Origin of the sequence: Leptospira chreensis (assembly GCF_016919165.1) — a bacterium.
GTDB classification, from domain to species: domain Bacteria; phylum Spirochaetota; class Leptospiria; order Leptospirales; family Leptospiraceae; genus Leptospira_A; species Leptospira_A chreensis.
The window spans coordinates 57672-115342 of record NZ_JAFFPS010000023.1; the positions used below are offsets into that span (position 1 = coordinate 57672).

Sequence of the window (57671 nt, forward strand, 5' to 3'; positions counted from 1 at the left end):
TACACAATGTTCGCATCACGTAAGGAATTCCGTCTTTGGCTTTCCATATCTCGTTCTGCAAATCCCATTTGTAAATTCACAAGCCAAGTATCGTTGAATAACCCTGCTTTGAGTTGCAATCGAGTTCTGCGGACAAGGAAATTGGTTGTGTCCTGAGAAGGATCTAATTGGAAACTTTGGTTTCCTTGGATTTGGGACCGAAATCGGAGTTGGATGTTATGTTTGCTGTCGTTCGAGGTGGCCTTAATTCCTTTTCCGAGGCCTGTTTCCCAATTGGATTTATTTTCCGGTGGTGCCACCACTGGCGGAGCCGGTGTGGTCTGTGGGTTTGTTGGAGCTGTCGTATTGGAATTGGATTCGACCTTCGTCTCTGGTTTTTCTTGGGCTCCCAGAGCGAATGGGAGGATATAGATACACCAAAGTAGGAATACCGCATGGAATTGATGTGGAATTTTGTGTAACATATCTGTAATTTTTGGAATGATTGTTATTATCAGAATGAATTAGGAAAGTTAAAAAGAAATTGCTTCGACTTTTTAGGAATATTTGCCTTTTCCGACTCATTTTTCCTTTTCTTACCAAAGAAACTAAAAATACTGATCTCTGATCTATGAAAAAAGCACTCATTACCGGAATCACAGGCCAAGACGGTTCCTACCTGGCAGAACTCCTCCTCCAAAAAGGGTACGAAGTCCACGGAATCGTTCGCAGAACCAGCCTTTTCAATCGCAATCGCATTGAACATCTGCACGGAAACCCCAATCTCCACCTTCACTACGGAGATATGACAGATTCCTCTAACCTAAACCGAATCTTAGAAAAAATCCAACCTTCGGAAATCTATAACTTGGCGGCCCAGTCCCATGTGCAGGTTTCTTTCGAGGTTCCTGAATACACCGCTGAGGTGGATGCCGTGGGAACCTTGCGGATTTTAGATGCCATCAAACAAACGGGGATCAAATCTCGTTTCTACCAAGCATCTACTTCCGAACTTTACGGCCTTGTCCAAGAAGTTCCTCAAACAGAAAAAACTCCATTTTATCCTCGTTCCCCTTATGCTGTTGCGAAACTTTATGCATACTGGGCTGTAGTGAATTATAGAGAAGCGTACGATTTGCACGCATCTAATGGAATTCTTTTTAATCATGAATCTCCTAGACGGGGAGAAACATTTGTGACTAGAAAAATCACACTTGGTGTTTCTGCTGTCAAAGCGGGAAAACTTCCCTTCATCACGATGGGAAATATTGATTCTAAACGTGACTGGGGTTACGCTCCGGACTATGTTCAAATGATGTGGATGATGTTGCAACAAGACAAAGCAGATGACTATGTTGTTGCTACCAATGAAACACATACTGTACGTGAGTTCATCGAAGAGTCTTATAAAATTGCTGGTTACGAAGTAGTTTGGGAAGGAAAGGACGACAAGGAAGTGGGCAAGGACAAAAAATCCGGCCAAGTTCTTGTGAAAATTGATCCTAAATACTACAGACCAACCGAAGTGGAGCTTTTGATTGGGAATCCAGAAAAAGCAAAACGTCAGTTAGGTTGGGAACCAAATGTTAAGTTCAAAGAGTTAGTAAAAATCATGATGGAAGCTGACTTAAAGGACCAAGGTTTTTAAACTCCCATCAAAAACTTTTTCCTAAGATATGGAATCCTATCTTAGGAATTGTTTCCAAGAGATTTGTATCGATTCACAAACTCTTGGTTTGGAATTTGAGGATGGCCTTCCCTTTGTAATTCGGGAAGGAGTCCTTCTACAAAATACATTTTAATATTTCCTTTGTGTTTTGCAGGAACTTCCCCTCTATATTCACATTGGAAAAAATCTTTTATCAGATCATAGGTGGATGAGGAAATATTGATTTTTCCTGTCATTCCTGAAGATTCGCACCGACTGGCAGTATTGACTGTATCACTCCAAACATCGTAAGCAAATTTTTTATCTCCAATCACGCCTGCAATGAGTTCTCCCGAATGAATTCCGAGTCGGAGTTGCCAATAGGGCAGGCCTTGTGCTTCTTTGATTTCCTTCATTTGGTTCATAAATGCTTGGATTTCGAGCGCTGCTAACACACTTTACATAAAATATAAACGAGGTTAAGTGAGTTTCCGGCGGCTCTGTAAAATAGATGATTGGTAGTAATAGAGTCGGAATAAAAATCATAATACTTTGGAAAGTGGCATTCACTCGCAAAGCACGAGCACTTTCATCATTCAGACCTTTGGTAAGATGGACAAGTTGTAACCGGTTTAGGATTTTTTAAATGCGTTTTGACATAACGCAAAATTAAGAATGGATCTATTGGAAAATCAATTCAAATTGTTATGACTCAAAATTAGTGTGTGGGAATGAATTTGTAACCTGATCAGAACCACCTCCAGTAAGGAGGCGAATGATTCCGATTTGGTTTAAGATTTAAAAAATGAAAAACTAGATTGGTTTAGAGGCCGAAAAACTGATCTAACATCAACTTCTTCAAAGTTTCTTTTAGTTTTTCTTGGATGTTGACAATCTTCACTGTCATTTTCTTTTCATCTGCTTTGTTTTTGAAAGAAAGTAAACGTGAGATCCCGAGAGAACTAACAATCACCACTTTTTCCAAATCCAAATAGATTTCTTGAACGTTCTTTTCTAAAATTTCCGCCAAAATTTCTCGGAGTTCTGGCGCATTTCCGTCGAGAATCTGATCCATAAAACGAACACGGATCGTGTTTCCCTTTTCTTCCACTAGTATCTTATCACTCATATTTCGTTGGCCTCTAACGTAAGTCAGGAGGGGAAAGTTGGCAAGAAGTTATTTCAGCTTCTTGAGCTTATTCTCCATGTTAGCCTTTTTATGATAGAATTGGACGAGTTTTTCCAGCTCTGCCATGTCCGAACAAACAATTTTTCCGAGATCCATACGAATAAATTTATTATTCTTCATGATATCAGAAATGATGAGTTCGTCTTTTGGATCGGTGAGGCCGACCATCTTGAGAAGGTCTTTGGTTCCAATTTCAAAATTGTAAGCTTGTTTGGGAGCCACTTTGATTCTGTTTTTTTCTGCGAGAGTCATTAGGGTATCAACGATACGGCCTTGCGGATCTTTTAGAAGTAGATTTGCTAATTGTTTATAAGCGATCCAAATCCTTTCGGAAAGTAAAGTAATCAGCCTTGTTGCTAGTTGCGGTTGGGCTTTCACCATTCCTTCAAAGTTGGCTTTGTTGATCGCAAGTAGTTCTACGTCACCTGCTGCCACAGCAGAAGCAGAACGAGGTTTGTTGTCGAGAATCGCCATCTCGCCGAAGATATCTCCCGCTTGGAGAACCGCGAGCATCACTTCGTTTTGATTCACGATTTTGGAAATTTTAACCTTTCCACTTTGTAGAATGAATAATTCCTTACCCGGTTCGTGTTCACAAAAGATCATCTCACTATCTTTATAGTTTCGATTGAATTTGTTGTAATCGATCGGAGCCGCTTGAAAGGCTTGGTTTATGGTCTGTAAACGTAGTTTGGCCTGAGGTACAAACTGTCCGTTTGGAAGGTGTTTTAAATAACTTTGGTAAGCAAAAGTTGCATGTGATGTATTTTGCTGTTGAAAGTAGTATTCACCAATTTTAAAAAGTTCGTTTGGATCTTCTTCGACTGCATTTCTAAAGGACAATCGGGTGATGGTGGTATCAAATTGGCGTAACTTCATGGAGAAGAAACGAATGATATTCATCGCAACGGCAGTAGACTTTTGGATTAAGGTTCCAAATTGGTCATAACTGACGGAAATTAACGAAACATTTGTGAGTGAGGTAGCGGATTCGATCTGCGGGTGTTGGCTCATGGCAGCAACAACGCCGAAAAAGTCACCAGGTCCTAAAACTTGGTTGGGATCTTCTCCGACAACAGCAGTCTCACGAGTGACACGTACTTTACCCTCACGGATGATATAGAAATTGTTCGCATCCTTTTTCCCCTCTACAATGATGTAGGAGTTCGCCGGGAAAGTAACCATTTGAAAAAACGACATTCTTAAATCTCTGAACCCTTTTTGCTCAACGTGCCTAGTTTATTATCGGAGATCCCTAGGGCAATATTTTCGTAAAATTTACTTATTTTTACTCTCTCCTAAAAATTCCATCTGAGTCAGTTCTAATTCCGCTTCTTGCGCAATTTTACTAGAATACGTATTTTTGATAATGTCCTGAAAAATCTGATGGGCTTTGTCTTCCCGACCCATTCGGACATAGGCTTTCCCAGAAATTAAGTAGGATTCGAGACCTTCTTCCGTATTGGGAAATTCTTTATAAATTTTGAGTTCGTTTTCGGCAAGAGCCAAAATATCTCCCGTCATTCGGTAGTTGGAACTCAAAGTTTTTCTTACTTCTCGGGTTCTCGGATGGTTTGGATAGAGGATTAAAAAGCTTTTACAGGATTCCACGGATTGCCAGTGGTTTCGGTCTTCCAAAAATTCTTTCGCTTTTTGGTAGAGAAGGTCGCCTTGTTTGGTTCGTTCATTGGCGAAAACTTGGCTTACGGAACGGTCGGCCGTAATAGGAAGAATTCCCATAGAAATAAGGATTCCTAGGGCGAAAAGGGCCCGTTTCCATAACTGCCAAACTGTAGAATTCTGTCTCATTACTCTCAGTTTCGGTCAGAACTTGGATTCTCGTGAACGGGTTTTTCTTCCGAGAGGGCAAGAATTTTGGGAATTCCTGTCAGATCCCAGAGTTCTGCGGAGGCTCGCATTCGTTTTCCTTTCGGAAGGGGGAAGACAAAACGCCCCTTTCCTTCCGGTCCCAATTGGAATGCAATTTGGTGTTTGGAAAGGTCCCCCATCCTTCTCTCCCGGAGAGGGGGAACGGGAAAACTGCGTAACTTTTCCTCTGCGGGGTAAAGATACAATTGGATCATATAGGAAGTATTGGTCTTCGCCGAGTATTCATAGTTTAGAATGTATCCCGATTCCGAACCATCTTCATAGGGCAGGATGTTTAGAATTTTGATTTGGTTCTGTGTAGGGAGAGGGCCTTGTGATTCGGAATGTGAAAGGACCACCGGTTCTGGATCTTGTGCATAAAAGATCCGTTTGAAAGAAGAATCATAGTCTTCTGGACGTTTCAAAGGATAATAATTGCCATCCCCCAGGATTGAAAGTCGTTTGAGATCTTCTTCTCCCTTCGGATCAATATCAATGCCAAGGACTTGTAATCGGAATTTTTTTCCCGATTGTTTTAATTGGTAGAGGACAGCTTTGGGATCTCCATCACAGCTTTCCACTCCATCCGAAATAAATATAATTTCTGTTTCTTGGATTTCATTCAAAAGATATTCTCCCACCACATTTAAGGTTTGTGCAATGGGTGTGGATCCTGCAGGAACAATGGAGGATATTTTTTGGCTCACAACGGAGGCGGCACCTCGTTGGATGGGATGATACAAACGAGCGGAAGTACAACCGGCAATTCGGTTTCCGTAGGCAACAAGTCCCACACTCACATCCTTGGGCAATCCACCGAGAACTTGTAATAATTTTTCTTTGGCAACGGCCATTCGCGTTTTTCCATCCCATTTTTCCGACATGGAACCACTGGCATCGAGTATGAACACATATCTTTTGTTAGGTTGGACTTGGGCTGGAAGGGGAGTGAATACAAGTAAAAGAAAATAACTCAAAAGCGGCAGAACGAAATGGGAAAGAAGTCGCCTTAGATTTTCTTTTTGGTTCCGCACCTGTACAACATCGGCGAAAACTGAATTTGACCTTAGAGGGATTTGGGGTCTAAATAAGGCGGTTTGGCCAGGTTTGGTTTTACGAGAAGGGGAGTTCGATCAAAGTTAGAATGTTCTCGTAGGAAACGCAGAATCATTTCGCAGGTGGCACCCCAAAGAAGGCCATCACCCAGATCAAAGTAATAAGCAAAATGATCGCGGCCGGGGATTTGAATGGCATAAAAAGGTTTTGTCCAAAGGTCAGAAAAGGGGAGAAGGATGACCCGGTCCACTTCGGCCGTATTGTGGTAAAAAGCAAAATCACCTTCGTAAGTGGCTAAAAACGGGGTGATATGGAAACCGGTCCTGGTATGAAGTCCTTCTAATTTTCCAAGAACATGGAGTGTAGAACGGTGGACTCCCATCTCTTCTTCCCATTCCCGAAGGGCTGTGACAAGGAGGTTCGGGTCTTCTTCTTCTTTCACTCCTCCCGGAAAGGAGATTTGGCCTGGATGGGATTTTAGATGTTTGGAACGTTCGGTGAGGATGATTCCTTCTGCAGATTCTTTGGATCCAAAGAGAGGAAAGATCACACCAGATTTGATTTCTGGTGTGTCGGGAATTTCGTCGAAGTCCTTAGATAGTTTTTCGACAAAGGATTGGTAGGGTAACACATCAACCCTCGTCTTTTGAGTTTTGATTTTTCCTTCGTTTGGCAACAAATGCTTCTTTGGATCTTATGGCCACCAAACGGTTGATCATCGAATCGAAAGACAATCCTTGGATGGCAGCAAGTAAACTCGGCCCATAGTTTTGCACCTTCCAATCTGAGAAAACATGTAATGCTTTTAGTTCCTCTAAATCTTTAGGTGCTGCACGTAAAATGACAATCAGTTGTTTGTTTGAAGGAAGGAGTGAGTGTTCCATCCGTCTAGCACGCATAATACGAAGTCGCCATTTCTTCGCGTTTTCGAATTTATGATTTTCGTCTTCGTTAAGATCTTCGCCATGACGTTTTGAAAGTTCCGATGTATCGATAGGATCACTGTATTCAGCAACGAGTAGTTTGAAGATTTCTGTTCCATCTTTTTTGCCAAACCATTCCACACATTTTTCTTCGTTAGGATGTCCTTTGACGGCTTGTGACAAACGATCGTTATTAAAAACTCTAAAACTTGCTTTGTTGATTCGTTTTGCTTTTTCATCACGATAACGAAGGAGTTCTAATATCTTTCTTCTTTCTAGTGGAGTAAAATTAAGAATGTCAGGAAATTTTCCAAGGGAGAATCCTTCTCCTTCTTTGGCTATATACTCTTCAGAAGCGATAAATTCAAATTCGGATTTTGCTTCATCATAAAGAGTTCTGCGTTTGAGTTCTTCTTCCATCTTTAACCAAATGGATTCTAAATACGCAGTGTCTAATGCTGCATACTTGAGTTGTTGTTTTTGAAGAGGACGAATTTCCCAGTTAGACTTCTGTTCTACTTTAGAAAGCGTAACTTTATGGTAATGTTCCACAACATGTGACAATGAACTTTGTTCTAATGACAACAAACGAGAACTGATCATTGTATCTGCCGTGTTCACAAACTTGAACCCAAAGTCTCTTTTTAAGGCTTTGATGTCATCTTGTGCGGAGTGGAAGATTTTGAGAATGTTCGCATCTTCGAACAAAGGACCCAAAGCTGACAAATTTGTGATTTTTAGGGGGTCAATCAGGTAATTTTTGCCATTGGAATTGATCTGAATGAGACAAACTTTGGGATAGTACGTGTAATAACCGGAGGACTCGGTGTCGATTGACATGATTTTGGACTGTCTGAGATTGATCAGAGCCAAATCCAAAGCTTTTGCCGTATCAACGAGAATATAGTTGGAATTGATTTGCATCTAATTGGGATTTTGGAAATACTGCAATTGTCATTCTAACAATGATTCTCCAATCTGACAAACCAAAAGAAGAATGTGCCATATTCGGCATCTACAATAGCAAGGAAGCTGCTAATTTTACCTACCTAGGTTTGTACTCAATGCAACACCGAGGCCAGGAGTCCAGTGGGATCGTCACAACCGATGGTTCCCACTTATACCGGTATGCCAATATGGGTCTCGTGGCAAATATCTTCACTCAACCGAAGATCAAAGAGCTCATTGGTGATGCGGCCATTGGCCACAACCGGTATTCCACAACGGGAGCGAGTTTTTTACGAAATGCTCAGCCCATCCGCGTGGAATCCCACTTAGGTCCTGTGGCTCTGGCACACAACGGAAACCTGGTGAACTCTTGGGATATCAGAAATCGCCTCGAAAGAGACGGATCTATCTTCCAGACCACCATCGATTCGGAAGTCATTGTCCACCTTATGGCAAAAAGCCATAAAACGGATTTGTTAGAGGCACTCTGTGAGTCACTCTCTCAAGTTCGCGGTGCCTACTCTCTGTTAGTTTTAACTCCTAGATACCTAATTGCTGTTCGGGATCCCAATGGTTTCCGTCCACTCGTGATGGGAAAACGTTCGGATGGGGCCATTGTGTTCGCTTCCGAAACTTGCGCCTTCGACATTACGGAAACAGAATATGTGCGTGATGTGGAACCAGGTGAAATGGTTGTGATTGACCATACTGGGGTGCGTTCTCTCTATCCGTTTCCAAAAGCAAAACCAAGTCTTTGTATTTTTGAATATATCTACTTTGCAAGACCTGATTCTTATATCTTTGAAGAATCTGTTTACAAAGTAAGAAAATCCCTCGGTCGTCAACTAGCGCGCGTCATGCCTGTAGAAGCCGATGTCATCATTCCTGTTCCCGATTCTGCCAATATTGCAGCACTTGGATACAGCGAAGAGTCAGGGATTCCTTACCAAAGTGGCCTTGTGCGTTCCCATTATATTGGTCGTACCTTCATTGAACCGGATCAAAAGATTCGGGACTTTGGAGCCAAAATCAAATACAATGTGGTAAAAGAAGTAGTAAATGGAAAACGCGTTGTGATCATTGATGACTCGGTGATGCGCGGAACCACAAGCCGTAAAATCATCAAAATGATTCGGAATGCTGGTGCTAAGGAAATTCATTTTAGAGTTTCTGCACCACCGACAGTGTCTCCTTGTTATTATGGAATCGACATTCCTACCCATAAAGAATTGATCGCATCGACTCATAGCATCGATGAAATCCAAAAGTATCTTCGTGTGGATTCCCTTGCTTATTTAACATTGGATACAATGCACAAAGCAGTGGAAGGACATAAAGGTGGTGGGTTCTGTGATGCTTGTTTTACCTCTAACTACCCTGTGGAATTCCAAGACCATGCAGGAAATCAAAAGTCACTGTTTACGGAATACGCGACGGAAGAGTAATGGAAGAGATTGAACTTTCCAAAACCTTTGGTTTTGAAGCGGCCCATTTTTTACCAAATGTTCCGGAAGGACATAAATGCAAAAGAATGCATGGCCATAGCTTTCGGTTTGCTGTTTATCTCAAAGGGGAAATAGATCCCCATACGGGTTGGATCATGGATTTCGGTGAATTGAAATCCATCGTAAAACCCATCTTAGATGAACATTTGGATCATTTTGTTTTAAATGATGTTCCAGGACTTCAGAACCCAACGAGCGAAAATATTGCCGTTTGGCTCTGGAACCAACTAAAACCAAAACTACCGCTCCTCGATAAAATTACATTATACGAAACTTGTACCAGTTCTTGTGTTTATAGAGGACCAAAATAGGTTTTTTCTATGACTACCAAGTCTACGGGTGCCATTGTACTTTTGTCAGGTGGTCTAGATTCGACCACTTGTTTGTACATAGCAGCAAAAGATTACGGATATCCTAAAAATAAAAAGTTACCATTACTTGCTTTATCTTTTGATTATTCCCAAAAACATAAAATTGAACTGATCAAAAGTAAAAAAATCGCAAAACTTTTGGGAATCAAACACGTGACTCAAAAATTGGATCCCGGTTTTTTTCTAGGAAGTTCTCTCACCGAAAAAAAAATCAAGGTGAGAAAGAATGCAAAAAACCTTTTGAGCGGTGAAGAAAAGGAAATTCCGAATACCTATGTTCCTGGAAGAAATATTCTATTTTTATCTTTTGCTTTGTCTTTAGCAGAAGGGCATGGGTTTGACTCCATCTATATTGGAGTGAACGCATTGGATTATTCGGGGTATCCGGATTGCCGGCCTGAGTTTATCGAATCCTTTCAGAAGATGGCAAATCTCGGAACCAAAAAAGGTGTGAGTGAAGATGGTGATTCCATCCAAATCAAAACTCCACTTTTACATTTAAACAAAAAAGAAATTATCGAACTAGGAATCCATGTTGGGGCTCCACTTCACCTAACGCATTCTTGTTATGACCCTATTAAGGGGAAACCCTGTGGGAAATGTGACTCTTGTTTGCTTCGAAACAAAGGATTTGCAGAATTAGGAATGACAGATCCCTCTCTAGGGTGAATTAATGTGAGTATTTAAAAATTTCTTAATCTTTAGATTATAGGATTTTCTATGCGAATGCGAAATATATTACCTCTCATCTTTTTGATGGCATTGCAATGTAAAGCCTTATCGTTTAACAACCCTTCGGATCTAAGCACCGATGCATTTTTGGAAAATAAGGAATGTTTCGAAATCCCACAAGACAACCAAGGTGTCAAAGAATGGACAAGACTACTCGGGCAGACTGGGGGAGTTCAAACCTATTCGCAATCTACGATAGCCGAAAGATATGGGTATATTTATTCCGTAGGTACTACTGATGGAGCTTTACTAGGACAAACAAAGATATCCTCTTCTGGTACCGATCTTTATATAGCAAAATACGATCGTGAAGGAAATACGATTTGGCTCAAACAGATGGGAAGTACGGGAGCGGCAACTACGTATTCAGAATTGGCCCATATTGATATATTTGGTGATCTCTATATTATTGGTTCCTCTGGAGGTCCTTTCAATGAGCTTCCAGCTAGTGGTTCAGGAAGCCTACTCATCAAACTCACCCCTTCCGGAGCTGTTTTATGGACAAGAATCTTTCCTACTGGAAGTGAGACCTTAGGATCTGGTGTTACCACTGATGGAGAAGGAAATGTTTACATTACAGGTAACACTGAAGAGCAACTGATTGACGAAGAAGTAGCTGCTGGCGGAAGAAATACGTTTCTCTTTAAGTATAACCGTAATGGAGATTATGTTTGGAAGAAGCTTATCGACAACGGTGGGCCAAGCTCTTATGGATACCAAGTTCAGTATGATCCTTTCTCTCGAAATATTTTGTTAGTTGGGCAACTTTCTGGAGCAGGAACTTTTTTAGGGAATGGACTACCGGGTGGTCTTTTGGATTCCTATTTAATTGCTTTTAATACCAATGGTGTCCCTCAGTGGGTTCAATTTTTGGGAATGCCTGGAGGAACGATCTCTACAAATATAAAAGCATTGTCGGTGGATAAAAAAGGATCAGTTTATGTTACGGGAGATACCAGCGGTAATTTAGATGGTCAAACCAAAGAAGGAAACACCGTGCAAGTACTCACTAAGTATAGTATAAGGGGTGATAAACTATGGACTCGTCTTTTGGGAGGAGGTGGTACTACCGAAACCAATGGAGTCCAAGTTTTTGCTGACAATGCATTTCATGTGTATACTACAGGGAATACTACGGGTAATGTAAACGGTGTCACTCGTATTGGGGCGCAAGATACTTACTTATCAAAATATGACGGAAACGGGAATTTAATTTGGACTCGCAATTCAGGAAGTAGTGGTTCCACACTTTACGGAAGAGGGATATCTTCAGATAGATATGGAACTTTATATTTTTCAGGATTTACAAACGGCAATATAGACGGTCAAACCAAACAAGGGACCTATGATGCTTTTTTGATGCAGTATAAATGAAAGAATAACAAGTTTGTTTATGAATGATTTCTTTTTACTCAAAAGACTGGTTTATCTTGTGGCTTCTTTTTTTATCATTCATTGCGATCATAAACAAAAAACCAATCACGAGGTCTTATTTGCATTCCTGACTCCAACATTGGGAATGTTTGGTGATAGTGTTATGGCCCTTTGGCCTGCTGAGACACAGTTAAAACCTTTTGTAATCATTAAAAATGCATTTCCGCTGCGCACATCGTCTGACATTCTAGAAGTGGTAAAAAATGATAAGTCACGTTATACAGCTTGTCTATACAATGGCGGTGTAAATGATTATTTAGGGAATTTTTCACCGCAAGATTTCGAAATCCGTAATACAATTACAAATCAGTTACAATCGATATCTTTATTACTGGAAAAATGCGAACATGTGTTAGTTTTAAATACTTGGTATGTCGAATTTCCTTGGCCTTCGGAAGCAGTTCTAAAAATAAACAAATCTATGAAGGAAAGTATCGTAACTGTTCCTCGTATCGACTCAGAGAATTACATTAAAAAATCAGATCTTCTGGATGGCGGCCATCTAACAGATATTGGGTACAGTAAAATGTCTAAATTAACCTTGGAGCATTTTCGGACAAAAATTCCATGGCTTGATTATCTACCTAGATGATAAAATGTATTTACATTCCCAAAGGGATGGGAACAATTAACCAATCATTGGGATATTTGAAGTGTTATTTAATTCATTAGTATTCGTTCTTTTTTTTGTTTTTTTATACACCATTTATTGGCAGTTAAACTCCCGATTTCAGAAACTAACAATCCTTCTGGGATCGTTGATCTTTTACGGATATTGGGATGTGTTTTTTTTACTTCACTTTCTCTTCATCGTATTAGTTAACTTTTTATTTTATCATTACTCTAACTATAAATTCAATAAAACAACTATAACACTCGTTGTTATTTTCAATATGTTGAATTTAATATTTTTTAAGTATTTCTACTTTCTGATCAATATTGTTACCGATATTTTTGGGTTTCAACAGGTTGCAGAAATAACAACAAACCTTCCCAATATCATACTACCACTTGCTATCAGTTTCTATACATTCCAAATATTAGCTTTTCAGATCGATGTTTACAGAGGAAAAATTCAATCCAAAGTTACGTTAGAAGATTTCACAATATTCATCATGTTTTTCCCGCAGTTGATTGCTGGACCGATTATGAGACATACAGATTTCTTCAAACAATTACATAGTAAAAAAAGATTTTTGGAACTGCCTTATAATGCAGGTGGATACTTAATCTTACTTGGTGTGTTAAAAAAGGTTATCATTGCCGATAATATTTCTCCAGTCATTGAGCCTTTTTTTAGTCATCCTGAAAGTTATGATACATTCAGTGCTTTAGTATCAATCTATGGTTTCGCAATTCAAATCTATTGTGACTTTTCCGGTTACTGTGATATTGCTAGAGGATTAGCTTTACTATTAGGATATGATATCCCTGTTAACTTCAATGCTCCTTATTTTTCTACTTCCTTAAAAGAATTTTGGCAAAGATGGCATATCACACTTTCACAATGGTTGCGTGATTATTTGTATATTGCGTTAGGTGGAAATCGATATGGAAATTTTAGAACTTATTTTAATTTACTAATCACAATGATTCTTGGTGGTCTCTGGCATGGTGCAAATTATACTTTTCTCGTCTGGGGAGCACTGCATGGACTTTATTTGGTTGTAGAAAGGGTGTTTGTCGGCAATCAATCTAAAAACCAAAAACTCTATGTTCAAATTATTAAAGGTTTAGTTGTTTTCCATCTTGTATGTTTGGCTTGGATCTTTTTTAGAATCGAACACATTCATGATATACTATCTATCTTTAAAAATTTAGTTTCTCAAGCAGGAACGAGACTACCCGAAACTCCCAAGTTAGTAAGACTCATCGCTATTGGATTTCTATTACATACATACGAGTATTTTCAGTCTCGAGTCAGTTTGAAGTTTGAATACAGAAAGGTATTATTACCAGGTCTAGCCATATTATGTGGTGTATTGGTTTTAACTCTGGCTTCGAATTCGGCACAATTCATTTACTTTCAATTTTAGGAATACTTCAATGAAACTTAAAAAATTTAGGGTACTGATATTACTTCTAATCCTTTTCGGTTTAGATAAAATTATGTTAATACCTTCTGTAAGAAATTTATTAACTAGCGAAAACCTTGGTAATCCTTACATAGAAACGTTTAATAACAGTTCTTCTACATATCTTGACGATGTTAAATACAAAGATAAAAAAAAGGTTTGGGCTTTTGGAACTTCACGTTCTTTTATTTTTTATCAATATGCAACTGCAGATTATAACTGGCATTCTGAGTTTATCAGTGAAAAACAGAAAAAAGGTTTAGATGACTATAAATTCTTTGGATTTGCCGCACCAGGTTCGAATCCACTCATCTATTTTACTCGATTCAATCAATTGATGGATCAAAATTACAAACCAGATACTGTCTTTTTGGAAGTCTCTGCATTTTCTTTTAATAAAAACAATCGTTATTACAATATCACGTTGTTAGAAGGAATGCCTGTTGAATTTGCGATTCGATATTTTAATGATCTACCTTCTGACTTTGCAAAGGATTATTTCTTTTCTCGTTTATTCAGTTTAAGCCGATATAAAATTTCTGCGAAAGCAATTTCTGCAAATGTATTTGGAGCTAAAGATAAAAATGCAGAGATGTTAAAGAATTTTATGCCTTCTGGTGCTATGACTGCAGATCCATTTGCGAATATATTTGATACAGAATCGAACCGAAAAGAATTACCTTACGCACCCGATAGTTTTAATGATTTCTACTTAAAACCAGCGAATGATACGGATACATATTTAAAGACGGTTATGATTGTTGATGTACTCAAAAATGAATTTTATGGAAACTTTTCATTTAATGAAAACAATTTAGTTTTTCTAAATAAGATTATCGATCGTTGCAAAAAGGAAAAAATTCCTGTGGTTTTATGGATTCCGAAAGTTCACAAGAATTTAACCGACTTTTATGCAACCTCTGCTTTTTATCCATCTTGGAAATCAAAGATACAGTCGCTGGCCGATAAAACTTCTGCAAGATTTGTTGATTTAAATGATGAAGGAAAAATCCATTGTGACTACTTTCAGGATGCGGCTCATTTATCGGGACGTTGTATGCCAGAGATGACTTCCATTCTTTTAAACATTCCTAAGTAATAAATAATATAGCCGTTACCTAAAGTTTACCGTCTCCATTTTCCAGGACTGGAAAAGTTTTTGGTTCGGCTAGGTTTAAAATGAAACTTAGAATTGTTCATTTTCGGTGCATTGAAACGAGCATTGTTGAATTGGAAACGTCCTGGTTTGATATCCATTTTCCCTTTGGGGATGTGAGTCCTTTCTTTTAAAAGGGAGAATAATCCTCCCAGGTCAATTTCTGCACTAGAACCACCCCCGCCACCACCACCTCCGGCAAGTTCTTCCCCTTCTTCTTCATCATCCTCGTCTTCGTCGTCATCATCCTCATCATTATCGTTCTTAGACTTTTTCTTTCCCTCATTCATAGCAATATCTAAGTCGAGTGGTTTTGGTTCTATGTATTTAGACTGGAATCTAACTTGAGGATAAAAATCTAAAATATTTGTCTCTGCTAACTTAGGTAAGGCTTCTGGACTTGTTTCATTCGGCAAACTTCTAGATAGAATATAAATCTGACTTTGGGATTTGAAACAAGAGAAAACAAAGTATTCTTTTTTAAACTGATCTTTCCCTGGTTCCGGTTTTGCCACTTCTAAAGTAAAAGTATAAGTTCCATCTCGATATTCGGGAGAATAAATTTCATGGATGATTCCAGACTTAGGATATTTTTTCTTTATTTTATCTATGAGGTTTGTAGTAATAAAAGTTTTTAGAGTTTTTTCAATCCCATCAGTGATAATATCCGAATGTATTTTTTGATTCACGTTGATGGCTTGGATTTTAAAAAGCCCATGGATGGGATCAAAAAAACTAACATTTTTTTTCGCATCACGAACCACAGCAAAACGTTTATCCACGGGAATTTGTGTTTTGAATAAATCGGAATCAGAAGAATAAGTTCCTCCGAGCACATCACCATATACTGGATTCAGTCGTTTGATAGGTAAAGGTTGGCTATTTTTATTTTCTAGGGATGCCAAAAACTGATCTTTCGTATGATCAACAAATCGATAATCTTTGTTATAATTTTCTACTTCATTAAAAATATTAAATGTAGGCCAAAGAATCCAAGTGATTAACCTTCTGTATCCAAATTTATATGTGGTCAGCGTCGGTTTTGTTTCAATAGAATTTCTTTTAAACACACTGTAATAATGGTTTTCATAATTCACTGTGGGGATGATACCAAGGGATACTAAAAACAATATAAGGTTATAATTGTCTTTTTCCCTTCTTACATAATATAGATTATAGTATGTATCACAGTTTTCTATATTATGATAAAGGAGTGAAAGATCACCTGTGTAGAGAAATGTATCTGCATCAATGATTTCTGCATACTTAAGTAAAGTCTGTTTATCTTTGGTATCTGCCGTCAAACTTTGAATTTGTTTGAATCTTTCGAAGGACTTATTTGTACGAAAGGACTCTAATTCTTTGATGTAAGGCCAGTCCTTTGGAATTCCATGAATTTGTTTGATATGCCTTGCATTTGTATTTTTTATTTTTAGATTGGTTCGGATATTTTCTATAAATTGCGGATCGACAAAGGATAAATTCTCGGGTGCATGTTCATTGGCAGAACCTGATTCTTGAAACTTCATTATGGAAAAAAAACAAGAGGTTCCCGGTTCACTTAAGAGATTTGGTCCCTGAGAAATGGGAAGTTCTGTATCAGAACCAGGTGAAACACGTGTGTGGTACCAACTGACTTGGCAATTACAGAGGAGAAGAATTAGGAAGAGGTAGAATCTCATGATGGGAACCACTAAAAAGGATAGTGGTTCCTATGGATTTGTCAAAACAAAAAGCTAACAAATCCTTGGTGTTTGGGGAATGGAAAAGTTTCTATTGTTCCACACAAAGAATTTTTGATGTGCTTGCACATCCCGTAGTGTAACCTCTGTTTTGTTTCGTTTAATTTATGTTATTTTCTTTCAAAGGAAGTTTTTTTGCGCGATCCTACTTCGATTTTAGAGGGAAGATCGGCCCGAGAGGGGGAATCGCGGTTTTGTCATGGCCCCTAGAGGAAGTCTTTGCCCGGATAGAGCGGAAACTGCTGTTTCGATTCCATTTTTGGATCTAAAAATCAAATTCATTTCTCTGGAAAGCCCGTTTGAAAGCTAGGATCAGGCCCTAGTTTGGGCAAAATTCCCGAAAATTTTGTTTCCAAAATGGCCAATTTTTCCATAACTACTACTAGTTTATGGAAATATTTGTTACAGCCGTCACGATTTTCGTTTTAGCGATCTTCGTGGGATTTGAAATCATCACAAAAATCCCTCCCATCCTCCACACCCCGCTTATGTCGGGTTCCAACGCCATTTCCGGCATTACCTTAATCGGTGCCCTCTATGCTGCCGGAATCCAAGAAAGTAACATCACCAAAATTTTGGGTCTTCTCTCTGTTATTTTCGCTACGATCAACGTAGTGGGTGGGTTTCTCGTAACTCACAGAATGCTTGGAATGTTTAAGAAAAAGGATACGCCTAAATAATGGAACTAATCAGCATTCTTAACCTAACGTATCTCGTTGCTTCCATACTTTTCATTGTTGGAATCAAACAATTAGCTCATCCAAAAACAGCAACCAGAGGAAACTTACTCGGTGCCTTGGGTATGCTCATTGCCGTTGTTGCAACATTATTCGACCAAGCCATCTTAACTTACGATTGGATCATTATCGGAGTCCTAATTGGATCGGTGATTGGTATTATCTTAGCGATTAAAATCCAAATGACAGCAATGCCACAACTCGTAGCTGTCCTCAATGGATTTGGTGGAATTGCATCCGTTTTTGTTGCCGGTGCCGCATTACAACTTTCCATTCCTAAGTATGCCACTGTGGTCAACTACCAAGAGATTGTTTCCATAGTTTTCTCTGCTATTGTTGGAGGAATCACCTTCTCTGGAAGTTTTATCGCCTTTGGTAAGTTACAAGGTTTCATTACAGAAAAAGCAGTTCGTTATCCAGGTGACCAACTTGTAAAAATCCTAATTGGTCTTACATCAGTGGGACTTGCAGTTTATGGATGTTTAGAACCAACGGATGAATCCATTTATTGGATTTTAAGTGGTGTGAGTTTACTTCTTGGTATTTTCCTTGTGATTCCAATTGGTGGGGCGGATATGCCGGTTGTGATTTCCCTTCTCAACTCTTATTCGGGAATTGCAGCTTCCGCAACAGGATTTGTTCTTAATAATAATGTTCTTATTATTTCCGGTTCCCTTGTTGGTGCTTCTGGAATCATTCTAACACAAATCATGTGTAAAGCGATGAATCGTAGTTTGACGAATGTTCTCTTCGGAGGATTCGGGGCTGTCGCTACAGAAATGAAAGATGATGGCGATTTTTACTCTGGTAAAATCAAATCAACCAGTGCTGATGAAGTTGCGATGCTCTTAGATGTAGCAAGAAGTGTAGTGATTGTCCCTGGTTATGGTATGGCTGTAGCGCAAGCGCAACATACTGTTCGTGATTTATACCAACTTCTTACAGCTCGTGGAATCGATGTAACATTTGCAATCCATCCAGTTGCAGGTCGTATGCCTGGTCATATGAACGTTTTACTTGCTGAAGCAGATATTCCTTATGATCGATTGAAAGAGATGGACGAGATCAATAGTACTTTCGAAAATGTTGATGTTGTGATAGTCAATGGTGCGAATGATGTCACTAACCCACTTGCAAAAACAGATCCAAAATCACCGATTGCCGGTATGCCGATTTTGGATGTTGGAAATGCAAAAACGGTAGTTGTGATCAAACGTTCCTTGAGTCCTGGATTTGCTGGAGTGCCTAACCCACTCTTCATTGCTGACAACTGTTTGATGTTGTTTGGTGATGGTAAAAAAGCAACGCAAGAGATGATCGCAGCTTTAAAAGAATCTTAGAGCCGGAAAATATGAAGAAACAAGTCTATATCGTTGATGACCACCCTCTTGTAGTAGATGCACTACAAAACTTAATAGCTAAATCGGAAGATTTAGAGTGCATCGGGAGTGCGGATAACATTGAAAAATCATTTAATGATATAGAAAAACTGCAACCTAGTTTGGTCTTAATTGATATCCAACTCAAACAAAACCAAAATGGTTTGCAGTTACTCAAACGTCTAAGAACAACTTTTCCAAATATCGCCGTCATCATTATCAGTATGTTGACGGATGATACATTTGTGGATCGTGCCTTTAAATTAGGTGCGATGGGATATGTTTTCAAAGAAGACACAACCACACAAATTGTCGAAGCCATCCACACAGTTTTGAAAGGTGATTATTTTGTAAGTTCCTCACAAGCCACAAGACTGCTCGGACATTTGTACAGGGCCTCTCAAAAAGACGAAAAAGATCCTATCGACAGACTCTCCAATCGTGAATTGGAAGTGTTTCTGATGATTGGGGAAGGTATGCCGGTGAAGGAAATTGCAGCCAATATGGGCCTTGCACCTTCTACCATTGAAACCTTAAGGTCTCGGATCAAATCCAAACTCAGCATTACGGAAAACGAAAAGTTAATCCGCGTGGCTGTAGAATGGAAATATACCCAAACCAAAACAGACATCGTCGTTTCTTAATTTTAAATTCAATATCTCGAAAGTTAGAATCTGAAATTTAAGATCCAGATTCTAATTTTTAGAAACAAATTAATACCGAAGTTTGAAGTAGTGATAGAGTAATTCTTTTCCCTCTTGGGAAGAGAGTAACATTCTGTATGCTTCTGCTATTTTGGATTCGTTCTGGGATTGTTTTTGGATGAAGTGAAAGAAGTCGTTGGCCCTTTCGTCATAACCCAAATTCAAAAGTAAATTTAAATAAAAACTTTGGTCGTACTCATCAGCAAAGGGTGAGTATGCGATGGGACGTAATAGAGTTTCTGCATCTCTCCACTTTCGAATTTCAAAATAACATCTTGCGAATACTTTTTTTTCTCTCCAGCCAAGTAGTCTTTGGTTTTTTAAATAGGTAAGAGATTTTTTAGGATCTTTTTCAGTAGAATAAACTACGCGACCCATTAAATGAGATGCCTGAATGTGTTTTGGATCTTGTTCCAAAATGGTTGTGAGTTCCGCTTTTGCTTTTTCCGTATCATTCAGTTCTAAATAAGTTTTTGCTAAAATGAGTTTTGCTTCGTTGTAGTTTGCTTTGTATTCTAAAGATTTGTTTAAAGATAAAATTGCATTGTTATAATCTTTTAATATAAAGTATGCAAGGCCCAAGTTGTAATGATAAAAAGGATTGTATGGCGAGATTTGATTGGTTTCTGTCCATGTATCTTTTGCCTCGGACCAACTATCTTCTTGTGCATAAATCATTCCGAGTAGGAAACTAGCTGCTTCATGGTTCGGTTCTTTTTTAAGGGCTTTGTTAAGGCTTTCTTTTGCCTCTTGCCATTCCATTCGAGAATACAATAAACTTCCGTTTAAATAATCATACTCGGGATAGGATTTATAAACTTCCGATTGGATTTTTTTCCATTCGGTATCAGCTAAAAGAAATCTCCCATAACGGAGTGCATTGATAATATTACGACTTACTTTTTCCAGTTCAATCTTTGCATTGATTTCAATGGTTTCTTTATCTTCTGTTTCTGAAAAAACAGGATTTGATGATACAAAGAGAAGAAGTCCTAATATTAGAATTGGAATTTTAGCTTTCATAAATTGATTCTAACCATTTCAATATTTTTAAGTGAGCATCGCGAACTAATTTTATTTTTGAATGAGGAAAAGCGGTCGGAAAGTTTTGATTCGTAGATAAGGAAGAAAGAGATCCTAAATAGGGAATTCCAAGTTCTAGTTCTGCAAATTGACCCAAGGATTCGTGAATGGGTGTAATCCCGACCAAACAAACTTTTTTTCCTCTGGCCACCGATTCCATCATGGTTTGACCAAAATAAGTCAGCACAAATTCCGAAGATTGAATTTCTTTTAAAAACTGGATATAAGACACACGTGGCAGGTATTTTATATTTTCCTGTAACGGTGGTTTCCCTCCAATTCGTGTCACCGAATGTATATTAGGTGATATATCATTTTTGGTTTGGTTTAAAAATTGTATTAGATACGAATCAATTTGTTTTGACTCTTCAGAGTTTAAATTTCCCGCGTAAACCAGGACACGGCCAGGGACCAGGGATTCCGGCCAATCCAATTCGGAGAGAGGAGAACTAAAATAGGAAATAGATTCTAGATTCGTTTTAGGTGCGACTGGATTGGGTAAAAAGAAACTAGCATTCGGTTCTGTTGGTAGATGGTTGCTATTATCGATATGAAACTGATTCACCAATGCGAATTCATTTTCCCGAATATCCAAAATATGAGGTAGGTTGGGGGAATTCGCATCTGGCTTTGTGGAAAGCTCTACATCATATCCTTGCATTTCCAAAAATAAAGATAAGGATTTACACCGTTCCCAGTGGCCTGATCCAAACTGCGAAGGTTCCCCATATACGATCCGTAGTTTTTTCGAGTTCCTACTTACCTTGGGAAGTTGGAAAACCACTTGTTCCACAGAAGCATTGATCGAAAAAATTTCTGGTTTGTCTTTTGCGAGTTGGATGAGATCCAGTGCTCTAAAAAAAGGATCTTTGGTTCCGAGTTCGCTCCATAGTTTACAAACAAGTTCATAGTCTTTTGGTTCATCTACCGTGATACGAAGGGATTCAAGGTTAATATCAGTTAATTGGCTTAAGTGGGGGGGATGTAATCTATATTGTTTATGAATTTCAGGATTTTCTTTGATATGAAGGGAAACATGTTCTGTGTGGCGTTCGGGGACTGGGCCTTCGGTTTCATAAAGGAGAGACTCTGTCGAAAAACATTCCATACCCATCCCGAGGGGAAGTCCTACCATAGAAAGGCTGTAATGGGTATCAGAGATAGTGGTTATGGCTTCATACAAATAGCGGATGGATTCTAAATCAATGTAAGGATTATCGCCTGTTATACGAAAGATATGTTTGGCTTTAAAGTGGAGACTGGCTTTACGAAAGCGATCTCTGACATCCATCTCGGAACCGGGAAAGGATTGATAGTTTCTTGTGCCAAGATAATCGATGAGTTCTTTATCATTTTCAGGAACTAAAAATACAATTTGGTCTTTGGGAAAGATAGTAGAAAGTCTATTGTGAATATGATCAAGGACAGAAGTGTCCGCGTCCTCTGGAATGGATTTTAAAATTTTTTTCGGAAGTCGCGTGGATCCTAGTCTTGCCTGAATGAAGGCAAAACAATCAAGCGTTGAAAGTATACCACTCATCACAATTCAAACAAGGAGCAGGGATTTTCCCGTGTTCTCCATTAAAACTATATTTAAAAAAATCTAATCCCTTTCGCCAAACATCATTGAATGATTCGAAATACAAATTTCCAATCACTTCCGTTTGATTTTGTTTGCAAATGGATACAGCCCCATCTACAGAAACAGATAAGTCGCGAACCAAATGCCAACAGTAGTCTCTGTGAATGGGAGTGAGGTCACTCACTCTTCGTTCCGGAAGTTTTTTTGCAAAGGTATTGTATTTTTGTAAGATGATATTGATCCCTTTTTTCTCAAAGAAGGTAAAGTAGGGATCTATCTCCTCTTCCACTTCTTTCATTTTGATCATTTGCACGTGAAGTGATCGGCTAGGAAGGATTTCGGAAAGTTGGTTCACCGTAGCTAAAACTTTTTCCAGTTCGGATTTTCCGTACAAGGATTGGTAAACTTCTGGTTTGAGTGTCGTTACATTGACAATGATACAAAGTTTTTCTTTTTCTGAAGGCTCGAGATTACCAATCAGTGAAAGTAATGATTCCGTATTGGTGTAGAGTGCCGTTTCTATGATGAGCTCTGTTAAAAGCTCAAGTTTTAAAATTTCAGTGATCACGGATTTAAATTCAGGATGGAGGAGTGGTTCTCCATTTCCAGAAAGACTGATGGTGATCGGGGATATGAGTTCTGCATTGAGTTTGGAAATGGTTTTTTTCACATCCTCTAAAGAAACAAAACTTCCATCGTTAGTGGTATCCACAAACTCACGCGGACAGAATGTACATTTGAGTTCACAGCCTTTATAAATTTCCCATTCCAAGTAAGAGGGAGCACTGCGAAACAGTTCTGGGTTTTCTTTTAATTTAGGAAGTAGGCTTTCATATGATAATACTTTTCCTAAAGACAAAAGGCCTTGGATGAGAGTTAAAGAACGAACCGATGCCAATCGAAAGTCGAGTCGCAACTGACGTAGGTCCGGAGCTTGGTAGAATATATCTACATCATACTGATTGATATTCTTTAAAAAAAACGCATGGATGTCGGTCGCCAATGTATCCGGCAAGGATGTTAAAAACTCACGAGTGATGATCGTGGGTGTGAGTCCTGGTGGTAAATTTTCTGAATAAGAATATTGACTGAAAAAATTCTTATGACGCACCCAAGCTTTTTCTGTTAGTTGGGAGTCTAGTAGGGGAGAAATGCCTGTAAAATAAAGAAAACAGACTTCATCCCAATCCGGATCTTTGAATTGAGATTCTGGTAAAAGTTGCCCTAGTTTGAGTAGGAATTCATATTCCTTGGAGATATCCTCATGAAGTTGGAATTTACCTTTTAGAGAACTCGAATTTACATTTGTAGAAAGTGCGGGATTTGTATTGATATGGATTTGGATTCCAGGAAATACCTGAGTCACTCGACCAAAAAATTCCTCCCACAATTCGACTTTAAAGTTTTGGTTTAAAAACTGAATCGATTGGGAGTCCAAGTAGACTACCGCAAAACTTGGGTTATAGTCCTTTCGGTTCATCATCAGTCTAAGTTGTATTTTTCTTCCGGATTGTTGATATTGTGTTCTTTGATGTAGATGGGATCAAAGATGGAAATCGATGTATTTTTACGTGTATTGGCAACCCATTCTTCAAAGGATGTTTGTTCCTTTTCACGAAATAAAAAACCTTGGATCCCTTTTCTGACAGCATCCAGTGGAGTGGGTCTCATTCCTTCAATGTAAACCAAACAATATCTTTTGCGATCATCGCGGAAAACTTCGGAAATTTTTCCAGGACCACCTACTTGTGATAATACGGAAGCTGTAGTTGGTTGAGATTTGAACAACTCAAATGTCGGAACCCAGTTGACCAAACCACCATTCAAACGATATCTTGATTCGTTTCTTGGACCAGAGGCAACTAGTTTGAAGAAAGATGGATCTTTTAAGGATTTGTTTTTAATTTCTGTAAGTTCGTTGAAAACTCGAGTTTCTTCATCGATAGATGCATTTGATGGTGATAAAACAATTTCTCTAAATTTGAATTCTGATCCCACCTTCGCCTTGTTTTTGTTATACCAAGCGAGAATTTCTTGTTCGGAAGGTAGGGGCGGACTCACTTTGATTTGTAGGAGTTGGCCTTTTTTGATTTGGTAAGGTAAATCTTCCAGCCATACATCATAAGGTAAATTGAACTGATTTTGGACGGCCTTTTTAAATTGTTCTAGGTCACTGATCCCTTGTGCTTCCATCCGTTTTTGGATTTCTGCTTCGATCCGTTTTTCATTTACCTGAATGGATTCTTCATCGGCCGCATTGTCCACCACAGCCCTATCGATTAAAAAATCAACGACTTGGGTGTGGAGGGATCCTTTCTTTCGATAATTTGGAAAAAATCGAGATAGGTTTTTATAACGTTCGGTCCCTTCTTCATAATCCAAGGTAGAAATAGATTTGGGTCCCACAATGGCAAGGACTGCATTTAAGGATTCGTAAGAGTTTAAACTTATGAGAGGGGCAAATAATAGGCTTAAGGCAAGAACCGATGCAAAAAACAAAACGAAAACTCGAGACATTCGTGATCCTTTTTGCATACGGTCGTAAATTTACCCGATGAACGTGGTATGTAAAGCCTTTACTGCATCTTCCGCTTGGTTTTGTTTGATGACGCAGGAAATTTTGATCTCAGAAGTGGAAATCATTTCAATATTGATGTTTTTCTCCGCAAGGGATTGGAACATTTTAGCGGCCACACCTACGTGCGATTTCATACCAACACCGACAGCAGAAACAATAGAGATGTTCTCATCAATTTCTGCCTTTCCATTTCCATGGTCTTTTGCATAAGCATCAATGATGGGTCTTGTAGCCGAAATATCTTTTTTGGCGATGGTGAAGGATATGGTATTGATTCCGTCTCTTGGAGAAGACTGAACAATGACATCCACAATCACATCTTTGTTTGCTAATTGAGTAAACAACTCTGCAGCAATTCCTGGTTTGTCTTTTACATCAGCAATGGTCACTCGGGCTTGGTCGCCTTTTGCGGTAACTCCGCTCACTTTCATTTTTTCCATAATTTTGTCCTCACTCATCACTAAAGTTCCCGGTTTGTCGTGGAAACTGGATCGTACGTGGATTACCACGTTATAGTTCATACCTAATTCCACACTCCGAGAGTGAAGGACTCCAGCACCAAGGCTTGCGAGTTCCAACATTTCTTCGTATGTAATTTGTTTGTGCATCTTTGCGGTTGGAATCTTTCGTGGGTCGGCAGTATAAACTCCATCCACGTCTGTATAAATTTCACATTCATCAGCGCCGAGTGCTGCAGCAAGAGCCACAGCAGAAGTATCACTTCCTCCGCGACCAAGGGTGACAATATTTTCGTCTTTGTCGATTCCTTGGAAACCAGCAACAATAACCACCTTTCCTTTGTTAAACGCTTCATCAATTCGAGAACGATCAATCATCTCGATCTTTCCATTGGAAAAGTTTCCATCCGTTAGGATTTTTAATTGAGAACCGGTAAAGGACTGTGCAGGTACTCCTGCTTCGTTCAGAGCGATGGCAAGAAGAGCAATCGACACTTGTTCACCCGTGGAGAGCAACATGTCCATTTCCCGTTTGGGAGGATTTTTAGAGATCTGGTCAGCTAGGTCGACGAGTTCGTCTGTAGTATGTCCCATTGCAGAAACTACAACGGCAACTTTTTGGCCTTCGTCGTGGTAACGTTTGATACGTCTGGCCACATTTTGGATTTTAGTGGTGTCACCAACGGAGGTTCCACCGTATTTTTGGACAACGATTTTCGATGACATGGGTTTATGGACAGGGTGCTACAGGCAAATCGGGAATCAAGTAGAATGAATTTTTTTGCAACCAAACGCTCATAGTGGACTCCAACTGTATAGGTTTATCAGAATGAATTCTTCTCCCGCAACCGTTGAGCCCCTTGTCAAAGAACAAGCACCCTTCCTCTTTCTTGTTTTGTTCTTTTTGGTGCAAGCCACTGTCCTTACTGTTTTTACTGTACCTTTTTCCTGGTCCCTCGTTGGGGTCGCTCTAGGTTCTTATTTCCTTCGGATGTTTGGAATCACTGCCGCCTACCATCGTTACTTTTCCCATGCTTCCTTTAAAACCTCTCGTGTTTTCCAATTTGTTTTGGCTTGGATTGGGGCGATGGCGATGCAAAAAGGCCCTCTTTGGTGGGCCGCTCATCACAGAAACCACCACAAGTATTCTGACACGGAAAAGGACATCCATTCCCCTAGCCGGAAAGGATTTTGGTACTCTCATATGTTTTGGTTTCTCCGAGATGATTATAATGATTACGAAGCCAAACTCATTCCCGATTTTTATAAATATCCTGAATTACGGATTCTCGATCGTTTCCACTGGATCGCTCCTTTAAGTTATGCGGTTTTACTTTATGCCGTTGGTGGTTGGGGTTGGCTTGTTTATGGTTATGCTGTTTCTACTTTTTTTCTAGGACATGCTACTTGGACCATCAACTCCCTTTCCCATGTGTATGGATCGGTTCGTTATGATTCCAGAGACACAAGTAAAAACAATCTATGGCTTGCTCTTCTCACTATGGGAGAGGGTTGGCATAACAACCACCATTACTATTGTTCTTCTGCGAACCAAGGGTTCTATTGGTATGAAGTGGATGTTTCCTATTATATTTTAAAGACACTCAGTTGGTTTGGAATTGTTTGGGATCTAAAAAAACCACCGAAGAAAGTTTTAGACGAAGGCCTTCTTCGTGACCGCGAACAAAAGGAAAGAAAACGTTTGTTACAAGAGACAAAACAACCGGCAAAGATAAAAAATAAAGTAGGGGTGTTATCTACTTAAAAGTTTAAACACCCAATCGTTTGCGAATGTCTGCCGGGATACTTTGGATGGAATCGTATCTTTTTTTCTTTCCACCCGGTAGTGACACATAATAAAATCCGTTGATCATTTCCAAAAAATAATCCTCTCCTTTTTCTCCTAAAGATCTGTTATCGAGTTCTTTAACCATTTTTTGGTATTTGGAAGGAAGGAGATTCCAATTCATATAATTAGTAACCACTCCTTGGTCGTTGACGGTATAGGCTCCGTCTTGGTGGAGGATTTTGGTTCCATTATAATCGAAAATTTCCATCACCTTTAGATTGTTATCTTTTGTAGATTTGGAATCCTTTTTGGATTTACCTGTGGAAGGATTGGATGGATCGTCAGAACCTGATACTTGTTTTGATTTTGTATTTGTTGGTTTATCTTTTTTTCTTAGTTTTCCAAAAAGAAGTAAAAATATACCAGCAAACGTGAGTGATGCGAATAAAAAAATTTCTGTAGTTGATAAATCAAATAAGTAACGCCACATAACTATCGAAAACTCGTTCCAATCGCCTTGCAGGAATCGGGAAGATAACCTTCTGTGTTCCAAGTGTTACAAGTAACAAGTTCTATGGCCCTGGAACAAAGTTTTAGATCATCAATTTTGACCCTTCCGAGAAAAATGGCCCCGGGGAGTTTTTCTCGACCACAGGCTGAATTTTTCAGAGCATAGGTTTCAAAAATCTTTTGGTTTGCTTCCTGTGCGGAATAAAACAAATCGTCTCGATTTTGGATGCAATGAAAAGATAACCCGACGCAAAGGAGTGGGATACCTATCCCCGAAAAAAACAATTTCATTTTTTCAGTTTGATCCGAGAGACTTCCCGAACAGGAATCGGAAGTTTTCCAAAAACACTATCCACTTCCACAGTCCCATAAATTTCGAACTCCGCATCTTCCCCACGTCTTGCCGCATCAGCTAGTTGTCTTGCTAGGCCTAGAAGTTTAGGAAGGATGGATTGTTTTTGTTCCGGGATGAGTTTCAAAACCACCATTGATTCCGAACCTGCTTCCACTTCTAAGGGAGTTTCATTCTGGAGTTTTCCAATGTATTCTTTCCCTTTCGGAGTGATGAATTGGATTTCCAAATCAAATTTATAAATACTGACCTTGGTGTCGTTCGGATTGGTTACCGATACTTGTGGATACAAATCAACTAAAGGAATGATAGGAAAGTTTGGATTTGGTTTTAGATCTACACGAACATCCACCAAATCAAACTTACACGCCTTTAGGCTTTCTAAATTCTTCTTTGTATCACTGAGACAATGAGTGAAAGATACTGAAGATACGAAAGCGAATAAAAATAATAATCTACGGGCCAAATACTACCTTCCCTTCGGTCATATGTTGTTTGTAAAATTCCAAACCTTCTTTGTATTCTTCAAATTTGAATCGTTTGTTGATTTTTGTTTGAAAAACCGTTTTTAAAAACGTTTGAGCCTCTTTGGCTTGTTTTTGAAATTCTTCTAATCCAATTTCATAGATCCAAGAGGATAACCAAAAGCCTTCGATTTTTTTGTTTTGGAATAACATAATTCCTGCATTTACCGCAAAAGGTTTTTCCGATAAAGCCCCATAACATACAATTTTGGAGCCGTAAGGCATACATTCCACAAGAGATTGTGCTGTTTCTCCGGCCACTGCGTCAATGGCATAGGTTGCATTTAGTTTTTTAGAAATTTTATATAATTCTTTTTGGTAGTTGTGGGAAGAAGAGTTGAGAATGTTTTCGGCTCCAATGGCCAAAAGACTATCCTCTTGTTCTTTCTTTCGCACAACATTGATTAGTGGAATTCCACGTTCTTTACAAAGGCGCACTACCATCTTACCGAGAGCACTGGCAGCGGCAGTTTGGATCATCGTAGGATGGCCTTCTTTTGTGCAACGAGAGACCATGGCCCAAGCAGTCATTGGGTTTACAAAAAAACTAGACCCTTCATCGAGAGTCACTCCATCCACTAACGGCAAACAGTTGTCTTCGGTGGTAATCATAAATTCGGCCCAGGACCCGTCGTTTTGAGGAGCCACACAGGAGACATTCATTCCCACTTTCAGAGTTTTGATCGCACTGCCGACAGCATCTACAATTCCGCTGGCTTCAAATCCCGCAGACACGGGTGCTTTCTTTTTGAAACCATAAAGCCCACGAATGAACATTAGGTCAGAAGGATTGATCGGTGAAAGGTGGATTTTGATCCGCACTTCGTTATCTTTTGGTGTGGGAATTTCTTTTTCACGGAGTTCCAACTGGGGTTCGGATTCGTCGTATTTTAGGATGGTGACTGCTTTCATCTCATCCCATTCAGTCATTTAAAATCTGCTTGCCAACTCTTTCTTTCGAAGGAAGAATTTTAAGTCTGCCGTGAAATCAAAAAAGTTATCGAAGGAAGCCCTCACAGGAATCGTTTTTTTTTCTATTTTGGTCTTTGCTTTTTTCACAACTGTCATTGAGCCGGACCGCCCAGCCAAAAAATATCCGTATCGGTTATCACTCTTCTACTCTCGTATCGATGGAATCAAAGAAGGAACTGAGGTTCGGATTTTAGGAGTTCCGAAAGGATATGTAGCCCATATTGATTCTAGGCCACTGATTGATGTGCCCGACAGGCGTTTCCTCGACCATAACATAGATCATGCGATTGAACTCCATATTGCTTTGGAAGATCCCTTAACACTTTGGGACAATTATGAAGTGGATTTTCAAACTGTCACTTTGTTCTCAGGAAGGATTATCAATATTGATCCAGGGAGTTCGGATGGGAAACGTCCTTTTTTCAAACCAACGTTTCGCGAAGGGGAAAAAACTCCTGACTATTTGCCCTCGGCTCGGTATTTTGATGACTTTTTTAAAGCAACCTCGGTGACAATGGAAGAAAATCGTTATGACTTGCGACAAATCACCTTGGATTTTCGTTCGATCTCCGATAAATTAAATCATACAGAAGGTACGATTCCCAAATTAATAGGAAGTACGGAAATGTATGATGAACTTCTTGCGACTGTAAAGGACGCAGAAACCATTGGAAAAGAAGGAAGACGTTATATGGAAAGTTCCAGGAATTTAGAGAACACCATGCCGATTCCTTTTTTAATAACAGCATCGTATTACGGACGTACAACGCCAATTACGGGACGAAGGATTGGACCACAAGATTAATGAAAGTTGCAATTATACATGATTGGCTCACCGGTATGCGCGGTGGAGAAATAGTTCTCGATAGTTTATTAAAAGCGTTTCCGGAAGCGGATTTATTTACTCTTTTTTATTCCAAAGGAAAACTAAACGAAAGGATTGAAAACCGTAAGATCACAACGGCGTTTACAAACAACCTTCCTTTCAAAGAAAAATACTACCGTTATTATTTGCCGGTATTTCCCACTGCGATTGAGTCTTTGGATCTCAAAGGCTATGATGTGGTGATTAGTTCTTCGCACTGTGTGGCAAAGGGAGTCATTCCTCATCCCGACACTTTCCATTTGAGTTATGTTCATAGCCCCATGCGTTATGTTTGGGATATGTATTATGATTATTTTCCCGGGCGGAAGGGTTTTAAGTTTTTTCTATTACAATCCATTGCGAACTACCTTCGTACCTGGGATGCGGCTTCTGCCAACCGAGTGGATTATTTTACGTGTAACTCGCATTTTGTGGGAAGACGAATCCAAAAGTATTACAGACGCGATTATAAAATTGTTTATCCTCCTTGTTTGCCTCAAGATTTCCGAGTGAATGACAATTCCAAAGATGATTATTATCTGATGGTCTCGGCCTTTGCCCCTTACAAAAAAATTGATCTAGCCATTGAAGCTTTTCGCGAAAATGGAAAACCACTCATCCTTGTTGGTGGGGGCCAGGAAGAGGGGAAACTGGTCAAAAATTTGCCAAAAAACATCCTTTGGAAAAAAGGCCTACCACGAACCGAAGTGGTGGAACTCTACAAAAAGGCCCGTGGGTTTATCTTTCCCGGTATGGAAGACTTCGGGATCACTCCCGTCGAGTCCCAGGCCTACGCCACACCTGTCATCGCCTACGGGAAAGGTGGGGCTCTGGAGTCTGTCAAAGAGGACAGAACCGGGGTATTTTTTAAGGAACAGACGGTAAAATCCTTAAATGACGCCATCCAAAGGGCAGAAAAGATCCATTTCAAACGCGGAGATTTCCAAAATTCCATCAATCGTTTTACGGAAGAAAAATTCGTAAGCGAAATCCGAAAGGTAGTCGATAGACATAAGTAGAAATCTCTGAAGGGGGATCTCCTGGTCATACTACATCGACTCAAAGGTGCGGAATTTGTTCTCAATGCAGATTTGATTGAGACTATTGAAGCAAACCCGGATACGATCATCACTCTTGTGAATGAGAAGAAATTCATTGTACAAGAGCCTGTTGCGGAAGTTGTGGAAAAGGTAGTTGCCTACCAAACAAGAATCCACGACCTCCCCCGAGTCAGTGTAAAGATGCCTGAGGAAACATAAGAAATGGATATAGCTACAGTTATTGGTTTGGCCCTAGGATTTGCCTTGATGTTGCTTGGGGTAGTTTCGGGGGGTCTTGCACTTACGGACCTTATCGACATTCCCTCGGTCATGATTACATTTGGTGGTGCTGCCGCCGCTACGATCATTTCCTTTCCTTGGACTTCCACCATTGGTGTGGGGGCTGTGACAAAGAAAGCCTTTCAAAATCCACCCTCAGACCTTCCGGGTCTCATTACCACGCTCGTTAGCTTTTCTGAAAAAGCACGTCGTGAAGGTTTACTTGCCTTGGAAGATGATATCAATGAACTTCCAGAAGAATTTTTAAAGAAGGGAATCCAACTCGTTGTGGATGGAACAGACCCTGAACTTGTTCGAAATATTATGGAAACCGAAATTGGAAACACCGCCACAAGGCATGCCTATGGTCGAGCTTGGTGGGATGCTTATGCTGGTTTTGCGCCGGGGTTCGGGATGCTTGGGACCCTTGTGGGTCTTGTGGGGATGTTAAAGAACTTAGGTGGTGGGGACGCCAGTGCGATTGGACAAGGTATGGCGACAGCCCTTATTACCACTCTATACGGATCACTTGCACAGAACTTATTTGCGGCACCAATCGTTAGAAAATTAACAAGACGATCCGAAGATGAACTTGTGATCAAACAAGTAATGGTGGAAGGAACTTTATCGATTCAATCTGGGGACAACCCAAGGATTGTAAAAGAGAAGTTAGCGAGTTTCTTAACTCCTGCAGAAAGAACGGCCCTCAAAGACGACGGAGATTAATACCTAAACCATGGCGTCTAAGAAAGAAAAATGTCCTGAGTGTATCCAAAAAGTTCCCGAGTTCATGGCAACTTACGGGGACATGGTAACACTTCTTCTTTGTTTCTTTATCCTTTTGTATACAACAGGTAAAACAGATGCAAAGGAGATGCAGATCATTTTGTCTGCATTCAAATCCACAACAGGATTTTTCACTGGTGGACAAACTCTTTCTAAGGGCTCTTTGGAAGAGATGGGAATGCAGATTGAATCTCTTCCTTCCCAAGTGGTCGGACGGAATCTTTCCAAAGCAAAAAAAGATGCTCATGAAGTTTTTAAACCAGAAGTAGAAGCGGGAAAAGTTAGAATTTCTGAGAATGAAAGAGGACTAGTGATTTCTCTCGTAGGTGCTGATTATTTTTATCCAGGATCTGCAATCATGACACCCTCTATTCGTGAGACGTTACGAAAAGCGGCTGGCCTCATCAAAGGACTCGAACGTTTTGTACGCGTGGAAGGACATAGTGATGATGATGCCGTCAATCCTGTGAATCGCCCCGGAAGAGAAGAAAGAGAATATATCAATAACTGGGATTTGGCGGGAGCAAGAGCCGTTAACGCTACCGTTTTTATGATCAATTCAGAAGAAATTGAACCAAGTTGGTTCCAAGCTGTAAGTTTTGGATCCTACAGACCTCTTGTATTGGAAAATGAAGGTACACCGGAAGCTAAGGCTTTCAATCGTAGAGTGGATATCATCATCCTAACCGAGAAGTCTACCAAACGGGCACCAGGAGAAAGTAAATACGGACTTCCTGACACTCGTTTGCCGAACACTGAAACAAATGTAGAAGGAGAATTTTAACATGGGTGACCGTGAAGTAGATGAAGAAGAAGGTGGGTTAGCCGAAGGTAGTTCCGCCTCTGCAGGGATGTCCCCCATTGTAAAATGGTTATTGTACATTGCTGCTGCCATTTTCGGGATTATCATTGTAACCGTTATATCGATGTTTGTTGCTCAAAAGACGGCAACAAGTGTGTTTAAACAACAAAAGAATATCTCTCTTGTGAAAGCTCCCCCTCCTTTGGAAGTTTACACATTTCAAGAAGAATTTAGAGTGAATACTTCTGATGTTGGTGAGTCACACTTTGTTAAGTTAAAGATGTCTCTTGGATTTGAATCTGGCCAACCAGCGCTTTCTGCGGAACTTGCAGCACGTGTGGCTCAAATGCAAAACATCATCAACTTAGTCATTGCAAGAAAAACAAAAGACGATTTAAAATCCATAACCAACCAATTGGATTTACGTGAGGAAATCAAAGCCCACTTAAATCACATTTTGACAAATGGAAAAATCAAAGAGGTTTACTTTACCGAGTTCTTGGTAAACTAGGACTATGTCCGACCAAATTCTCGGTGTGATCCCTGCTCGCTACGCGAGCACAAGGCTTCCCGGAAAACCACTGGCCCTCATTGGAACCAAACCAATGATCCAGTGGACCTACCACCACGCTTCTCTTTCCAAATCTATCCACCGTTTGGTGGTCGCCACTGATGACAAACGAATCCATGATATTGTTTTGGGCTTTGGTGGAGAGTCTGTACTGACAAGTCCCGATCATCCGACTGGCACCGACAGAATCATGGAAGTGGCAGAAACATATCCGAACTATGGAATCATAGTGAACATCCAAGGTGATGAACCGGGGATGGAAGCAAACCTGATCGATGGAGTTGTGGGATTAAAAACTAAATATAGAAATTGGGAAATGACTACGGCTGCTGTTCCCTTTACTTCTGCAGAAGACCCAAAAGATCCTAACAAGGTAAAGGTGGTCTTTGACAATCAGGGACGAGCTAATTATTTTTCTCGTTCGCCCATCCCTGCCTCTTTTAAAGCAGATGCTAAATATTTTAGACATTTAGGAATCTATGCCTACGAAAGAGATTTTTTAATGAACTACAACCAACTACCGGCATCCGATTGGGAGACGGTAGAGTCCTTGGAACAACTCCGTGCCTTGCAGAACGGATCTACGATTGGAGTTTATCTTTCTGATAAAGCCAACCTAGGTGTAGATTCGCCGGCTGACTTAGAAGTTGTGATCGCAGAATTTAAACGGAAGGGTTTGATTGAATAGCGCGATCAAACCCTTTTTTGATTTAAACTTCTCTTTCTTTGTTTCTCATCCCTCGAGAGATATAGTCATATAAAAATTCGCCTGTGATCACTCCCGGTACGATCACTTTTTGAGCTCCATCGGCTACCAACTTTTTTGCTTCCCCAGGTTCGTCACCAGTCAGAATGATTTTTGCATTGGGTGCGAGTTTGCTAAGAGTGGAAAGCAAACGGTTGTTATTGGTTCCTTTCAAAAAAGAATCCGAAATGGTACAAATGACCATGGAAGCATCATGAAGGCCAATATGAGATAAAGAATCGGGGTGAGCCAAATCTGCATAAGCCCACTGGAATCCTTTGTTTGTGAGTTCCTCTTTGAAGGCTGGATTGTAGTCAGCAATGATGATCCGTTTGATGAGCGATGGAGATAAGTCTTCTAAATACTCCACAAAAGCACGAGCAATGCGAAAGTATCCAAGAACAATGATGTCTCGCACCATTCCATCTCCATGTCCACCGTGTCCTGCTTTGTCGTCCTTGGAAGAATCTTCCGTTTGGTCAGTGATTCCCACTCTTGCTAACAAACGTTCTAAAGTTGCGGCAATATCATGATTGAACATAATGATGTAAGTGGATAGAACCGAAGCGATGATGGTAGAAGTTAAGATCACTGCTTGGAGTTTCGGAGTGATGTGTTCGAATCCAGCACCTAACGCTAAAATAACGAGGGAGAATTCTGAAATCTGTGCCAGGTTTAGGGCAGTGAGAAATCCGTTCCGAACTCCTTTGTTGAGTTTGATGATGACAGGAGCGATAGTGATCATCCTAACAAACAACATAAGAGTGATGATGGCCGCAGAGAGTCCAATCACTTCTAAACTAGGAAGAGGAACTTTCAGTCCGAGAGCCACAAAGAATAAAGTAACAAAGAAGTCTCGAATCCCGATGAGTTTGGAGATGACATCCGCTCCATAAGGGAAGGCGGCAATACTCATACCGGCAACGAGAGCACCCATTTCTTTGGAGAGTCCTGCTTCTCCTGCAATCCCGCAGACAAGAAAACACCACATAATTGATGTTAGTAGAATTAACTCTGGGCTACTGGCACAAGCTTTGTACAACCTTGCGAGGACATAACGGCTGACACTAAAACTAAATGCGAGAAGTAAGACAATGATTCCAACTGAGGAAAGAATTTTTAAGATTTCTGGATTGTTTAAGTTGGGTTGGACCCCCATAAACAAAATGGCCCAAATGTCTTGGAAGACCAAAACCCCTACGGTCAACTTTCCGGAGAGAGTGTTGATCTCCACTTTGTCTTGTAAGAGTTTCACCACGATAAGTGTAGAACTTAATGATAGGGCGACTGCAATGTAAAGAAGGTCAAATTTTTCAGAACCAATGGAGAGACCAAAAAAAGGAAACACGGAATAAACAAAGGCAACGGAAAGTGTGAATTGGAGGATACCCAAGGTAAACATGGCCTTACCCATTTTCGCAAGTTCTGCTAAATTGATTTCCAAACCAATGATGAATAACAATAAGATAAGTCCAATTTCAGAAATGAGTTCTATACTTGCTTCGTTGGTGACAAGTTCGAACCCCATTTCTTTACCGAGCATGGCTCCACCGATGATATAACCCAAAATTAACGGCTGTTTGAGGACTCTGGCAATGTGACTTAAGACTGTTGCGAAAATAATACTAAGACCGATGTCTTGTAATAGTGACTCTTCCCCGTGCATAGAAACCTTCTTTAGGGAAAAGTTTAGAGATTCATTGAGTTGTGAAAGTCGTTTTTTTTTCTGAACAATAAAAGGGGCTAAGGAAGGGGAGAAATTTGCAAAATAGAAGCGGTAGATGCTTGGAAATGGGCTATGGCTACATGGTGATCGTACAATGCCTTAATTTCGCGCACAGCTGCTTCCGCACTTGTTTGTTCTCGAATATTCACAAATAGTAGTGTAGAATCACCCAGTGCAAATCGTTCTCTTTCCATCTCTTCTAATTTTCGTGCTAATTCGACTTCATTTTGCGTAACAGTAACACGTTTTGCCGATGCAATCACCTCGGAAATAGAATCTTGTACTTCAGTTTTGATTTTATCTTTTGAGAATTGTAATTCTTGATCCAGTTGAGCGATCTTTGCTTCAGCGGCACCGATCATTCCTCTCGGACGTTTGGTTTGGATGGGAAGATTGAGAACGAGAGATGCTTCGAGTTCTGGTTTGGCTCTTGTGATAGAACCTGGTCCAAAGTCTTGGGAACCGGCAACTACCAAATCCACTTGTGGTTTCAGTGCATTATATCCCATGTCTTGGTCCACACGAACTTTGTCTCGTTTGAATTCGAAGTCTTGTAATTCCGGTCGAAACTTCCATGCAAGTTTGATACTTTTTTCTAGTTCGAGTTTTTTATACTCAATGGGTTTGGGAAATCCAATGGGCAACCTGTCCGTGGAAGGAAGGATTAAATTTCCATCAGTTGCTCTTAAAAATAAAGATAAGTCGATGGCTGATTTTTGCATCTCTCGTTCGGCAGAAACAAATTGGGACTCTCTTTGTAAAATCGCACGATCGTTTTCTGTTCCTTCCATTTTCGGAATGTCACCTAACTTGATTCGTTGTGTGATTTGGTCTTGTCTACTTTTTGCTATGGCTAACAAGTCTTTGTTGACTAGATACTCTTGTCCGCTTGATACCCATTTCCAATAACGTTTGGTTGCTTCTTTGATGACTTCGATTTTTAATTTTTGAATGGAGAGTTCTGCAAGCCTTCTGTCAATGTCTGCTTTTTTGATATCGGCTCTGTTTTTATCAATCTCTCGGTTGCGCATCAGGGGAAAGATGGCACCTGCCCGCACCTCTCCGTAGTCATTGGTTTCTCTTTTGCCATCATAGACGGGAAACTTTCCCCGCCCGATTCGGTAACCTGCAAAAAAGGAGGTTCCCCCAAGTGGTGTTGGTTTTTCAAAAACTGCATCGGTCGCATTGTTTGTATAATAACCCATTGGTTTTGTAGTTCCCATGGATTTGAATTGTAAATCAAAAGCACCTTCGGCCGCTAAGTAATTGTATTCGGCTTCTGATAAAAGTTTTTCTGCCGCAAGGACAAGGGGATACGATTTTTCTACAGACCGAAGAAGTTCTTCTAATGTGAGAACTCCTGGTTGTTGGTTGATATAATCTTGTGAATAGATATTAGGACCATGTAGAGATTCAAAAGGATCACGTGTAGGATCTGCTTCCACTACGAAAGAAAAGAACATTCCAAAAGGACAAAGGAAGGCGAATAGAGATTGTTTTAACTTTGGGATCATTTGACTTTGTCTCCACTGCCAGTTTCATCTAACAAAGATTTGATTTCTGGATCATCCATAGGAAGGTTTGGTGGAAAGTCATTGAACCTTCTCCAAAGTTCGTAACCAACACTCACGCGGTTGAGAAAGATCCAACCTTTGGCTCGGACACCTTGCCTTAAGTAACGACTTGATGGCCATTGCCTATCTTCTCTGTCAGGAATGACAAGGACTCTAAAATTTCCAGATCCACTATCTGTGATATCCACCAGTTTGACAATACCTCCGAATGTTCCGACGGCAGTTTCTGGCCAACCACTGATTTGTAATACAGGATAACCTTGGAATTGTAAACGTACCTTTCTACCTTCCCCAACGAGAGGTATGTCGTTGCCGGAAATAAAAAGTTCGATGGCTTTGTCTTCGGAATCTGGAACAAGAATGGCAACTCCATCTCCTTCTTTCACTTGTTGAGTGTCGGGATTGACCAAAATTCTCATAATGGTTCCATCTCTCGGCGCAAATACTTCTTGGGTTTCTTGTCTGGATAATCTTGCTTCTAGTTTTGGTAAGTCTTCTAATACACGAGCCACTTCCGATTGGGCTGATGCTAGGGAAGCTTTAGCATCATTGATGGAAGCATCAGCATCTTGTGACACTTTGCCTGAATCACTATACAATGCCCTTTCTTCTTTGACTGCGGCATCATAAGCAGACTTTGCACGATCGAGTCCTGTTTCTGAATTTGTATGTTCCAGTTCCGCAAGTTCTAAGGTTCGTTTGGACGTAAGACCTTTTTCCCATAATTGTTTTTGGCGATCTAAATTGAGATTAGCTGTTCTTAAAGCGGCTTTTGCAGCATCTACTGCTTGTTCGCTGGCTCGCACTCGGTCCTTTGCCATCATCCTTCTAGAGTCTGCTGCATTCACAGCACTTCCCCTTGAGGATCGTAAACTGATGATTCGGGAACGAATATTATCCTCTCTGGATCTTGCTGCCTCTAATCGTTGTAAGAGGGCATTTTTTTCTTCTCGAATCCGATTGATAAAGTTAGGATCATTGTCCGAGATATCAATGATCGGATCTCCTTTTTTGACTTTTGTTCCTTCATGTACATGCCATTTGACAACGCGGCCAGCAATGGGAGATTCAATGAGTTGTTGGCGATCCAAGGGAGCATAAGCCACCACCCTTCCAAATCCCATAGTAGTTTGTTGCCAGGGAACATATAAAAGGATAAGAACACTTAAGAAAAATATAATGGTAAGAATGTATGCAAGGCTTTGTGCAGGCAACGCCGTTTGTACCAATCGATACGAAGGTAGATTTTTATAAAGTTTCCATTTCTGTGACATATCGGTTTTCATATAATAACTTTAAGTGTTTACCTTTAGGGAATGGCTATCGTTTTCTAAACGTAACACTTGGTCCATCTGAGAAAGTATACTTGGTGATTTGGAAACAACAAGTAGGGTCAACTCTTTATTTTTTTGTAATAATACTTTGAGAGAAGCCGAAAGAATTTGTGGTGGTAGTTGGTCTAAATTTCCATCGATTAACAAGAGTTTTGGTTTCCCAACGATGGCCCGAGCTAAGGAAAGAATTGTAGTTTGGGTCGTATCAAAAGGATGACCAAATGTCAAAAGTGGAGTATGGATTCCATTTGGTAAAGATTGGATTGTTTCCCAGATTCCAAGCTCTATTAAAAGTTCTCTGATCTCAATGAGTGGTATTTCTTCTCGTCCTACCCGGATGTTTTCTAAGATGGTTCCTTCAAAGATTTCATTCCCTCGAACTAAAAAAGTAACAGAGTGGATTTGTTCTTTGGAAACGTCGTGGATGTTTTGGTGGTTGTATTCCACAATACCTGATGAGGGTTCTCTGAGACCACATAACAAATCCAAAAGGATCTGTGCATCGTAAGCTGTATTGGAAGAGATTCCAATGGATTTTCCTGCTGGAATTTTTAGTTGGAATTGACTAAAGATTTTGTGACCATTGGTTAACGAATAACCAATTCCTGACAATTGCGCCTGGATTGGGCCTTCGGGAATTTCAAATTCAACTGTTTTTACCGGGATGGTAGGTAGGTTGAATACTGAATTGATTTTGTCAACGGCCGCAATCAAACTATAAAAACTATCCAACTGTTTTCCAAATTTGGAGATATCACTGAGTACTTTGGCAATGACAAGTTCTGCCGCCACAAGTTGTCCAATCGTAAGTTGTCTATGGATGACTAAATATCCACCTAATCCAAGTACGATGGCACTAGCTAAAGCTTGGATTCCTACAAGCCCAATGATTTGGCGAATATAGTTAAAAAAGTATTTTTTTCTGGCATACAAGTAGTCTCGAATGAGAGAATCAGCTTTGTCCAAGGCGAAATTGGATCCAAATGTGGAATGAAAAAGAGCGGAATGTCTGGAGATTTCTTCTAACCAGGCTGCTACTTTGTATTTTTCTTTTGAAATTTTGATATAGTTTTCAGCAGCGGGTTTTCCCAATCGATAGATAACCCAATACCCACCAACAAACAAAATGATAAAGGAAAACACGATGAAGATGGGATGATAAAAAGAGATTAGAATAAAACCAATCACAGTGGTCAATACAACCGAAAGTCCATCAACTAACAAGGAATGAATGGATTTTTGAATGGTCATCGTATCAAAGAATCGATTCACAAGTTCCGGGTTGTGGTGTTTGTCTAAGACATCCTGGCGAATTTTGGGAAATTTCACCGCAAACTCAGTAGCAATTCTCACAAAGACACGCCTTTGTAAAATCTCCACTACATAGATTTGGATGGTTTGCATGGCACCAGCAAATCCTAGGAAAAATACAACTAACAATGTTAATATGATGACAGGTTGGATCATCACACCAAAAGCCACAATGTTGACAAGAGATGAAGTCGCAACAGGAACCACTAAAGATAAAATTCCGATTCCGATTCCATAAATAAATACAATCCAAACGTCTTTGGATTCCATTCGAATCAGGTGTGAAATTTGTTTTAAAGCATTGGTAACGGATGAATGTGATTTTGATATTTCTTTGTTTGTTGAAAATGGGAAGGTTGGTTCGGCGATGATCCAATCAGTATAATCTTTGTTTGATTTGATACCGATGAGTTTTAATAATTCTTTTTCAGAATACCATTCCTCTTCGGCATCAAACCGATGTAGGGGTTTGACTAGATAGGAGGATGTTTGGTAACTCAGGATGGCATAAAGTTCTGGTAAATTTCCCCCTTCCGCTCTCGCCTGGAAGACAAAAGGCGCATCCTTTGTGGTATAAGATCTTATGTCTTGTATTGTTTTTTGAACAATATTGATGCGAATTTGGTATTGGTGGGAAGCAGCAAATAGAAAATCATAAAAATTTTCCTTTGTTAGCTGGTAATATTTGCTACGAAGGGATCGAAATCCCTCGATCATTTGACTTGGAACGGAATGGATATGTAAAGATTCGGATAAAAAATCCAAAACTGATTTTGCCAAATCTTCATGGGAAGAAAGCCGTAAGGAATGAGATTCTTCTTTGGGTTTGAAGAGTTGGTTCTTGAAATGAAATACCAACAAATGTAAAAATTTTAACATGCGAATTGTGATTCGAACCTTAGACTCCACTTGACAAAACTTTGTTCAGGATTTTCTATTTTCAACTAGAGGTTCCTATGAAAATTTTTAATTCTATTTTGGTACTAATCGCACTCTGTTTCTCCACTGGACTCTTTGCACAAGAAAACTGTACATATGAATACGACCCGTCTCAAACCTCATTAGAGTGGACAGCGTTCAAATTTACAGAAAAAACAGGTGTTAAAGGTAAATTCGATTCGATTAAAGTTGTTGGTAAACAAAAGGACAAATCAAAGTTTGGTGCTGTAAATTCTTTACAGTTTCAGATTGATTCTTCTTCTGTGAACTCAGGTGTTCCAGATAGAGATGGTAAAATTAAAAAATTCTTTTTTGGTTCTGTGAAAGGGAATGGAAAAATTTCCGGATCATTCTCGGATATTACAGCCGGCGAAACAGGAACGGCAAAATTAAATTTGAAATATGGAAATTCTAAAACATCCGTTCCTGTGAACTTTGTTTGGAAGGGTGATCTGGTTGAAGTTACAGGAACTGTGGATGTTTTGACTCTTGGCTTAAAATCGGGGCTTAGTAAACTAAATGCAGAATGTAATGATTTGCATAAAGGCGCTGATGGATTGAGTAAACTTTGGCCGACAGTCGATATAAAAGTTGTCTCAACAATCAAAAAAGTTTGTAAATAGTTTGAAATTTCCGAATCGCTGGTCTAGTACTTCTTAGGTGGCGATTCGTTAGTTCTTAAATGATCAATTTTTATCATTCAAGAATTTGTGTTGTAGTATAAAAATTTAGATTTCGGTATTCCATTGAGATAACCGAGTCCTGTATCAAATAAAAAAGTGAGAACATATCTATGAGTAAAGAGATCGAAACATACAACAAGGCCCAATCTGCTCTGGAAAAAGAAGTTTGTAATGTTCTCTACGAGGAAATCAATTTACATCTTCCCAAGGCTGAAAAGAAAATTTGGCATGCACATCCGGTTTGGTTTTTGGATGGAAATCCGATTGTTGGTTATAGCAAACTAAAGAGTTGCATTCGACTTCTTTTTTGGAGTGGGCAAACTTTTGAAGTGGAAGGATTAGAACCAGAAGGAAGTTTTAAAGCAGCAGAAGTTCGTTATACGGATCCCAGCCAAATCAATAAAAAAGATTTAAAACGTTGGCTTGCCCAATCTAAGAAAATCCAATGGGACTATAAAAATATTGTGAAACGGAAAGGTGTTCTTGAACGATTGAAGTAAAATCTGACTAAAAATATACTTTTTAGGTGGCTATACACAATTCGTTTATAAGATTCAGATTGATAAAGTATAAATTCGGATTTACCTGCTGATATAATCAATTCGTATAAACCAATGTAACTATTTGAACCAACATGAAAAATATCGAAATTAAGAAACTATCCTCTGGTGATTTAAATCAATTTATCGAACTCATTCGCGTTTTTGAAGATGTTTTTGAAATGAAAAATTTTCAAATCCCAAAGTCCGAATATCTGCAATCACTTTTGAATCGAGATGATTTCTATGTATTTGTTTCTATCTTTGAGGATCGAGTGATTGGGGGTTTGACTACTTATACCCTTCGTCAATATTATTCAGAAAAAACCTTGGTTTATATTTTTGATTTAGCCGTTCTCACGAAATACCAACGACAAGGGATTGGAAAATCACTCATCCAAGGTATCAATGCGTATTGTAAAGATTTAGGAGTCGAAGAAGTTTTTGTCCAAGCAGATCTGGTTGATGACTACGCTCTCGATTTTTATAGGGCAACGGGTGGATTGGCAGAAGATGTGGTGCATTTTACTTATCCGTTGGGTTAGGGAATGTTTTCAATTCGCTTCTAATTCATATCCACAAAAAACAACCTTATTTTATTGGCCCGCATATATACGAAATACGTTTAACTTCCACTTCTTTGCTGAGTAAACGTATTGCATATATTTACCGTTGTTATACGACATTGATTTATGGATCACTCAGGACATGGGTAACACTTTCTGGTTTCGCTTCCCCTAGAACACCTTTACAGGAGGGCTATGGAGATGCCTTGGAAGGAGAATCAGGTCGTACATTTAAGGTTGAATTTCGTTATGGCGAGCTTTGAGAGAGGTATCAATTTCACTCAGCTCTGTGCAGAATATAGAATATCAACTGAGTGTCGATAAAAATGAAGTGAAAAATTTTTAAAAGAAGGAAAGGCTGGACTTCTAGACAAAAAGAGAACTCTGAAGAATTTAAAATTATGGAAGTCGAAATAAAAAAAATCCAATCAGTTACTAATATTCATTTAGATCTTCTTCTATTAGCCGATCCGTCTATTGAAAAAATAAAAGAATATTTAATTGATAGTGAAATATACACTGCCTTGATCAATGATGAAACTATTGGAATAATCATTATTAAAGAAATAGACCACCTGAAAAAAGAAATTATGAATGTAGCCGTTAAAGAAGAACATCAAAACAAAGGTTTAGGAAAGAAATTAATAAATTTTGTAATCAATATTGAAAAAAATAACGGAACAAAAATAATCGAAATTGGTACTGGTAATTCAAGTATCAATCAGTTGTTATTATATCAAAAAATTGGCTTTAGAATTGCTTCAATTGAGCGAGACTTTTTTTCAAGAAATTACCAAGAAGTTATAATAGAAAATGGAATCATCTGTAAAGACATGATAAAATTAAGTATTGAATATAAATAATGAATCAATGTCGCATAACACCGACTAACCGCTTAGGGACTCAGGGCCAGCCTACGTCGGTTAGTCTAGTTCGATATGTATAAACTTGACAAGCAGTATAAAAATTCGCCCTAGAATTCCCTTCAGTCTATCCAATTCAATCTCCATTTACTCAATACAAATTGGATGACGTCTTGCTCATTGCACCTACCAAAGCAAGCCCCGCGCCAGCGATAGTAGCGGAAATCCTTTCCGTTTTGATAACTATTTTTATCTACAAACCAATCGGAAAGATTGGAGCGGATAGCGCGGTCGGTAAAGAATAGGATTCTAATCGACTAACGAATTCGAGGCGCCCACTGATAAACGATTAGAGTTTTGGCATTTTTTCAAATTTTGGCAATGCCGGATCGAGATGGTCCCAAAGATGACCGCGTAACGTATATGTTGCGACTTGAGGTTTGTATCGACTGGGATCATTAAGGCTTGTCGCGTGGATTGTAAATAATGTTGGCATCGCAGCGAATGTCATATAAACGGGAGAACCGCATTTGGGGCAGAAGCCACTGGTTTTGGTATTACCGCTATCTCCAATTCTATCAAACTCTGTTGCTTCTCCTTCCAATCGGATCGCAGCACGTGAGGGAAAAGTAAGATAGGATCCATGGCCTGTGCCACTCATCTTTTGACAGTCTAAACATTGGCAATCATTCATAAATATGGGTTCATCAGAAATTTGGTAACGAATGGTGCCACAAGCGCATCCGCCGGAATAAGGTAGGTTCATTTTAATTCTCCTTGGACTCGTTTTGAAAAAATCATAATTCTAAGATCTTGTGGAAATTAAATCACAGAAAGGTGTCCTGCAAGAGGGCGACCCGATTCCAAAAATGTTTTGAGATTGGAAAGAACACTGGGCCAACCAGTAGAGATTCCTGCTAACATTTGTGGATCTAAATCTTCGTGGGTCACTACCAAACGAACTAAACCATTGGCATAAGGTTCGATAACAAATGTGACACGTGCATGTTTTGATTCTTCTTCCATTTCTTTCGGCCGCGCCCAAGTAAGAACCAAACGATGAGGAGGTGAACTTTCGATAACTTTGCCTATGATATCGACCGTATTTGCTTCATCTACCTTTTCATGTTTCCAAACCGAACCTGGTTTCCAATCGGAAACATTGATATGTGCTGGATTCTTTGCTAAAGGATCCAACCAATACTGACGTGTGATCTGTGGATCCACTAACGCAGACCAGACTTTCTCCGGTGTGCTGAGTATAAATGTAACATAAACAAAACTATTTTTTTCCATCGTTTTCTCCTTCCAATTGTACTTTTAGATCGTGTAAGAACCCTAAGCGATTCTTTTCAAATTTTCGAACCCAACGTTCATAGACTTCATGAATCGGAACAGGATTGATAAAGTGGAGTTTCTCTCTCCCCTTCCAAACCACTGTTACCAAGTTGGCTTTGATAAGAATATCTATGTGTTGTGTTGCCGATTGTCTTTGCATATCGAGTTCTTCACAAAGAGCAGAAAGTGTTTGGCCATTGTTAGCATAAAGAAGATCGAGCACTTTCCTTCGGCTCGGATCTGCTAGGGCCTTAAACACTAGATCGGCTCCTTCCATTTCTTTCGACATACAAGGATTAATATGCAGGTAAATGCCTGCCTGTCAACGAAAATTTACGATTTTAGGTCTTTGAGATACTGAATGCTCTTTTTTTCTGCGATTTCGTGCCTGATCAGATTGGGAGTTAAAAAATCTCTCATTTCACAATAAAGTTGGATCGAAGCAAAAATGGAATTGAAGATAGAGTTGAATTCATAAACCGGCAAAGTTGCTTTCAAACTTTCGAGATCAGGTTGAGATAATAGAAAATCCAATTTCCTAACACCTCTGGGATTCTTGTCGTATTTTAAATGAAGCATCGGTCCGAGGACATTTGCCCTTAAAAATGAAAGAAAATCAATGGCTTCAAAGAATTCACCTCGTCCAAGTTTGGTGGCAACATAATGAATCCAAACCCAAAATCTGTCTTCGATCCATTGGAAGTTTGGTTTTGGCCAAACCGCATCCGTGTTTTTATAAATCGTTGGGATTTGATTGTATCGATCGAAAATGATTTTTGGATTTTCGATTCGAACATGGAAATCCTGAATCTGAACGAATTTGAGATCAACATGTAAGAGAGGAGAATTGTATAAACAAATCAGTAAACGATTTTCGCCCACATGTTCCCCAGTAAAACCAACGAGTAGATTACCGATTTGATTGGCGAATTGTTTCATTTCATCTGGCGGAAATGTGACATGATTCTCAGTCACGAGAACGATGTCTAAGTCTGAATATTTGTCGAGTTCACCGGCAATTGCAGATCCTGCCCAACATACGGCAAGAATTCGCGTATCCGACTTCACTACGGTTATCAAGTTTTCTAAGTAAGTTTCGAAGATTTTCATTGAAATTAGTGATTGTATTATATGATATTTAATTTATGTTAGGCGACATTTGTTTAAATAAGTTATTTTTTTATTAAATGAAATTTAATAATCGTCAAGTCTATTAATTTGCCTGTTGTTTATACGAATCACGTTTAACTCCCTCTTTTGTGCGTTTAACTGTATTGCGTATATTCGCCCACAGTCTTTTCCAACTTGACAAAGTTGGAAAAACCAAATTCGCAGCTTTCGATCATCTCCCAAGTAGTCATCTCTAAATTAATTTCTAATCTGCTAACCGATTCGAGGTGACCAGGTAATAATGATTAATTTTTTTTGGAACCAAGCGAAGGAACCCTTTTCTTACTAAGGTAAAGAGATTCCTGCTTTCTTCAAAAGGTTTAAAAATTCTGGCTCGGAAACCAAAGTCACTCCAAGTTCGGTTGCCTTTTCTAATTTGGATCCAGCACCGGGGCCGTAGAGAAGGTGGGTGGTTTTGGAGGATACGCCGGAAACTTTTTTGCCACCGTGTTTGGTGATGAGGTCCATGGCGATATCTCTTGGTTGGAAATTTTCGAAACTTCCCGTCACACACCAACTTTGACCAACAAATGGTTGTATGTCGCTTTTTTCGGTTTCATCGGCTTGGAATTTTAGGCCAAGTTTGATCAGAGTTTTTACGAGTTTGAGTGTTTCTTTGTCTTTCAGATGAGCGAGTAAGGCTTCGATGGTTCTGGGACCGATGCCGTGGATGGAAGTCAGCTCTTCTTCTGCATTTTTGGATTTTGCGAGAGTGACAAGTTTATCCCAAGCGTCAAATCCATGTTCAATGAGGATTTCTGTGACTTTGGGACCAACTTCGTTCAGGCCAATGGAAGGTAAGGTAAAACGGAAATCTTTTTCTTTGGATTTTTCTATGGCATCAAAAATGATTTTCACGGATTTTTCGGCAAAACCATCTAACTCAAGTATTCTGGTCTTGTGTTTTTCTAAGGTATAGAGATCGGGAATGTCTTTGACCCAACCTTTTTCAAAAAACACTTGGATTTGTTTTTCGCCAAGGCCTTCGATATTCATTTGTTTTTTGGAACAAAAGAAAATGAGTTGGTTTAATTTTCGTTCGGGGCAGTTACGATTGGTGCAGAAAAAATCAACGGAATCGTCTACCTTGGTTAGTTTAGTTTTGCAAGCCGGACATTCTTTTGGTAATACAAAAACAAATTTTGGAGGAACGGTTACTTTTTCCACAGCGGGAATGATTTCCCCTCGTTTGGAGATGAGAACTTTGGCACCGATTCCTGCGCCTAGTTGGTCAATATAGTCTTGGTTGTGTAAGGTGGCGTAAGTGACAGTGGTTCCTGCAAGGGAAATTGGTGTGACTTTGGCACGTGGTGTGATTTTTCCTGTCCGTCCTATAGCAAAATCAATTTCTTCTATGGTGGTTTCTTTGAGGAGAGCATCAAATTTAAAAGCTCGTGCCCACCGCGGGGAGTGGCTTGTTTCCCCCAGGTTTTCGCGAAGATTGAGGTCATCAAGTTTGATCACAAGCCCGTCCACAGGGAAAGGCATTTTGTCTTTTTTCTTTCTAAAAGATTCAATTTCTTTGATTAGATTGTTTCCTTTGATGATGGACGTGTCGGGTGCGAGGGGAAACTTTTCTTTTTTTAATAAGGTAATGATGTCTTTATGTTTGTTGATTCCTTTGCGGGAGGAGGAAAAATATACATCATAAACATAGATTCTTAACGGACGTTTGGCGACATCTGCCGGATCTTTTTGTTTGATGGAACCGGCACTTAAGTTCCTTGGATTGGCAAATTTTCCACCGTATTCTTCGTTGAATTCTTCGAAGTCGGCAAATGTCATAAAAATTTCACCACGAACCGTGAGACTCAAAGGTTCAGATAGTGTTTGCGGAATGGATTCAATGGTTTTTACATTTTCGGTAACAATATCACCAATACCACCAGAGCCCCTTGTCACACAGTGAGTGAGTTTTCCGTTTTCATAGTATAATAAAATGGAGGCGCCATCGATTTTCCATTCTAAAGAATAAAGCTCAGTTATCCCTGTTTTTTCCAGCCATTCTGCAAGTTCAGTTTCATTGTATGTATTCTCTAAAGAAAGAACTGGGACTTTGTGTTTGAACTTAGTAAATTGTGGAGAGAGGTCAGAGCCCACTTTTAATGTAGGAGAGGAATCATCCGCCAAATCGGGATTAGACTTTTCTAAAGATTGTAATTCTTTGACTAAAAGATCAAATTCTTTGTCTGAAATTTTAGGTGTATTGTCTTTATAATAAAGATCGTTGTGTTTTTGAATCTCTTTGCGAAGCTCAGCGATTCGTTTGGCGGGATTTTCTTTCTTAGGCAATCAGTAAACTCCTGCTTGCATGTATTGTTCGGGATCCGTTTTTCCTTCTTCCGAAATGAATATTTCGTAATGTAAGTGTGGACCTGTTACGTTTCCTGTTGCACCCACTTCGGCAATTTGTTCTCCAGCTTTGATTTCTTGTCCGTTTCGCACATAAATTCTTGAACAGTGACCGTATAACGTGCTAAAGCCGAAGTCATGTTGGATGATGACGTGATGGCCATATCCCACATTGGAATAGGTAACACGAACCACTCGACCCGGTGCCGAAGCATAAATAGGGGTTCCTGTAGCATTTGCCATATCCAAACCGTCATGGTATTCCCAATAACCAGTGGTAGGTGACTTTCTCATCCCAAAAGGAGAAGTTAAGTTATAAGAATACATGGGATTAAAAAGTGGGGAACGAGATAAAATATCGGAACGTTGGTATAAAAATTGAAAATTTGCTTCCACCAAACGTTGGTAATTGTCCATTCGGTGTTTCAATTGGCGAAGGTCATAAATTTCGCTCAAATACTTACGGCCCACATCCAATTGTTTGTCTTCTCTCTCTTCCTTTTGTAAGGATTCCACAGCAGAAGTTTCGATCCAATCCTCTGCAGGAATTTTTAAAAGTTCGTCATCTTGTCCATCAATGAGTGTAAAGAGTTCTAACATGTTTTCGTTCAGTTTAGAATACTCTTCTTTCATCTCTTCTAGTTGGCTTGCGTGAGTGATGTAGGTATCGAAATAAGTTCCGTAAATTTTGGAGAGTTGGTTGATTTGTGTTTGGGTGTTGCTCGAGCCTACAATCCCAAAGATGGCAAGGCTTAAGAGCCCAACGGTCAGCGCCAAAAAAAATAGAATGGTAAAATGCGAAATTTGGAAGTGGAAAGAACTATCATATCCGTGAGGAATGACAAGAATGGTCATCCGTTGGTGACCTTTTTCTTTCACCTTATCAATCTGTTTCTTGATTTTCGGATTATCTTGTGAAAAAACAGATGTAATCTTTTTAATTTTTTTCTTCATGAAGAACCACGTGGCCTACATAAATATAACGTTCCGATTCCTCTCAAGGGTCAAGTGGAAATCCCTATTTCTTGGGATCGGTCTCATTTTGGGATTCTTGAGTTTTGTCGCATTGGCAACCAATTTGCGATTTTGGTACGTGTACGAAACTTCCATCCACTCCCACCAGCCGACGGAAATCCCTGAAGCGGAAGTGGCGATTGTTCCTGGTGCGGCTGTGTATGGAAAAATTCCTTCGCCGATTCTTATGGATCGATTGGCCTGCGGTTTGGAATTGTATAATGCGAAACGTGTCAAAAAAATCTTACTTTCGGGTGACAATGGAAAAACCGATTACAACGAACTTCGGCCTATGTTGGAATTTATGTTAAACCATAATGTGAAACCAGAAGATATTTTTGTGGATCATGCCGGTTTTCGAACACTCGACACTCTCATTCGTGCCAAAGAAGTTTTTCTTGTAAAAAAAGCAATCTTTGTGAGCCAATCCTTCTTTTTACCAAGGGCCATTTATTTAGGTAGCGAGTTAGAACTCGAGTTATACGGTTACGAATGCAATTTACGAACTTATAAAAAAGAAACTTATTATTCCTTTCGTGAGTTTTCGGCAAGAATTCTTGCTTGGTGGGATATCCAATGGGACACACCACCAAAATATTTAGGCAAACCCTATCCCATTGAAGGGAGTGGAGTTTCTACTTGGAAAGGATCCATACCTATTTCATCACATAAGTAAAGTTATGTGTATATATTTGAAATAGAATGATTCTACTTCCCTCAAAAATAAATTCTTTTTTCTAAGTTTATTAGAACTTTCGTCTAATCATTTTGAGGAAGAAAGTATATGGTTCGAATCATCCTAGGTATTCTTATTAGTTTCTTATTGGCTTCTAACATTTTTGCGGTAGAAGTCACAAAGAAAAGTATAGAGTTTTATGTAGAACATACAACAAAAAATGTAACTGGTGTTTGTAATGAATTTCAAATGGAAACACCCAACATCCAAGTTTCTAAGAATGGTTATCTTTTAAAATCTCCCTTTGAAATTAAAATTCCCCTTTTGAAAATTACTTCTGGGGATTCCAATCGTGATTCTCATATCCAAGAAATCTTAGGATATCCGGATTCGCCAAACGTTCTTGTAAAAATTGAATCGATACAACCGGGAAAAGATCAGACCTACTCAATTAAAGGCAAATTGACCATTCATGGAAAAACAAAAGATTTTGCGACTGACGCTCTGGTGAAACCAGAGAATCCGAATTCCATTCAGATCGAAGGATCTGTCACGGTTAAATTCTCAGAGTATGAATTAGAAAATCCTTCTCTACTTTTTATGAAAGCAAAAGATGAAATTTTGGTGAAGTATCATTTTCAGATTCAATTGAAATAAAGTTTGGAACGAATCAACTAAAATGATTGGAAGAGTAATTTGTAAATTAGGTAAAAATTGGAAACTTTAAGTTCCGAGAAGTTCGACGAGACGATTGTATTTGAGGATGATTCGTTTTGTCATCTCTTCACCTTTTTTATTAATATCAGGGTGGTATTTTTTTAAGAGTTCTTTGAATTTCTTTTTTACTTCGGTGATTCCTGCACCAGGTTCCAAATCAAAAAAAGCCAATAGATCTTTGAGTTCGATAGAAACTGTTTTTACGATCTTTTTTTTCTTCTTTTTGGTTTCTCTAAATCGACCATATAACTCATAATAGGTTCTATCTCTAAATTCACGAGTGATGTCTCGAAAGTTGAGAATCTTTGTTGGAATCAAACTTTTTAAGTATTCGTATAAAAATTCTTCGGCTCCAAACTCGGGATGAATTTCGAACTTTTCTAAAAATTGGTGGATGGATCTTCTCACAAAAAAATCAATCTCGAACTTATCCATCAAATAAGAATCAACGGCATCATCAAAATCCACAGTAGCTGCTGTTAAAAGTAAAATGAGTTCACGGTCTAGTTTGTGATTGGCGACTGTTTTTTGAATGAGTGTTTTGTAAGATTCTCGAAGTTCAAATAACGGACGTTCACTAAAAAAAATTCCGCCTTTTAGGAAATCCTCGGCGACTTCATCCAACTCCAAAATCCATGCGAGAAAATCGACAAGCAAGTCCCCGTCGACTTCATGGAATCCACCGGAAAGTGTCATTTGTGGTTTTGCGGATTTGAATTGATAAACTTTGCGAAGGCATTCTTCCTTTCTGATTTCCAAAAGTTCAGAAAGGCGATCATAGGACATAAACCATTGCATGGACTCAGAAACGTTCTGCAGTTCGAAGATGACATCGTGCAGAATTTGTTTGGATTTTCTCGTTTCCACTCTTTGGACCATACAGAATCGACTCTAGAACCAATTTCAAACTTGGGCGACTTTTTTGCTAGTGAATCCTATTCCTTTTTTTGAACTGGAAGAATGAGCCACCATATTTCAGAACATCCTTCCTTACAACCGTTCGATATTTCCGAATACAAGGGAGTTCGAGGTAAGAATTTTTACGAAATAGACCCCGCCTTACAAAGGATGGTTCAGCGTTATTCAGAAACTTATACGCCAGAACATAAAAAAGCGATGGAAGAACATATTCGCAAGTACGGGGAACTCGTGGGTGGCATTCTGGATGAGCTTACCGAAGAGTGCCACAAAGAAGGAAAATACGGCGAGGTTGTTAAATATGACCGAACTGGCAAACGTATCGATTTTATCAAATATTCAGAAGAACAAAAATTAGCACGAAAGATTTCTTATGACCACGGTGTGGTGAATTTAGATTTTCATCCCGAATGGAAATTTGATTTTACACATATCCATCGTTATGCGCTCACCTATTTGATGAATATGAATGGAGAGGGTGGAGTTGCTTGTCCTTTGGCAATGACAGATGGAATCATTTTAGCCCTCAAAAAAATTGGAACAGAAGATCAAAAGAAAAAATACCTACCTCTCGTTGCGGGGAAGGGAAGTTCTTCGCATTTTATGGCTGGCCAATATGTAACAGAGAGAGTGGGGGGAAGTAACGTTTCTGCCAACCGCACCATTGCCAAAAAACTTCCAAACGGCAAATGGGAGTTAACTGGTGAAAAATGGTTTTGTTCCAACCCCGGTGATCTTTGGGTGACAACCGCAAAGATGGAAGGAACCAATACTGTAGGTATGTTTCTTGTTCCCAGGATCAAAGAAAATGGAGAACTGAACGGACACCATATCTTACGAAAAAAAGACATCATTGGTTCCCGTGGAAAACTCACTGTAGAAATTATTTATGATAAAGTAGAAGCCGAAGAGTTTGGTCGTCCCGGTCATGGCCTTGTGAATCTCATTCGTTACATCATCAAAACCTCTCGTTTGCATGTGGGAATTGGTTCTAGTGGAAACGCGAGAAGGTCGGTGATGGAAGCTTCCGAATATGCGAAGTACCGGACGGCTTATGGAAAAAAGATTTTAGAATTTCCTTCTTTTACAAAGACACTCGCAGAAATGCAAATCTTACAAACAGGGAATTGTTTTGTAAACTTTCGGTCGGCAAACCTGGCTGAGAAGAGTGATGATGCCGCAGAGATTACAGTTCCTCTTATGAAGTACAAATCTTCTTCGCAAGCCAGTTATATCACGCAAAAAGCAATCTTAACTTTGGGTGGAAATGGAATCATTGGGGACTTTTCTCCACTGCCTCGCCTCCATAATGATTCCATCATCAATGAAACCTGGGAAGGAACCCATCTCATCATTACCGATCATTGTTTGCATGCCTTACAAAAACCAAAAGTCTATGCAGCGTTTCAATCCTTGTTAGATGAATTGACAAAGTCGGCAAACCAGTATCCAGAATTAAAAAATGCATTGAATGTATTCCAATCCAAACGAAAAGAATTGGAAGATTGTATCAAAAATCAGTCTAAAGATTGGAAAGATATGAATCGTGTTTACATTGCAGATGTAACTTACCAAGTATTTTTACTCGCTGAATTTATCGAACAAGTAGCGCACGATAGCGAAAGGAAACTCGAAACAAAGTATCTACATTTTGCCAATGGATACGCGGAAATGGTGCGAGACGGACTCGAAGCACCGAGACAAAAAGAAGGAGTGTTTTTTGATCCAAAGGCCATAGAAACCTTTCTTTCTTTTTAAAATATGGAGAACTTTTTACTATTAGGAATTTGTTTTGGGTTGGGGCTTGTTTTTCGAAGATTGCCCCAGTTTCCTGAATCCACTCCTAAAGTGTTAAACGGATTCATCCTTTTTGTTTCTTTGCCCTCTCTTGTTCTTTATCATGTTCATGAATTAAAAGTGGACGCCTCTTCTCTTTTGCCTTCCTCCATGCCATGGGTTGTATTTGGTATTGCTGTGGTATTCTTTCTTGGATTGTACAAACTAAAGGTTTTAAAGTTCCACACAGCAGTATGTCTTGTGTTAACTGCTGGTCTCGGTAATACTTCCTTTGTTGGGTTTCCACTACTCGAAACATACTTAGGCAAAGAATCTTTGGGTTATGGAATTTTAGCTGACCAACTCGGAACTTTTATGGTTCTTAGTTTTCCGGGAATCATTTTAGCATCCATTGCTATGGATGGGAAGTGGGACTTTTCCACTCTTTTCAAACGGGTTCTGGGATTTGCTCCCATCTATGCTTTGTTTGTTGCCATCATCACTCGCCAATTCCCTTACCCGGAAGCATTAAAATTGGTTTTACTCCGACTGGGTGACACTCTCACGCCACTGGCTTTGGTATCAGTAGGTTTTATGTTGGATCTGCGCACCATTGCAGGCCATGGCAGAGTTCTGGCCTTGGGACTGGGTTTTAAGTTGGTTTTAGCACCTTTATTTGTATATTGGATTTATTCTCCCTTAAAAGAGGATACCTTACTTTACCAAACTATTGTTTTGGAATCGGCAATGGCTCCGATGGTCACTTCCACAGTCATCACAATTGAAAAAAATATTTCTCCCCACTTAGCAAGCCTTATGTTAGGAATTGGAATTCCTATTTCCTTTGGCACAACTTACGTTCTCAACTTTTTGTTGAAAGGAAACTATATTTGAACCTTAAATTTTTACTTCTACTTGTACTTGCCATGGTCTCTTGGGGAATCTCTTGGCCCATTGGCAAAATGATCGCAGGATCTGTTCCCGTTTCTGTTTTGGTGTTTTGGAGATTTCTCGCTACTTTTCTATCAATCATTCCCTTACTTCTTGTGATGCGAATTCCTTTTAAACTCAAAACAGGAAAGGATTATTGGAATGTTCTGATCGGTGGAATCATTTATACCTTTTATAATCAATTTTTCTTTATGGGTTTAAAAAATGGACTCCCTGGGGCCGGGGGAGTTCTTGTTACCACTCTGAATCCAATTGTTACTTTCTTTATTGTTGTACTCGTGCAGAAGAAACGAATTTCCAAACGACAAGTGATCGGTTTGTTTTTTGGATTTCTTGGTGGTCTTGTGATTTTGCAAGTATGGAAGATCAGTATCGATTATTTATTGTTATCTGGTAATTTATTCTTTTTATTATGTTCTTTTGTTTGGGCCATTCTTTCTCTCAATAGCCAATCTACTGGGAAATCCATGTCTCCGGTTACTTATAGTTTTTATGTCTATGCAGTGGGATCGATCATCGAATTTCTATTTTGTTTCAATGATCCTAGTTTTTGGAAGGTTTGGGACATGGGTTTTGATTTCTGGGCCTCAATCTTCTATCTAACTGTAGTCTCAACTACCTTTGGAACCACGGTTTATTTTTACGCAGCCACTAGGCTTGGACCAGAAATCGCGAGTAGTTTTATCTTTATCGTTCCTCTCTCTGCCTATTTGAGTAGTTTTTTAATACTAGATGAAGTGGTTCAAATTCCCGTCATCATTGGTGGATCTTTAGCCATCCTTGCAGTATATCTAATCAATTCGAAACAAAAAGCGAAGGAACCGAATCTTTGATGAAGAAGATCTCTTGGAAAAAAAGATTTAAAATTTGGTTATTTAACTTTTATCCTCCCTATGTAGGAGCCGGAATTCGCATCAAAGAAATTGCTCCAGACTTTTCTTATTTTCGTTCCGAAATGAAGTTAAAATTCTATAACAAAAATTATGTGGGAGTTCATTTTGGTGGATCCTTGTATTCTATGTGTGATCCCTTTTTTATGTTAATCCTTTTGGAAAGATTGGGTTCTGATTATATAGTTTGGGACAAAGCTGGAAATATGATCTTTGTAAAACCAGGAATGGGTAAGGTCATCGCTGAGTTTCGCATTTCTGATTCGGAAATAGAAAGGATCAAAGAAGAAATCGAAGTGAAGAAAAAAGGGGATTATCTTTTTACTACGGATGTAAAAAACGAAGAGGGTGAGGTGATTGCCAAACTAGAAAAGACAGTTTACATTCGCAAACGGGGAAGGCTCCCCGTTCAAAATGGATAATCATTAGAAAAAAAATCTCTTATACTTTTCCTTAGTTAATAGCATTAGTATTTTTTATCTTCGTCTTCTGGAATCATACTCGCATAATACAAAAGTAAGGCATCATTTTTAGAATGAACCACTCGATTGGATTCTTCAATCATCTTTCGTTTTTCCAAAATCCGTTTTCCTTTTTCCCATACTTCTTCTGGATCTTTGATTAGATAGTTTCCATCATGACGAGAAATAAAATCCTCAACTAACATTGTACTCTGCGAAAGTTCGACAGAAAAATCATTCTCCGCTAGGATTTTAGCAACAATCTGGTTCGGTAAAATTTTATGATACTGTTTCCAGCCTTTGGTAATGCGGTAACTGAGCTCGAGCGTTGGATCTTCCGTATGTGCGTATTCGGAAATGGGGATGGGATCACAAAACTCTACATACACATTGGAACGTTTGGCAAGAAATCCTGCCATTCCTAACTCTTCTGGCATATTGCAGAACTGATTGTCTTCGGGAACGGTTTCATACGATACAGAAATGGGAACAATCACAATCTCTGTTCCTGAACTTCGGAACGCATTCACTGCCGTTGTCAGAAGTCCTGTTTTTACAGGTACAATGGCTCCCGTGCGGGAACGAGTTCCTTCAGGATAAACAAGGGATGGGATTCCTTGTTCCAACATCACTTGTGAATAGAGAGTCAAACATTCTAAATACAAACTGTTCCTGGTTCTTTCCCGGTCCACTGCATAGGCGCCAAGGGACTTTAACATCCATTCCCAAAAAGGATTGGACATTAAATTGATTCCTGCCGCATAACGAGGAACAGGTAGTCCTAAGTGAAACAAAGAATAAGCCACTTCCACAGAATCTAAGTGAGATCTATGAGTGGGAGCGTACAACAAATTGTATTTAGAGGAAAGGGCTTTCACGACTTCTGTTTTTCCACCAATATGGGGAATCATGGAGCCTTTCAAAAAACCACCAGAGAAAAGACGGATGGGAGCCACAAAACGAAGGACAGATTCTCGAACCGTCGGACTATAGTTGTCAGCAATTTCTGTTACATAGAACCGAACGAGTTCTTTCACTAAAGTGTTCTCTTCATCTTTTTGGCAGTTTTGAAACCTTTGCCAAATTTCTAGTTCTGCTTCAAACTTAACTTCATCTAATTTTTGTTTTTTACGAATGGCTTTAGTCAGACGTTTCTGCGTGGATTCGATGACGGCCGAAGATTGTTTTTTAACTCGAATCACTGTTCCCGGAACGTTACTGATGTGTTTTAGAATCCGATCCACAAGAAGATTTTGAAAATCAATTCCGGAGGTTAAGTTAAGACCAACCTTCTTTTGAACCACGAGTGGAATGTTTTTGGATTCTGTTTTTTTACCACAGATCAAATCAACGAGGGCATCTGGTGGTTGTTTTCTTGTTAGTACATCAAACAAAGTTCTGTGTAAGGTAAAAGGAAGCCGAATCTCGTTGGCAAGTTCAATGAGAATACTCAGTGCATAAGTTCCTTCTACGTTATCATGCCATTTTGT

General features: G+C 39.4%; 58 protein-coding genes and 1 pseudogene (2 of these 59 cut by a window edge). 29 read left to right on the forward strand and 30 right to left on the reverse strand.

What is annotated here, in order from left to right; all coding sequences use genetic code 11:
- Positions 1–464 carry the 5' end (the start) of a porin gene (locus tag JWG41_RS06970; RefSeq protein WP_205269210.1) on the reverse strand. 844 nt of this gene lie to the left of the window's left edge, so only the first 464 of its 1308 coding nucleotides appear in the window; its start codon is at positions 462–464; its stop codon lies off the left edge, out of view.
- 146 nt (positions 465–610) lie between these two features.
- Between JWG41_RS06970 and gmd the strand changes: the two genes are divergently transcribed.
- Positions 611–1627 (forward strand): GDP-mannose 4,6-dehydratase, encoded by a 1017-nt coding sequence (gene gmd / locus JWG41_RS06975; protein WP_205269211.1) that lies wholly within the window; start codon positions 611–613, stop codon positions 1625–1627.
- Between the two features lie 41 nt (positions 1628–1668).
- Here gmd and JWG41_RS20915 read toward each other — a convergent pair.
- The 7 genes and pseudogenes from JWG41_RS20915 to JWG41_RS07010 form a co-directional block, all read right to left on the reverse strand.
- Positions 1669–2082 (reverse strand): annotated as a pseudogene (locus JWG41_RS20915) (adenylate/guanylate cyclase domain-containing protein); the annotation flags it as partial.
- Positions 2083–2450: 368 nt separating this feature from the next.
- Positions 2451–2756, reverse strand: coding sequence for an STAS domain-containing protein (locus JWG41_RS06985; RefSeq protein ID WP_002972217.1), 306 nt, complete (start codon positions 2754–2756; stop codon positions 2451–2453).
- Between the two features lie 48 nt (positions 2757–2804).
- Entirely contained in the window at positions 2805–4016 is a 1212-nt protein-coding gene (locus JWG41_RS06990) for a Crp/Fnr family transcriptional regulator (RefSeq protein WP_205269212.1), read from the reverse strand.
- Positions 4017–4094: 78 nt separating this feature from the next.
- Positions 4095–4556: a tetratricopeptide repeat protein gene (locus JWG41_RS06995; RefSeq protein ID WP_232373817.1), complete on the reverse strand. Its 462-nt coding sequence runs from the start codon at positions 4554–4556 to the stop codon at positions 4095–4097.
- A 74-nt stretch (positions 4557–4630) separates the two neighbouring features.
- Positions 4631–5662, reverse strand: coding sequence for a vWA domain-containing protein (locus JWG41_RS07000; RefSeq protein WP_232373820.1), 1032 nt, complete (start codon positions 5660–5662; stop codon positions 4631–4633).
- A gap of 89 nt (positions 5663–5751) precedes the next feature.
- Positions 5752–6372 carry an NUDIX hydrolase gene (locus tag JWG41_RS07005; RefSeq protein ID WP_205269215.1) on the reverse strand — a complete coding sequence of 207 codons (621 nt, stop codon included), beginning with the start codon at positions 6370–6372 and terminating at the stop codon, positions 5752–5754.
- Position 6373: 1 nt separating this feature from the next.
- Positions 6374–7588, reverse strand: coding sequence for a ribonuclease D (locus JWG41_RS07010; RefSeq protein ID WP_205269216.1), 1215 nt, complete (start codon positions 7586–7588; stop codon positions 6374–6376).
- 41 nt (positions 7589–7629) lie between these two features.
- Between JWG41_RS07010 and purF the strand changes: the two genes are divergently transcribed.
- From purF to JWG41_RS07045, 7 genes are all read left to right on the forward strand, one after another.
- Positions 7630–9057 (forward strand): amidophosphoribosyltransferase, encoded by a 1428-nt coding sequence (purF, locus tag JWG41_RS07015; RefSeq protein ID WP_205269217.1) that lies wholly within the window; start codon positions 7630–7632, stop codon positions 9055–9057.
- Positions 9057–9428 carry a 6-carboxytetrahydropterin synthase QueD gene (queD, locus tag JWG41_RS07020; RefSeq protein ID WP_205269218.1) on the forward strand — a complete coding sequence of 124 codons (372 nt, stop codon included), beginning with the start codon at positions 9057–9059 and terminating at the stop codon, positions 9426–9428. The genes purF and queD overlap by 1 nt, the downstream gene beginning before the upstream one ends.
- A 9-nt stretch (positions 9429–9437) precedes the next feature.
- Complete coding sequence (gene queC, locus JWG41_RS07025) at positions 9438–10157, forward strand: 7-cyano-7-deazaguanine synthase QueC (protein ID WP_205269219.1); 720 nt, start codon at positions 9438–9440, stop codon at positions 10155–10157.
- A 57-nt stretch (positions 10158–10214) separates the two neighbouring features.
- A complete protein-coding gene (locus tag JWG41_RS07030; protein WP_205269220.1) occupies positions 10215–11594 on the forward strand; it encodes an SBBP repeat-containing protein in 1380 nt (459 codons plus the stop codon).
- Positions 11595–11613: 19 nt separating this feature from the next.
- Positions 11614–12246: an SGNH/GDSL hydrolase family protein gene (locus JWG41_RS07035; RefSeq protein ID WP_205269221.1), complete on the forward strand. Its 633-nt coding sequence runs from the start codon at positions 11614–11616 to the stop codon at positions 12244–12246.
- Positions 12247–12307: 61 nt separating this feature from the next.
- Positions 12308–13690, forward strand: coding sequence for an MBOAT family O-acyltransferase (locus JWG41_RS07040; protein ID WP_205269222.1), 1383 nt, complete (start codon positions 12308–12310; stop codon positions 13688–13690).
- A 10-nt stretch (positions 13691–13700) separates the two neighbouring features.
- Positions 13701–14828 carry a DUF1574 family protein gene (locus tag JWG41_RS07045; protein WP_205269223.1) on the forward strand — a complete coding sequence of 376 codons (1128 nt, stop codon included), beginning with the start codon at positions 13701–13703 and terminating at the stop codon, positions 14826–14828.
- Between the two features lie 26 nt (positions 14829–14854).
- Here JWG41_RS07045 and JWG41_RS07050 read toward each other — a convergent pair whose 3' ends face one another.
- Positions 14855–16567 carry a hypothetical protein gene (locus JWG41_RS07050; protein ID WP_205269224.1) on the reverse strand — a complete coding sequence of 571 codons (1713 nt, stop codon included), beginning with the start codon at positions 16565–16567 and terminating at the stop codon, positions 14855–14857.
- A 449-nt stretch (positions 16568–17016) separates the two neighbouring features.
- Here JWG41_RS07050 and JWG41_RS07055 point away from each other — a divergent pair, with 449 nt between their 5' ends.
- From JWG41_RS07055 to JWG41_RS07065, 3 genes are read left to right on the forward strand one after another with little or no spacing between them, the layout of a single operon-like run.
- Complete coding sequence (locus tag JWG41_RS07055) at positions 17017–17307, forward strand: NAD(P) transhydrogenase subunit alpha part 2 (protein WP_039937055.1); 291 nt, start codon at positions 17017–17019, stop codon at positions 17305–17307.
- On the forward strand, positions 17307–18704 hold the full coding sequence (locus tag JWG41_RS07060) for an NAD(P)(+) transhydrogenase (Re/Si-specific) subunit beta (RefSeq protein WP_205269225.1): 1398 nt from the start codon (positions 17307–17309) through the stop codon (positions 18702–18704). The genes JWG41_RS07055 and JWG41_RS07060 overlap by 1 nt, the downstream gene beginning before the upstream one ends.
- An 11-nt stretch (positions 18705–18715) precedes the next feature.
- Positions 18716–19387, forward strand: a complete 672-nt coding sequence (locus JWG41_RS07065) for a response regulator transcription factor (protein ID WP_135749842.1) — start codon at positions 18716–18718, stop codon at positions 19385–19387.
- Between the two features lie 69 nt (positions 19388–19456).
- On the opposite strand, the gene JWG41_RS07070 is transcribed toward JWG41_RS07065, so the two are convergent.
- Genes JWG41_RS07070 through JWG41_RS07090 form a run of 5 tightly spaced genes read right to left on the reverse strand, consistent with a single transcriptional unit; the run spans position 19457 to position 25874 of the window.
- Positions 19457–20470 (reverse strand): tetratricopeptide repeat protein, encoded by a 1014-nt coding sequence (locus JWG41_RS07070; RefSeq protein ID WP_205269226.1) that lies wholly within the window; start codon positions 20468–20470, stop codon positions 19457–19459.
- The gene (locus JWG41_RS07075; protein ID WP_205269227.1) at positions 20460–22070 is read right to left on the reverse strand and encodes a cytidylyltransferase domain-containing protein; all 1611 of its coding nucleotides are present in this window, start codon (positions 22068–22070) and stop codon (positions 20460–20462) included. The genes JWG41_RS07070 and JWG41_RS07075 overlap by 11 nt, the downstream gene beginning before the upstream one ends.
- Positions 22045–23595, reverse strand: a complete 1551-nt coding sequence (locus JWG41_RS07080) for a spiro-SPASM protein (protein WP_205269228.1) — start codon at positions 23593–23595, stop codon at positions 22045–22047. The genes JWG41_RS07075 and JWG41_RS07080 overlap by 26 nt, the downstream gene beginning before the upstream one ends.
- Entirely contained in the window at positions 23595–24629 is a 1035-nt protein-coding gene (locus tag JWG41_RS07085; RefSeq protein WP_232373830.1) for a putative peptidyl-prolyl cis-trans isomerase, read from the reverse strand. The genes JWG41_RS07080 and JWG41_RS07085 overlap by 1 nt, the downstream gene beginning before the upstream one ends.
- A 30-nt stretch (positions 24630–24659) precedes the next feature.
- The gene (locus JWG41_RS07090) at positions 24660–25874 is read right to left on the reverse strand and encodes an aspartate kinase (RefSeq protein ID WP_205269230.1); all 1215 of its coding nucleotides are present in this window, start codon (positions 25872–25874) and stop codon (positions 24660–24662) included.
- A 103-nt stretch (positions 25875–25977) separates the two neighbouring features.
- On the opposite strand from JWG41_RS07090, the gene JWG41_RS07095 reads away from it, so the two are divergent.
- Positions 25978–26913 (forward strand): acyl-CoA desaturase, encoded by a 936-nt coding sequence (locus JWG41_RS07095; protein ID WP_205269231.1) that lies wholly within the window; start codon positions 25978–25980, stop codon positions 26911–26913.
- Between the two features lie 4 nt (positions 26914–26917).
- On the opposite strand, the gene JWG41_RS07100 is transcribed toward JWG41_RS07095, so the two are convergent.
- Genes JWG41_RS07100 through JWG41_RS07115 form a run of 4 tightly spaced genes read right to left on the reverse strand, consistent with a single transcriptional unit; the run spans position 26918 to position 29253 of the window.
- Positions 26918–27427 carry a hypothetical protein gene (locus JWG41_RS07100; RefSeq protein WP_205269232.1) on the reverse strand — a complete coding sequence of 170 codons (510 nt, stop codon included), beginning with the start codon at positions 27425–27427 and terminating at the stop codon, positions 26918–26920.
- A gap of 2 nt (positions 27428–27429) precedes the next feature.
- The gene (locus JWG41_RS07105) at positions 27430–27738 is read right to left on the reverse strand and encodes an LIC13255 family lipoprotein (RefSeq protein ID WP_205269233.1); all 309 of its coding nucleotides are present in this window, start codon (positions 27736–27738) and stop codon (positions 27430–27432) included.
- Entirely contained in the window at positions 27735–28265 is a 531-nt protein-coding gene (locus tag JWG41_RS07110; protein ID WP_205269234.1) for an LEA/WHy family protein, read from the reverse strand. Before JWG41_RS07110 ends, JWG41_RS07105 begins: the two co-directional genes overlap by 4 nt.
- Positions 28255–29253 (reverse strand): zinc-binding dehydrogenase, encoded by a 999-nt coding sequence (locus JWG41_RS07115; protein ID WP_205269235.1) that lies wholly within the window; start codon positions 29251–29253, stop codon positions 28255–28257. The genes JWG41_RS07110 and JWG41_RS07115 overlap by 11 nt, the downstream gene beginning before the upstream one ends.
- Positions 29254–29305: 52 nt before the next feature.
- Here JWG41_RS07115 and JWG41_RS07120 point away from each other — a divergent pair, with 52 nt between their 5' ends.
- Genes JWG41_RS07120 through kdsB form a run of 7 tightly spaced genes read left to right on the forward strand, consistent with a single transcriptional unit; the run spans position 29306 to position 34326 of the window.
- Entirely contained in the window at positions 29306–30100 is a 795-nt protein-coding gene (locus JWG41_RS07120) for an MlaD family protein (RefSeq protein WP_205269236.1), read from the forward strand.
- A complete protein-coding gene (locus JWG41_RS07125; RefSeq protein ID WP_205269237.1) occupies positions 30100–31179 on the forward strand; it encodes a glycosyltransferase in 1080 nt (359 codons plus the stop codon). The genes JWG41_RS07120 and JWG41_RS07125 overlap by 1 nt, the downstream gene beginning before the upstream one ends.
- 21 nt (positions 31180–31200) lie before the next feature.
- Positions 31201–31419 carry a flagellar FlbD family protein gene (locus JWG41_RS07130; protein WP_205269274.1) on the forward strand — a complete coding sequence of 73 codons (219 nt, stop codon included), beginning with the start codon at positions 31201–31203 and terminating at the stop codon, positions 31417–31419.
- A 3-nt stretch (positions 31420–31422) separates the two neighbouring features.
- Complete coding sequence (locus tag JWG41_RS07135) at positions 31423–32205, forward strand: motility protein A (RefSeq protein ID WP_205269238.1); 783 nt, start codon at positions 31423–31425, stop codon at positions 32203–32205.
- A gap of 10 nt (positions 32206–32215) precedes the next feature.
- Positions 32216–33049, forward strand: coding sequence for a flagellar motor protein MotB (gene motB, locus JWG41_RS07140; protein ID WP_135576149.1), 834 nt, complete (start codon positions 32216–32218; stop codon positions 33047–33049).
- 1 nt (position 33050) lies between these two features.
- Positions 33051–33578, forward strand: a complete 528-nt coding sequence (locus tag JWG41_RS07145; protein ID WP_002972703.1) for a flagellar basal body-associated FliL family protein — start codon at positions 33051–33053, stop codon at positions 33576–33578.
- Between the two features lie 4 nt (positions 33579–33582).
- Positions 33583–34326 (forward strand): 3-deoxy-manno-octulosonate cytidylyltransferase, encoded by a 744-nt coding sequence (kdsB, locus tag JWG41_RS07150; RefSeq protein ID WP_205269239.1) that lies wholly within the window; start codon positions 33583–33585, stop codon positions 34324–34326.
- Positions 34327–34348: 22 nt separating this feature from the next.
- On the opposite strand, the gene JWG41_RS07155 is transcribed toward kdsB, so the two are convergent.
- The 4 genes from JWG41_RS07155 to JWG41_RS07170 all read right to left on the reverse strand — a co-directional run bounded on the left by JWG41_RS07155 (position 34349) and on the right by JWG41_RS07170 (position 41207).
- Entirely contained in the window at positions 34349–36049 is a 1701-nt protein-coding gene (locus tag JWG41_RS07155; RefSeq protein WP_205269240.1) for a cation:proton antiporter, read from the reverse strand.
- 77 nt (positions 36050–36126) lie between these two features.
- Positions 36127–37623 carry a TolC family protein gene (locus tag JWG41_RS07160; protein ID WP_205269241.1) on the reverse strand — a complete coding sequence of 499 codons (1497 nt, stop codon included), beginning with the start codon at positions 37621–37623 and terminating at the stop codon, positions 36127–36129.
- Positions 37620–38957, reverse strand: a complete 1338-nt coding sequence (locus JWG41_RS07165) for an HlyD family secretion protein (protein ID WP_205269242.1) — start codon at positions 38955–38957, stop codon at positions 37620–37622. Before JWG41_RS07165 ends, JWG41_RS07160 begins: the two co-directional genes overlap by 4 nt.
- Positions 38958–38978: 21 nt before the next feature.
- Positions 38979–41207 (reverse strand): ABC transporter transmembrane domain-containing protein, encoded by a 2229-nt coding sequence (locus JWG41_RS07170; RefSeq protein WP_205269243.1) that lies wholly within the window; start codon positions 41205–41207, stop codon positions 38979–38981.
- 77 nt (positions 41208–41284) lie between these two features.
- Between JWG41_RS07170 and JWG41_RS07175 the strand changes: the two genes are divergently transcribed.
- The 4 genes from JWG41_RS07175 to JWG41_RS07190 all read left to right on the forward strand — a co-directional run bounded on the left by JWG41_RS07175 (position 41285) and on the right by JWG41_RS07190 (position 43918).
- On the forward strand, positions 41285–41890 hold the full coding sequence (locus JWG41_RS07175) for a YceI family protein (protein WP_205269244.1): 606 nt from the start codon (positions 41285–41287) through the stop codon (positions 41888–41890).
- Between the two features lie 170 nt (positions 41891–42060).
- Entirely contained in the window at positions 42061–42450 is a 390-nt protein-coding gene (locus tag JWG41_RS07180; RefSeq protein WP_205269245.1) for a DUF1801 domain-containing protein, read from the forward strand.
- Positions 42451–42584: 134 nt separating this feature from the next.
- On the forward strand, positions 42585–43034 hold the full coding sequence (locus JWG41_RS07185; protein WP_205269246.1) for a GNAT family N-acetyltransferase: 450 nt from the start codon (positions 42585–42587) through the stop codon (positions 43032–43034).
- Positions 43035–43456: 422 nt separating this feature from the next.
- Entirely contained in the window at positions 43457–43918 is a 462-nt protein-coding gene (locus tag JWG41_RS07190) for a GNAT family N-acetyltransferase (RefSeq protein WP_205269247.1), read from the forward strand.
- A gap of 349 nt (positions 43919–44267) precedes the next feature.
- Here JWG41_RS07190 and JWG41_RS07195 read toward each other — a convergent pair whose 3' ends face one another.
- The 6 genes from JWG41_RS07195 to JWG41_RS07220 all read right to left on the reverse strand — a co-directional run bounded on the left by JWG41_RS07195 (position 44268) and on the right by JWG41_RS07220 (position 49732).
- A complete protein-coding gene (locus tag JWG41_RS07195) occupies positions 44268–44684 on the reverse strand; it encodes a GFA family protein (RefSeq protein ID WP_205269248.1) in 417 nt (138 codons plus the stop codon).
- Between the two features lie 56 nt (positions 44685–44740).
- Positions 44741–45214: an SRPBCC family protein gene (locus JWG41_RS07200; protein ID WP_205269249.1), complete on the reverse strand. Its 474-nt coding sequence runs from the start codon at positions 45212–45214 to the stop codon at positions 44741–44743.
- Positions 45201–45545: an ArsR/SmtB family transcription factor gene (locus JWG41_RS07205; RefSeq protein WP_205269250.1), complete on the reverse strand. Its 345-nt coding sequence runs from the start codon at positions 45543–45545 to the stop codon at positions 45201–45203. The genes JWG41_RS07200 and JWG41_RS07205 overlap by 14 nt, the downstream gene beginning before the upstream one ends.
- A 44-nt stretch (positions 45546–45589) precedes the next feature.
- Entirely contained in the window at positions 45590–46366 is a 777-nt protein-coding gene (locus JWG41_RS07210) for an aminoglycoside 6-adenylyltransferase (RefSeq protein WP_205269251.1), read from the reverse strand.
- Between the two features lie 345 nt (positions 46367–46711).
- Positions 46712–48718 carry an NAD-dependent DNA ligase LigA gene (gene ligA, locus JWG41_RS07215; RefSeq protein ID WP_205269252.1) on the reverse strand — a complete coding sequence of 669 codons (2007 nt, stop codon included), beginning with the start codon at positions 48716–48718 and terminating at the stop codon, positions 46712–46714.
- On the reverse strand, positions 48719–49732 hold the full coding sequence (locus JWG41_RS07220; protein WP_205269253.1) for a M23 family metallopeptidase: 1014 nt from the start codon (positions 49730–49732) through the stop codon (positions 48719–48721).
- Between JWG41_RS07220 and JWG41_RS07225 the strand changes: the two genes are divergently transcribed.
- Together JWG41_RS07225 and JWG41_RS07230 are read left to right on the forward strand one after the other, a co-directional pair.
- Positions 49731–50468 carry a SanA/YdcF family protein gene (locus JWG41_RS07225; protein ID WP_205269254.1) on the forward strand — a complete coding sequence of 246 codons (738 nt, stop codon included), beginning with the start codon at positions 49731–49733 and terminating at the stop codon, positions 50466–50468. The genes JWG41_RS07220 and JWG41_RS07225 overlap by 2 nt on opposite strands.
- Positions 50469–50576: 108 nt before the next feature.
- Positions 50577–51125: a YceI family protein gene (locus JWG41_RS07230; RefSeq protein WP_205269255.1), complete on the forward strand. Its 549-nt coding sequence runs from the start codon at positions 50577–50579 to the stop codon at positions 51123–51125.
- Positions 51126–51191: 66 nt separating this feature from the next.
- Here the strand turns inward: JWG41_RS07230 and JWG41_RS07235 are convergent, their stop codons facing one another.
- Positions 51192–52064 carry a molecular chaperone DnaJ gene (locus tag JWG41_RS07235; protein WP_205269256.1) on the reverse strand — a complete coding sequence of 291 codons (873 nt, stop codon included), beginning with the start codon at positions 52062–52064 and terminating at the stop codon, positions 51192–51194.
- An 81-nt stretch (positions 52065–52145) separates the two neighbouring features.
- Between JWG41_RS07235 and JWG41_RS07240 the strand changes: the two genes are divergently transcribed.
- The 4 genes from JWG41_RS07240 to JWG41_RS07255 are packed head-to-tail and all read left to right on the forward strand — an operon-like array spanning position 52146 to position 56142.
- On the forward strand, positions 52146–53861 hold the full coding sequence (locus JWG41_RS07240; protein ID WP_205269257.1) for an acyl-CoA dehydrogenase family protein: 1716 nt from the start codon (positions 52146–52148) through the stop codon (positions 53859–53861).
- Positions 53862–53921: 60 nt separating this feature from the next.
- Positions 53922–54773 carry an AEC family transporter gene (locus JWG41_RS07245; RefSeq protein ID WP_232373833.1) on the forward strand — a complete coding sequence of 284 codons (852 nt, stop codon included), beginning with the start codon at positions 53922–53924 and terminating at the stop codon, positions 54771–54773.
- Complete coding sequence (locus JWG41_RS07250; RefSeq protein ID WP_205269259.1) at positions 54770–55663, forward strand: DMT family transporter; 894 nt, start codon at positions 54770–54772, stop codon at positions 55661–55663. The genes JWG41_RS07245 and JWG41_RS07250 overlap by 4 nt, the downstream gene beginning before the upstream one ends.
- Positions 55663–56142, forward strand: a complete 480-nt coding sequence (locus tag JWG41_RS07255; protein WP_205269260.1) for a DUF4442 domain-containing protein — start codon at positions 55663–55665, stop codon at positions 56140–56142. Before JWG41_RS07250 ends, JWG41_RS07255 begins: the two co-directional genes overlap by 1 nt.
- Positions 56143–56186: 44 nt before the next feature.
- Here the strand turns inward: JWG41_RS07255 and JWG41_RS07260 are convergent, their stop codons facing one another.
- Positions 56187–57671: the 3' portion of a 1-acyl-sn-glycerol-3-phosphate acyltransferase gene (locus tag JWG41_RS07260; RefSeq protein WP_205269261.1), read on the reverse strand. 936 nt of this gene lie beyond the right edge of the window; the window shows 1485 of its 2421 coding nt (coding positions 937–2421); the start codon falls outside the window, past its right edge; the stop codon is at positions 56187–56189.

Excerpts from the sequence above, each read along its gene's own strand:
- gmd (WP_205269211.1), top strand. The coding sequence starts at position 611 with ATGAAAAAAGCACTCATTACCGGAATCACAGGCCAAGACGGTTCCTAC.
- JWG41_RS06985 (WP_002972217.1), bottom strand. The coding sequence starts at position 2,756 with ATGAGTGATAAGATACTAGTGGAAGAAAAGGGAAACACGATCCGTGTT.
- JWG41_RS06990 (WP_205269212.1), bottom strand. The coding sequence starts at position 4,016 with ATGTCGTTTTTTCAAATGGTTACTTTCCCGGCGAACTCCTACATCATT.
- JWG41_RS06995 (WP_232373817.1), bottom strand. The coding sequence starts at position 4,556 with ATGGGAATTCTTCCTATTACGGCCGACCGTTCCGTAAGCCAAGTTTTC.
- JWG41_RS07010 (WP_205269216.1), bottom strand. The coding sequence starts at position 7,588 with ATGCAAATCAATTCCAACTATATTCTCGTTGATACGGCAAAAGCTTTG.
- purF (WP_205269217.1), top strand. The coding sequence starts at position 7,630 with ATGATTCTCCAATCTGACAAACCAAAAGAAGAATGTGCCATATTCGGC.
- queD (WP_205269218.1), top strand. The coding sequence starts at position 9,057 with ATGGAAGAGATTGAACTTTCCAAAACCTTTGGTTTTGAAGCGGCCCAT.
- queC (WP_205269219.1), top strand. The coding sequence starts at position 9,438 with ATGACTACCAAGTCTACGGGTGCCATTGTACTTTTGTCAGGTGGTCTA.
- JWG41_RS07030 (WP_205269220.1), top strand. The coding sequence starts at position 10,215 with ATGCGAAATATATTACCTCTCATCTTTTTGATGGCATTGCAATGTAAA.
- JWG41_RS07035 (WP_205269221.1), top strand. The coding sequence starts at position 11,614 with ATGAATGATTTCTTTTTACTCAAAAGACTGGTTTATCTTGTGGCTTCT.
- JWG41_RS07045 (WP_205269223.1), top strand. The coding sequence starts at position 13,701 with ATGAAACTTAAAAAATTTAGGGTACTGATATTACTTCTAATCCTTTTC.
- JWG41_RS07050 (WP_205269224.1), bottom strand. The coding sequence starts at position 16,567 with ATGAGATTCTACCTCTTCCTAATTCTTCTCCTCTGTAATTGCCAAGTC.
- JWG41_RS07055 (WP_039937055.1), top strand. The coding sequence starts at position 17,017 with ATGGAAATATTTGTTACAGCCGTCACGATTTTCGTTTTAGCGATCTTC.
- JWG41_RS07060 (WP_205269225.1), top strand. The coding sequence starts at position 17,307 with ATGGAACTAATCAGCATTCTTAACCTAACGTATCTCGTTGCTTCCATA.
- JWG41_RS07065 (WP_135749842.1), top strand. The coding sequence starts at position 18,716 with ATGAAGAAACAAGTCTATATCGTTGATGACCACCCTCTTGTAGTAGAT.
- JWG41_RS07070 (WP_205269226.1), bottom strand. The coding sequence starts at position 20,470 with ATGAAAGCTAAAATTCCAATTCTAATATTAGGACTTCTTCTCTTTGTA.
- JWG41_RS07075 (WP_205269227.1), bottom strand. The coding sequence starts at position 22,070 with ATGAGTGGTATACTTTCAACGCTTGATTGTTTTGCCTTCATTCAGGCA.
- JWG41_RS07080 (WP_205269228.1), bottom strand. The coding sequence starts at position 23,595 with ATGATGAACCGAAAGGACTATAACCCAAGTTTTGCGGTAGTCTACTTG.
- JWG41_RS07085 (WP_232373830.1), bottom strand. The coding sequence starts at position 24,629 with ATGTCTCGAGTTTTCGTTTTGTTTTTTGCATCGGTTCTTGCCTTAAGC.
- JWG41_RS07090 (WP_205269230.1), bottom strand. The coding sequence starts at position 25,874 with ATGTCATCGAAAATCGTTGTCCAAAAATACGGTGGAACCTCCGTTGGT.
- JWG41_RS07095 (WP_205269231.1), top strand. The coding sequence starts at position 25,978 with ATGAATTCTTCTCCCGCAACCGTTGAGCCCCTTGTCAAAGAACAAGCA.
- JWG41_RS07100 (WP_205269232.1), bottom strand. The coding sequence starts at position 27,427 with ATGTGGCGTTACTTATTTGATTTATCAACTACAGAAATTTTTTTATTC.
- JWG41_RS07105 (WP_205269233.1), bottom strand. The coding sequence starts at position 27,738 with ATGAAATTGTTTTTTTCGGGGATAGGTATCCCACTCCTTTGCGTCGGG.
- JWG41_RS07115 (WP_205269235.1), bottom strand. The coding sequence starts at position 29,253 with ATGACTGAATGGGATGAGATGAAAGCAGTCACCATCCTAAAATACGAC.
- JWG41_RS07125 (WP_205269237.1), top strand. The coding sequence starts at position 30,100 with ATGAAAGTTGCAATTATACATGATTGGCTCACCGGTATGCGCGGTGGA.
- JWG41_RS07135 (WP_205269238.1), top strand. The coding sequence starts at position 31,423 with ATGGATATAGCTACAGTTATTGGTTTGGCCCTAGGATTTGCCTTGATG.
- motB (WP_135576149.1), top strand. The coding sequence starts at position 32,216 with ATGGCGTCTAAGAAAGAAAAATGTCCTGAGTGTATCCAAAAAGTTCCC.
- JWG41_RS07145 (WP_002972703.1), top strand. The coding sequence starts at position 33,051 with ATGGGTGACCGTGAAGTAGATGAAGAAGAAGGTGGGTTAGCCGAAGGT.
- kdsB (WP_205269239.1), top strand. The coding sequence starts at position 33,583 with ATGTCCGACCAAATTCTCGGTGTGATCCCTGCTCGCTACGCGAGCACA.
- JWG41_RS07155 (WP_205269240.1), bottom strand. The coding sequence starts at position 36,049 with ATGCACGGGGAAGAGTCACTATTACAAGACATCGGTCTTAGTATTATT.
- JWG41_RS07160 (WP_205269241.1), bottom strand. The coding sequence starts at position 37,623 with ATGATCCCAAAGTTAAAACAATCTCTATTCGCCTTCCTTTGTCCTTTT.
- JWG41_RS07165 (WP_205269242.1), bottom strand. The coding sequence starts at position 38,957 with ATGTCACAGAAATGGAAACTTTATAAAAATCTACCTTCGTATCGATTG.
- JWG41_RS07170 (WP_205269243.1), bottom strand. The coding sequence starts at position 41,207 with ATGTTAAAATTTTTACATTTGTTGGTATTTCATTTCAAGAACCAACTC.
- JWG41_RS07175 (WP_205269244.1), top strand. The coding sequence starts at position 41,285 with ATGAAAATTTTTAATTCTATTTTGGTACTAATCGCACTCTGTTTCTCC.
- JWG41_RS07180 (WP_205269245.1), top strand. The coding sequence starts at position 42,061 with ATGAGTAAAGAGATCGAAACATACAACAAGGCCCAATCTGCTCTGGAA.
- JWG41_RS07185 (WP_205269246.1), top strand. The coding sequence starts at position 42,585 with ATGAAAAATATCGAAATTAAGAAACTATCCTCTGGTGATTTAAATCAA.
- JWG41_RS07190 (WP_205269247.1), top strand. The coding sequence starts at position 43,457 with ATGGAAGTCGAAATAAAAAAAATCCAATCAGTTACTAATATTCATTTA.
- JWG41_RS07195 (WP_205269248.1), bottom strand. The coding sequence starts at position 44,684 with ATGAACCTACCTTATTCCGGCGGATGCGCTTGTGGCACCATTCGTTAC.
- JWG41_RS07200 (WP_205269249.1), bottom strand. The coding sequence starts at position 45,214 with ATGGAAAAAAATAGTTTTGTTTATGTTACATTTATACTCAGCACACCG.
- JWG41_RS07205 (WP_205269250.1), bottom strand. The coding sequence starts at position 45,545 with ATGTCGAAAGAAATGGAAGGAGCCGATCTAGTGTTTAAGGCCCTAGCA.
- JWG41_RS07210 (WP_205269251.1), bottom strand. The coding sequence starts at position 46,366 with ATGAAAATCTTCGAAACTTACTTAGAAAACTTGATAACCGTAGTGAAG.
- JWG41_RS07225 (WP_205269254.1), top strand. The coding sequence starts at position 49,731 with ATGAAGAACCACGTGGCCTACATAAATATAACGTTCCGATTCCTCTCA.
- JWG41_RS07220 (WP_205269253.1), bottom strand. The coding sequence starts at position 49,732 with ATGAAGAAAAAAATTAAAAAGATTACATCTGTTTTTTCACAAGATAAT.
- JWG41_RS07230 (WP_205269255.1), top strand. The coding sequence starts at position 50,577 with ATGGTTCGAATCATCCTAGGTATTCTTATTAGTTTCTTATTGGCTTCT.
- JWG41_RS07235 (WP_205269256.1), bottom strand. The coding sequence starts at position 52,064 with ATGGTCCAAAGAGTGGAAACGAGAAAATCCAAACAAATTCTGCACGAT.
- JWG41_RS07240 (WP_205269257.1), top strand. The coding sequence starts at position 52,146 with ATGAGCCACCATATTTCAGAACATCCTTCCTTACAACCGTTCGATATT.
- JWG41_RS07255 (WP_205269260.1), top strand. The coding sequence starts at position 55,663 with ATGAAGAAGATCTCTTGGAAAAAAAGATTTAAAATTTGGTTATTTAAC.